Raw genomic sequence first — 43737 nt, forward strand, 5'->3', positions numbered from 1 at the left:
CTCGCGCTGGCCAGGCACACCAATCGCCGGCTCGGCGACGTCGCGCCGCTGCCCGGCACCGTGCTGCCCGCGCTGAGCACCGCCGCCGCGGCCGAGGGCGCGACCGTGCACGCGGTCACCGGGATCGAGGCGCTGGCCGAGGCCGCGGCGCTGCTCGGCGCCAGCGACCGGGTCCGCTACCTGACCCCGCAGCTGCACGCGCAACTCTACGGCGAATTGCGCTGGCCGGGAGAGGATGTCCGCACCGGTATCGACGTGCGCACCCTCGACCCGGCGCCCGACGAACTGGCCAAACTCCAGGTCGGCAGGCGCACTGATGTGATGGATCGGCTGCGCGAGTGGTCGGCGGGCAACGCGCTGGGCGAATTCACCGTCGATCGGGTGCGTTCTAGCTCGGCGTTGGTGGCGATCGGTTTCCGCGCGCGAGCAGCGGGTACACCTGATCTGGCCGACTACGCGAGGGCTGGTGCCGCAGTGGAAAGGGTGTGGCTACGGGCGCAACTACTGGGGCTGGCGGTGCAGCCGGTGTCCCCGGTGTTCCTCTATGCCGACCGGCGCGAGGATTTGCGCATCGTTTCTTCCGAGTTCACAGATACACTTGCCAACATTCAGAGGCTTTTCCAGGACCTGCTGGGGATCCCTGAGGATGAGAACGTGGCATTGGTTCTTCGTCTGAGCTACGCCGCGGCTGCGAGCGTTCGCAGTCGACGGTTGCCGGTGCCCGGCGGTAGGAACGACGGATAGCGCGGATCGGAGACAACGTGCCTCGGCAAACGCTCGACTCACTGGTGACCCAGGTCGCCTCCGAGTTGATGGGTGTCGACGCCACGACCATGGTGTCGGCGAGCGAGCGGGTGCTCGCCTCCCTCGTCGAGCATTTCGACGTCGACGTCAGCTATCTGCGCCACACCGATCGCGCCAAGCGCGCGACCGTGCTGGTCGCCGAATGGCCGCGCCGCCCCGACGTCCCCGATCCCGACCCGCTGCACACGGTCGAGTTCGAGCACGCGGATTCGGTGTTCCGTGCCCTCGAGTTCGCCACCGAACCGCTGATCGTGCGGCCCGGCGCCGACAGCGACGACTACCAGGAGACGATCCGCAAGTCCTCGGGCATTCCCGAGGTGGCCATGGCCTGCGTGCCGCTGGTCTCGCGCGGCGAGTCGACCGGCGTGCTCGGTTTCGTGAAGATGGGCGACCGGGCCTGGTCCAAGCGGGAACTCAACGTGCTCAAGGCCATCGCCGCGCTGTTCGCCCAGTTGCAGGCGCGCGTGGTCGCCGAGGAGAAGCTGCGCTACATCGCGCTGCACGACGATCTGACCGGGCTGGCCAACCGCCGCGCCCTGCTCGAATACATGGAGGAGCGGCTGCGCGCGGGCGAAGCGGGCCCGGTCGCCACCTTCTTCCTCGACCTGGACCGGCTCAAGGCGCTCAACGACTTCCTCGGCCACAGCGCGGGCGACAACTTCATCCGCACCCTCGCGCGCCGGCTCAAACAGAACCTGGAACCCGGCGACATGATCGCCCGGCTCGGCGGCGACGAGTTCGTCATCGTGCCCGCCGCGCCGATGGACGCGGTCGCCGCCGAACTGGAGGCCACCCGGATCCAGCAGCTCATCGGCCGGCGGGTCTCGGTCGGGCAGGAATCGGTCAGTCGCGGGGTGAGCGTCGGTGTGGCGCTGGGCATTCCGGGGGAGACCTCGGTGTCGGACGTGCTGCGCCGCGCCGATCACGCCCTGCTGTCGGCGAAGTCCGGCGGCGGCAACGGCGTCGCGGTGTTCACCGACGCCATGCGCGCGCAGTTCGAACTCCAGGACGACGTCGAGCTCAACCTGCGCAGCGCGGTGTCCGACGGCTCGCTGGTGCTGCACTACCAGCCCGAGGTCGACCTGCGCACCGGCCGGATCGTGGCCCTGGAAGCGCTGGTCCGCTGGCAGCACCCCACCCGCGGGTTGTTGCCGCCCGGCGCCTTCGTCTCGGTGGCCGAGGCCACCAACCTGGCCGGTGAGCTCGGCCGCTGGGTGATCCGGTCGGCCTGTTCGCAGTTCGCCGACTGGCGCCGCCGCGGGCTGGCCGCCAATGTGGTGATCCGGATCAATGTGTCGCCGGTGCAGCTGGTGAGCGCCGATTTCGTGGAGCGCATCGAGGACATCCTGCGGCTGTTCGGGATCGACGGCAGTTCGGTCTGCCTGGAGATCACCGAGCATGTCGTCGTGCAGGATCTCGTGCGCACCAGGCTCACCCTGCGCGGACTCAAGCGGATGGGCGTGCAGATCGCCATCGACGACTTCGGCACCGGCTACAGCTCGCTCTCGCACCTCAAGGCACTGCCGGTCGACGCGGTGAAGATCGACCGCGGTTTCGTGCAGCGCCTCGGCGACAGCAACGACGACCTGGCGATCGTGAAGTCGATCATCGGCCTGGCCGGCTCCTTCGGGCTCGGCGTGGTCGGTGAGGGTGTCGAGACGCCGATGGCGGCCAGGACCCTGGTCGGGCTCGGCTGCTACCGCGCGCAGGGCTTCCTCATCGCCCGGCCGATGCCCGCCGAGGAAGTCGAAGCGCAACTGCGGGAAGGGCGCATTCCCCTCGACCTCGATCTGCCACGCGCGGGACGCGGCGTGGCACCGAACTGATCGTGACGATATCGGCAGGCGGATGGCTGCTGGTGGAGACCCTTGCCGGGGAGCTCGCGCCGACGCTGGTCGCGGTGGACGCGCACGCGCGCGACTGGCTCCCGCCGTCGCGGTGGTCGCGCGCGCTCGGCCCGACCCGCGCCCGGCTGCTGCGCGAGGCGGTGGACCGGTGCCGGGACCGCGGCGAATCCACCCGTGAGGTCGTCGGTGCGACGCTGGTGCTCGCCGAACCGGTGCGCTGCGCGTTCGGCGGCATCCACGGCGTGCAGGTCTGGACCGGCCCTGCCGACGCGCCGGTGCGGCCCCGCCGCCGGGTCGCGGCCTGGGATTGGGACGCCATCACCGAACTGGCCCATCACGGTCCCGGCCTGGAGGAACTCGTCTTCGCCAGGGCACCCGAGCACGTGCGGGTGATCCGCACCCCGCCCGACGCGTTCGGCCGGATGGTCCGCTTCGACGGCCGGGTCGACTACTTCGCGATGGCCACCGAGCTGGCGCCGGGCGGCCGGTGGCAGGGCCAGGTCGACATGCTCGGCGACGACGAGTGTCCTCGCCGGTTCCAGATGATCACCAGGGCCAACCCCGGCGCGCGCCGGGTGAGCGCGCTCATGCACGCGATCCCCGAACTCGACGACGACGCCGCGGCGGTCGACCCCGACATCACGATGCTGCGCGCGGTCTCCCAGCGCAGCGGCGTCGGCGTCGGCCTGATCCTGCTGTCCTCCGCCCTCATCTACGAGTGGGCGGGCGACCCACCACCCCCACTGGACCGCTGGGCGGTGGAACGCCCCACCGTCGACCCGATCGACCTCGCCGCCCTGCAAGCCGCCTGCGCCGACGCCGCCCTGCGCCCCGGCACCTCCCGTCGCCTCGCGCTGCGCGTCCGCTTCGCCGAGTCCGAGTGGATCCGCGCCCACGCCGAACTGGTCACCATCACCACCGCCGCCACCGGCCACGGCCTGCTCCGCGTCTGGTCCGACGACTCGCCGGGATCGGTGTAGCCGGTTACCGTCGTCGGCGGGCTTCCTACCTGATCGGCTGGGGTGGCTGCTGAATGTAGGGGTCCGGCCGGAACGGTTCGCAGGAGCGGCGGGCATCCTCACCCATGATCGGATCGTTGTCGACGACGAGCAATCGCGGTGAATCCGAGGTCTTGCCGGCGCCGTCGGGTTCCGTCGTCAGAGCCACTGTCGATCTGAATGCGATGAATGTTTCGGCTGGTGTGCTCAGTTCCAATTGACCGTTGGCGCCGATGCTGTAAGCGCCAGGTGTATCGTACCTGCAGGAAACGACCTCCCATCGGGCGGGAGAAATTTCATTCACCCCCACTGCGCGGTAGAGTTTCCCCCCTGTTTCAGGGATAGGGGTGATGGACAGCCAATGATTTCGATTCTCATAGCTGACGGCGGCTAGAATGTCAGGTGGGGTGACCGGGTCCTGGCGGCGTATCCATTTTCGGATCAGTATTTCTGTTTCGATGACTGCTTTCGCTGCTGCTTGTTTTTCTGCGCTCAGCGGTGCGCTGGTATCCCAGTCGAACTGAATTGGTGGGTAGGGAAAATCTCTATCTGTAGAAACTGAAGCGGAAGTCGAAGTATTCGAGGGGGTGACGTTCGTGTTGTCGCCGGTGCAGGAGGGCGCCGCGATGGCGACGGTCACAAGGATTGCGATGGTCAGACTTCTCGCCTTATGCGCAGAGTGGTTCATGTTCGCTTACTTTTGTTCCTGGGTTCCGGTTCGAGTCGCTTCTAGTTTGTAGTAGTCTGTGCCCAAGCCCAGTGCTGTTTGCGTACCATTCGTATTCATGTAGTTGGTTATCGACTGCTGGAGCCCGCGATCCTGCATGTATTGATCCACCAGCTTCGCTGTATCTTCTGATACGCCATTGCTCAAGTTGAATGGTTGGCAATCCGCGAGTCGGCGTTGCGCAGCGCCGTGGTGATATCGCGAATCTCGATGGCCAGCCTGCGACCTTGGTCGTTCTCCTCGTGGAAACGGTCGTAGGCGGCCAGGGTGGCGAAGAAGTCCATGACCTCGAGCCGGTTCTTGAATTCCTGGTCGGTGGTCTGGACGTTGTCGGCGCACTGATTGACGATGCCCGCCAGCTTTCGCATCCGCTCGGCGATCCGCAGCCACGCACCCTCGGAGTACTCGCCTGCCTTCGCGCACGCAGCCCCGATCTCGACAAGCAATCCCCCTCCGGCCAAACAAGCCTGAACTTTCAGTCGGTCGACCCTACAAGATTCGTCCAGTTCCTCTGGGCGCCCGAGTGCCGATCTCTTTCCCCGGTGTTCACGTACCGTTCCACGGCCCGGTTCCGGAGTGCACCCGTGTCGCTGAACGATCGGGAGGGTGCGCATCGTGCAGCTCGCCAACTTCTACGGCCCGCGATCGGGCGGGTTGCGTACCGCGCTGCATCACCTCGGGGAGGGGTATGTGGCGGCGGGGCACGAAGTGGTGTTGATCGTGCCGGGGGCGCGGCGCAGTGAGGAAATGCTGCCGACCGGGGCATTGCGCATCACCTTGCCCGCCGTGGCTATCCCGTGCACCGGCGGGTATCGGGCGGCCGATCCACGTCGGGTCGCCGATGTGCTCGGTGGGTTGCGGCCCGACGTGCTCGAGGTCTCCGACCGGCTCACGCTGCGCGGATTCGGGCGCTGGGCCGGGCGGCGCGGGGTGGCGAGCGTGATGATCTCGCACGAGCGGCTCGACCGGCTGCTCGGTCAGTTCCTGCCGGGGCCCGCCGCGCGCCGGTGCGCCGATGTCGCCAACCGCCGCACCGCCGACGACTACGACATGGTGGTGTGCACGACGGATTTCGCGCGCGAGGAGTTCCAGCGCATCGGCGCGCCCAATGTGGAACTGGTGCCGCTGGGTGTCGACCTGGACCTGTTCAGCCCGCGTCGGCGTGACCGGAGGCTACGCGCCGACCTCGGGGTCGACGGGTATCCGCTGCTGGTGCATTGCGGGCGGTTGTCGGTGGAGAAGCGGGTCGACCGCAGTATCGAGGCGGTGGGCGCGCTGCATCGGGCCGGGCTGCCCGCGCGATTGGTCGTCGCCGGTGACGGTCCCCGCCGCGAATCGCTCGAACGCCGCGCCCGCACCCTGCCCGCGCTGCCCGGCGGCGCGCCGTCGGTCCACTTCACCGGCTTCATCAGCGACCGGTCCATGGTCGCGAAACTGCTTGCCACAGCGGATGTCTCACTCGCTCCCGGCCCGCACGAGACCTTCGGCCTCGCCGCGCTGGAAGCCCTGGCCGCGGGCACCCCGGTCGTCGCCAGCCGCTCCTCGGCGCTGGCCGACATCGTCACCGCCGAATGCGGCGCCATCGCCGCCGACCGCCCCCGCGCCTTCGCGCAGGCCGTCACCGATGTCCTGGCCATGCCGACCTCGGGCCGCCGCAAGGCCGCCCGCACCCGCGCCGAACAGTTCACCTGGCCGCGCGCCGTCGCGGGCATGCTCGCCGTCCTCGACCGCTGACCCGGACCGGCGGGCCACCCGGTCGGCTGGGCTGTGCTGTGATGCCACCTGGTCGGCTGGGCTGTGTCGTGATCGCCGCCCGGCCGACTGGGCTGTGCTGTGGTGCTGTTCGGCGAGCAGGGCGGTGCCGTGATGCCACCTGGTCGGCTGGGCCGTGCCGTGATCGCCACCCGCCGACCAGGGTGGAACCGCGCGTGCTGACACCCCCGAACGCCGTGCGGTGCGGTGGTTCAGCTCTCGCTGCGGGCGGCCAGAACCGCTTCGTACAGGTCTTTCCTGGAGGCGCCGCGCCCGGCCGACACCTCGGCGCAGGCGTCCTTGAGCCGCAACCCGGACTCGACCAGGGCCTCCACCTCGGCGACCAGGTCGGCGGGGTCGGCCGAGACCGGCTGCGCTCCGGCGAGCACCACGGTGATCTCGCCGCGCGCGCCCTCGACGGCCCAGGCGGCCAGCTCGCCGAGCGTGCCGCGCACGACTTCCTCATAGGTCTTGGTGAGTTCGCGGCAGACGGCCGCGCGCCGGTCGGGGCCGAGCACGGTGACGGCGTCGGCCAGGCAGTCGGCCAGCCGGTGCGGCGCTTCGAAGAAGACGCAGGCGCGCTGTTCGGAGGCCAAGGTGCGCAGCCACTCGCGGCGCTGGCCGCCCTTGCGCGGGGCGAAACCGTCGAAGCAGAACCGTTCGACCGGCAGCCCGGACAGCGCGAGCGCGGTGGTGACCGCGGACGGGCCGGGCAGGCAGGTGACCGGCAGATCGCGCTCGACGGCGGCCGCGACCAGACGATAGCCGGGGTCGCTGACCGACGGCATGCCCGCGTCGGTCACCAGCAGCACGGTCAGCCCGCTCGCGAGGTCGTCGAGCAGGGCGGGGATGCGGGCGGTTTCGACATGGTCGTAGAAGCTGACCACCCGGCCGGTGATCTCCACGCCGAGCGCCTTGGCCAGGGCCTTGGTCCGGCGGGTGTCCTCGGCGGCGACCACATCGGCCGAGCCGAGCGCGTCGCGCAGTCGCTGGGACGCGTCGCCGATGTCGCCCATCGGTGTAGCCGCTAAGACCAACACAGTGTCGCCCAGCCTCTCCGGTAGTTTGGGTCATTCTGTCAGGCGAGCGGGTCGCGCCGGTTCGCGCGTCGGAGGAGGGGGACAAGTGTCGGGTCGGACATCGCTGGGCGCACCGCCTACGATCGGGGCGTGATCCCGGTGACCGAAACGCGTGCGCTGCCACCGTCACGGCCCGCCTCGGCGCTGGTCGGTCCGGCTCCGCTGCGACCCGCCCCCGATTTCGGCCCGCTCGACACCGCGCGCGGCTGGGCGGTCACCCTGGTCCTCACCGCGATCGCCGCGATCACCCGCTTCGCGAACCTGAACTATCCGACCGACGCGCGCACGCCCGTCTTCGACGAGAAGCACTACGCGCCGCAGGCCTGGCAGATGGTCACCGGCGGCGGCGTGGAGGACAACCCCGCCTACGGCCTGGTGGTGCACCCGCCGGTCGGCAAGCAGTTCATCGCGATCAGCGAGGCCCTGTTCGGCTACAACGCGTGGGGCTGGCGCGGCACCGCGGCGCTGGCGGGCACCGTGCTGGTGCTGCTGGTGATTCGGATCGTGCGGCGCATGTCGCGCTCGACGCTGATCGGCGCCTTCGCCGGCATCCTGCTCATCGCCGACGGGCTGACCTTCGTCTCCTCCCGCATCGGCATGCTCGACATCTTCATGGCGCTGCTGGTGACCGCCGCGTTCGGCTGTCTCATCGTCGATCGCGACGACGTGCGCGAACGCCTGGCCCGCGCGGATCTGGCGGGCCGGGTGGGGATCACCGACTGGGGACCGCGACTCGGCGTGCGCTGGTGGCGCTTCGGCGCGGGCGTACTGCTCGGACTGGCGTGCGGCACCAAGTGGTCGGGCATCTACTTCATCATGTTCTTCGGCCTGCTCAGCGTGGCCTTCGACGTGCGTGCCCGGCGCGCGTACGGGGTGCGCAGACCGTGGGTCGGCACGCTGGTCCGCGATGTCGGGCCCGCGCTGTACGCGCTGGTCGTCATCCCGCTGGTGGTGTACCTGTCCTCGTACTGGGCCTGGTTCGCCAGCGAGTCCGGGGTGTACCGGTACGCGGTCGGCAATCAGATCGGCACCGACGGCCCGTTCGCGTTCTTGCCCGACGCGCTGCGCTCGCTCTGGTACTACCAGGGCGAGACCCTCGACTTCCATTCCAGCCTGACCAATTCCGCGGGCAACCACCATCCGTGGGAATCCAAGCCGTGGACCTGGCCGATGGGCCTGCGCCCGATGCTCTACTACTACGCCGACGGCACGGTGACCGGCTGTGGCGAGGCGCAGTGCGTCAAGGCCGTGATGGCCGTCGGCACGCCGGCGCTGTGGTGGCTGGCGCTGCCCGCCCTCGGCTGGATGCTGTGGCGCTCGGTCGTGCGCAGGGACTGGCGCTACGCGGCGGTGCTGGTGGGCTACGGTGCGGGCCTGCTGCCGTGGTTCCTGACCCTGGACCGGCAGATGTACTTCTTCTACGCGGTGGTGCTCGCGCCGTTCCTGGCGATGGGCGTCGCGCTGATCCTCGGCGACATCCTCGGGTCGGCCCGGCCCGCCGGGATACCGCGTAGTCCCACCGGCACCTATCTCCCGGCCCCGGTCAACGAGCGCTACGCCCTGGGGCTGCTGATCGTCAGTATCTACCTGGGCCTGGTGATCGCGAACTTCGTCTGGTTGTGGCCGATTCTCACCGCCCAGCCGATCAGTCCCGCCAGCTGGCAGGACCACCTCTGGCTCCCGAGCTGGCGCTAGGGGCGTGGGTCAGCTGTCCAGCGCGCGTCGGACGAAGTCGACCGCGTCGGAGTCGGGCAGGCCGAGCCGCCGGATGGTCGCGACGTAGTCCACGGCCGCGCGACCGGCGATATCGCGGGTGGGGTCACCCGAGGAGGCGATGAAAGAGCCCTGGCGGCCCCGGGTTTCGAGGACGCCGTCGGCCTCGAGCTCCCGGTAGGCGCGGGCGACGGTGTTCGGCGCGATGCCGAGATCGGCGGCCAGCGCGCGCACGGTCGGGATCTTGGTGCCCGCGCTGAGCGTGCCCGCGCGGACCTGTTCGATCACCGCCATGCGTAACTGCTCGTAGGGCGGTTGAGCGGAATCGGTGGACAGCTCGACGTGGAACACGCTCGCTCACACCTCGTCTCGGGCCAGGGGGCAGGACATGCAGCGCGGACCGCCACGGCCGGAGCCCAGCTCCGAACCCTGGATGGTGAGCACCTCGACACCGGCGTCGGTCAGCCGCGAATTGGTCATCTCGTTGCGTTCGTAGGCCACCACCACGCCCGGCGCCAGCGCCAGGGTGTTGTTGCCGTCGTCCCACTGCTCGCGTTCGGCGGTCGGCCCGTCGCGGCCGGTGTCGATCACCCGCAGCTTCGCGATGCCCATCGCGGCGGCCGCGGCGGGCAGGAACGGTTCGGGTCCGGAGATGCTGATCCGGTCCAGGTCGCCGCGCCCGGAGAAGCCGTCCTCGCGGCGGATCGTGAACGCCTGCAAGGTTTCCCGCACACCCGGGTACATCACCACCGCGTCGGTGTCGACCATCGTGCACACGGTGTCCAGGTGCATGGTGGCGCGGTTCTGCGCGATCGGCACCACCAGCACGGTGTGCGCGAGATCGTCGTCGAAGAGGCTGCGCGCCAGCGCTTCCGCGCCCGCCGGCGTGGTCCGCTCGCCGACGCCGACCGCGACCACCCCCGGCGCCAGCAGCAGCACGTCACCGCCCTCGATCGGCGCGGTGTGCGATTCGTAGGCGCGGCGCACGCCGAGGAAGCGGGGGTGGAAGGCGTAGACGAGATCGGTGATCGAGGTCTCGCGGATGCGGGCGGGCAGCGCGAGGGAGGTGATCGCCACCTTCGGGCCGACCCAGAACGAGGAGTCGCGGGTGAACAGCAGGTTGGGCAGCGGATCGATGACGAAATCGCCGCCGTGGTGCATCCGGCGCACCAGCGAGGTGGTGTCGGGGCCGAACGGCAGCTCGTCGAAGGTCATGCCCGCCATCAGGATGTCGGCGAGCTCGCGGGCCTCGACCTTGCGCAGCTCGGCCGCGAGCTGATCGGCCAGGCCGTGGCCCAGCCGACGGGCGTCGACGGCGGCGGAGATACCCTGGATCCTGGCCGCCCCGCTCACCGCGAGCGTCTCGGCGAGCAGGTCCGACAGCAGCAGTACTTCCACGCCGCGTTCGCGGAGCAGGGCGGCGAAGGAATCGTGCTCGGCTTGGGCGCGTTCCACCCACGGGATGCCGTCGAAGAGCAGCTGATCGTTGTTGCTCGGGGTGAGCCTGCGCAGTTCGTCGCCGGGCCGGTGCAGCAGCACCGTCCGGAGCGTGCCGACCTCGGAGGTGACGGCCAAGCGCGAGTCGGGGGCGGTTCCCATGCGGAAACCGTAATCCGCCGAGCGCGCCTCGGCACGGAAGACCCGCAGACCCGGCGGGTGCGGAGTCCAGCCGTTTTCGTACACGACACGAAAACCTCAAGTATTGTTGAGGGCGAAAACGGGAGGAGCGCAGATGACGACGGCCGATTGGCAAACGAAGGAGCTGACCCCCGGGCAGCTTTCCGATCGTAGTGGAGTTGCAGTGTCCGCGTTGCACTTCTACGAACGTGAAGGTCTCATATCGAGTCGTCGAACCAGTGGCAATCAGCGGCGCTACGCTCGCGAAACGCTGCGCCGAGTGGCCTTCATCCGCATCTCCCAGCGCGTCGGCATCCCACTCAGTGAGATTCGCTCGGCGCTGGACCGGCTCCCCGAAGGGCGCACCCCCACCCGCCGCGATTGGGAGACACTGTCCACCACCTGGCGCGAGGATCTCGACGATCGCATCACCCAGCTCACCCGCCTGCGCGACAACCTCACCGGCTGTATCGGCTGCGGCTGCCTGTCACTGGGCTCGTGCAAGCTCGTCAACGAGCACGACCGGCTCGGCGCGGAGGGGCCGGGCGCGCGTGTGCTCGACGTTCAGCTGAACTGCCCGCCGCGCTCCGGCTGCGTCTAGCCGGGTCCGCGGCGCGCGCGCCCGCGGTGCGGCATCATCGCGGGTATGACCTCTCTGGACGCGAAAGCCAAGACTCTGCTCGAACTGCACCAGCCCGGAAATCCGGTGGTGCTGCCGACCGTGTGGGACGCCTGGTCGGCGAATGTCGCTGTGGCCGCCGGTTTTTCGGGGCTGACGCTGGGTAGTCACCCGGTCGCCGATTCGGTCGGGCGCAGTGACGGCGAAGGAATGACCTACGACGAACTGCTCGCGCGGGTCACTCAGGTGACCGGGGCGGTGGACGTGCCGGTGTCGGTCGACATCGAGTCGGGCTACGGGCTCGAGCCCGCGCGGCTCATCGAGGGACTGCTCGCGGCCGGCGCGGTCGGGCTCAATATCGAGGACACCGTGCACAGCGAGGGCAAGCGGCTGCGCAGCCCCGAAGAGCACGCCGAGCTGGTGGGCGGGCTGCGCGCGGCCGCCGACGCGGCGGGCGTGCACGTGGTGGTGAACGCGCGCACCGATCTGTTCCTGCGTCAGGACGGGGACGAGGCCGACCGGGTCGATCGGGTGATCGCCCGGCTGCGACTGGCCGCCGACGCGGGCGCGGACTCGCTGTATCCGGTGGGCTGGCACGCCGACGACGTCCAGCGCAGGCTCACCGCCGAACTGCCGTTGCCGGTCAACGCGATCGCGCAGCCGGGGACCCCGGCCAAGGAGCACCTCGCCGGACTCGGCGTCGGCCGGATCAGCTTCGGGCCGCTGTTGCAGGCGGCACTGGGCGTGGAAGCGGGCAAGCTGCTGGCCGCCTGGACCTGAGTCACGCCGGTGGCGCACGGCGAGCGGCCGTGCGCCACGGCGTCCTACTCCTTGGGCTCGACGTAACGCGGGAACACCGGTTCCGGGGCGGGCAGGTCGATCCCGGGTACCAGCGGCGTGGCGATATCGGCGAAGGCGCGGCCGTCCTGGGCCAGCAGGTCCAGGATCTTGGCGGCCGAACCCGGCATCACCGGCTGCACCAGGATCGCCACGATCCGGACCACCTCGAGGGTGACGTAGAGGACGGTGGCCATCCTGGCCAGGTCTTCCTCGGTACCCGACTTGCGCAGCGCCCACGGGGCATTGGCGGAGAAGTACCGGTTGGTCTCGCCGAGAGTCAGCCAGATGGCCTCCAGCGCGAGGTGCATCTGCTGGGCGTCGAAATCGGCGCGGCAGCGCTCCAGCAGGGCATTGGCGCGATCGAGCAGCGCCTGGTCGTCCGCGGTGAACGCGCCCGGAGCCGGCGCCTTGGCGTAGCAGTTCTTGTTGACCATGGTCAGGCTGCGCTGGACCAGGTTGCCGAACTCGTTGGCCAGGTCGGCGTTGATCCGGCCCGCGATGGCGTCGTTGCTGTAGCTGCCGTCCTGGCCGTAGGAGATCTCGCGCAGCAGGAAGAAGCGCACCTGGTCCAGGCCGTAGGTCGACACCAGGGCGAGCGGGTCGACGACATTGCCCGTCGACTTCGACATCTTCTCGCCCTTGTTGTACAGGAACCCGTGCACGAAGACGCGGTCCGGCAGTTCGATCCCGGCCGACATCAGGAACGCGGGCCAGTACACCGTGTGGAACCGGGTGATGTCCTTGCCGATGATGTGCACGTTGGCGGGCCAGAACTTCTGGAACGCCGCCGAATCGGTGTGCGGGAAGCCGACGCCGGTGAGGTAGTTGGTGAGCGCGTCGACCCACACGTACATCACGTGATCGGGGTGGCCGGGCACGGGGACGCCCCAGTCGAAGGTGGTCCGCGAGATCGACAGATCCTTCAGGCCGGCCTTGACGTAGCTCACGATCTCGTTGCGCCGGGTCGCGGGCGCGATGAACTCGGGCCGCTCCTCGTAGAGCGCCAGCAACTTGTCCTGGTACTCGGAGAGCTTGAAGAAGTAGTTCGACTCCTCGGTCCAGGTGACCGGGGTCTGGGTCTCGGTCGAGACGCGGGTCCCGTCGTCGAGGAGGGTGGTCTCCTCCTCGGTGTAGAAGGCCTCGTCGCGCACCGAGTACCAGCCCGAGTAGTTGCCCAGGTAGATGTCGCCGTTGGCGAGCATCTTCTCCCAGAGCGCGACGCTGGCGGCCTTGTGGTCGGCGTCGGTGGTGCGGATGAAGCGGTCGAAGGAGATGTCGAGCGCCTTGTCCATCGCCTCGAAGACGTCGGAGTTGCGGGCCGCGAGCTCCTGCACCGGGATGCCCTCGGTGGCCGCGGTCTGCTGCATCTTCTGACCGTGCTCGTCGGTGCCGGTCATGAAGAACACGTCGTAGCCGTCGAGTCGCTTGAACCGGGCCAGCGCGTCGGTCGAGATGTACTCGTACGCGTGCCCGATATGCGGCGCACCGTTCGGGTACGCGATGGCCGTCGTGATGTAGAAGGCGGGCGCCTCGGCGCCGTCGGGTGCGCTCACGACTGAGCCTCGCTGGCGCTCAGCTCAGTCCTGACCGCAGATGCGGCTGTGCTCGTCCGCTCGCTTCGCTCGCTCATGATGCGAACTACTGTAATCCGCGTGGCAAACCAGAATCGTCCGGCTCCGCCCCTTCCGCCGCCGCTCGCGCCCCTGATCGACGCGCACACCCACCTCGACGCGTGTGGCGCGACCGATGCCGCCTCGACCACGGCGATCGTGGATCGCGCGGCCTCGGTCGGTGTCGGGCACGTGGTGACGGTGGCCGACGATCTCGCCGCCGCGCAGTGGGCCGTGCGGGCCGCGCAGTGGGACCCGCGCGTCTACGCCGCGGTCGCGCTGCATCCGACCAGGGCCAACGCCCTCGACGACAAGGCCAAGGCCGAGCTCGGGTCCCTGGCCACCGACCCGCGGGTGGTCGCGATCGGTGAGACCGGCCTGGACTACTACTGGCCCGGCAAGCTCGACGGGTGCGCCGACATCGAGACCCAGATCGAGGGGTTCCGCTGGCACATCGATCTGGCCAAGCGCGTCCGCAAGCCGCTGATGATCCACAATCGCGAGGCCGACCACGACCTGCTCACGGTGCTGCTCGACGAGGGTGCTCCGGACACCGTGATCTTCCACTGCTTCTCCTCCGACGCCACCATGGCGCAGGCGTGCGTGGCCGAGGGGTATGTGCTCAGCTTCTCCGGCACGGTCAGTTTCAAGAACGCGCACGAGCTGCGCGAGGCGGCCCAGCTGGTGCCCGACGATCAGATCCTGGTCGAGACCGACGCGCCGTACCTGACGCCGCACCCGTATCGCGGTGCGCCGAACGAGTCGTACTGCCTGCCCTATACGGTGCGCGCACTGGCCGAGGTACGCGAGCAGGACCCGGACGAACTGGCGGAGATCACCACCGCGAACGCGCGCAGGCTCTACCGGATCCGCTGAGTCCGTTTCGTCCGGCCGGAAGGGGGCTGGACATCAAACGTGTTTCGGGTCACATTCGCCGGTCATAGTCGTTATCTACCAGCGACGTCTATATCGAATCGTGACCTGCGATCCCGCTGATCGGGGCGCTCGGTGTTGTCCGAGGCAAACCTACTCGTTATCGTTCTGTAACCATGTCGGCTTTTGCGCGGATCAACTCGTCTCGCTCGCCGCTGCTGTACGCGGCGGTGGCGGCCATGCTGCTGATTCTCATGGTCGGTGCCTCCTTGGCCATCGTGAACCACAAGACGGTCGCCCTGGTCGTCGACGGTGAGCGGACCGAGCTGACCACCATGTCCCGCGACGTGCGCGCCGTCCTGGCCGACGCGGGCTACGAGCTCTCCGAGCACGACGCCGTGACCCCGGCCGCCGGGAGCAAGGTCGCCGACGGCGCCACCATCACGCTCAATCGCGGCCGCGAGATCACCGTCTCCGTCGACGGCGCCGAGCGCAAGGTGTGGACCACGGGTCTGACCGCGGGCGACGCGCTGGCGCAGATGCAGATCCCGGCCGACACCCATGTCGTGCCGACCCGCACCGAGAAGCTGCCGCTGGCCGGCGCCGCGCTCAGCGTGTACACCCCGCGCACGGTCTCGCTCGCCGACGGCGGCGCCGCCCCGGTCGACGTGCGCCTGGCCGCCGCCACCATCGGCGAATTCCTCACCGCCGCGGGCATTCCGCTCGAGGATCAGGACTTCACCGAGCCAGCCGCCGATACACCGCTCACCGAGGGTATGAAGGTCACCGTCACCCGGCAGCGCGTCGAACAGCGCACCGAGACCCTGCCGCTCGATCCCACCGAGCTGGTGATCGAGGACCCGACCATGAACATGAGCCGCACGGTCGTGGAGAACCCGGGCGTGGCCGGGCTGCACGAGGCGACCTTCGCCGTCACCCTGACCAACGGCGTCGAGTCCAGCCGCGTGCAGACCAACTCCAATGTCATCACCCCCGCCCAGCCCAAGACCATCCGCAAGGGCGCCAAGCCGGGCACCGAGGTGCCGCCGGTGCGCGACGGCGCGATCTGGGACGCGCTCGCGCGCTGCGAGTCGACCGGCAACTGGGCCATCAACACCGGCAACGGCTACTACGGCGGCATCCAGTTCGACCAGAGCACCTGGGAGCGCCAGGGCGGCCTGAAGTACGCCCCCCGCGCCGACCTGGCCACCCGCGAAGAGCAGATCGCCATCGCCGAGGTCACCCGCGCCCGCCAGGGCTGGGGCGCCTGGCCCGCGTGCACAGGACGCCTCGGCCTGAGCTGAGTTGTCGGAGCGCTGGCGCGCTCGAGTCGCGGCCGACTTCGTCGGCCTGCCCCTCCTCGGGGTCGGGCGGGTGGAGCTGGGTAGGTGGGATGGGTATCTATCCGGGGTTGTTCGGCGGGTCGGGTTGACCCGGGGAGTTGGCACGGTAGGTTGCACTCGTTTCGCCGGGTCTGTGTCTCGTGCGTTGTCCCGGCTCGTCGAGTCGAGGGTGGTTGTGATGCGTGGGGTTTCGGCCTGGCGGCGGGCGGCTGTCGCGATCGTGTTGGCGGCCGGTGCCGGGGTGTGCGTGCCGATGACGCCCGCGCACGCGCAGACGCCGGGGACGGTGATCGCGGTGATTCCGCAGGCCGACGGATTCCACGGGATGTCCGGCGCACAGGTCGTCGACTACTGGACCCGGGGTGTCGGCGGGGTGACGCAGCCGGCGAGCGGGGCGCTGTATCTGCCCGAGGGTGACGCGCCCGCCGGCGGCTGGCCGGTAGTCGCCTTCGACCACGGGACGACCGGGCTCGGCGCGGGCTGCGGTGGGCAGTCCGATCCGGCGGGCGCGCCCTGGCCGGAGTCGCAGGCGCCGCAGGACGAGTTCCTGCGGCATCTGGTGGCGCAGGGGTATGCCGTCGTCGCGCCGGATTACCTGGGGCTCGGGCGGTTCGACACGGGGCCGCATCCGTATCTGGGCATCGACACCGAGGCCACCGCCACTCTGGACCTGCTGCGGGCGGCGCGTTCGGTGCGCTCGGATCTGTCGCCGGTGTGGGTGGCGGCGGGCATGTCGCAGGGCGGGCAGGCCGCGCTCGGCACCGGCCACCGGCAGGCGAGTTACGCGCCGGAGCTGGACTTCCGCGGAACCATCGCCATCGACCCGGAATCCGATGTCGAGAAGGTGGCCACCCTGCTCGGGCCGGGTAATCCGGATCGGGTCAGCGGCGGCATCCTCGGTTTCTCGGTGAGTATTCTGGCCGGTCTGCGCGCGGCCAGGCCGGATGCGCAGGTCGACAGCTACCTCAGCCCGCTGGGACGCCAGGTCCTCGACGAGATCGGCACGCTGTGCCAGGACGCGATCGACGAGCGGGTCGCCGATCTCACGCTCGGTCAGTTGCTCACCCGCTCGCTCGGCGAGGAGCCGTTGCGCTCGGTGATGGCCGACTACATGGCCGTCCCGACCAGCGGCTACGACGCCCCGATCCTGCTGCTCGTCAACGCCACCGACCGCACGGTGCCCTCGCCGCTGCACGCCGCGCTGGCCGCCCAGTTCACCGCGAACGGTGTCGACTACACATCTGTCGTCGGTACCGGCAAACACTGTGAGCTGAACCCGGCGATGATCGCCGCGGTCGACGAATTCCTGGCCCGGGCGCGCTGATCTGCCCCACGCTCGCTCCATTGCAGGTCCTGAGCGGTGTCCTGGCTACCGATCGGCGAACTGTACGATCGTCCAGTTCGTTGCTCCCGATCGGCCGGAAAGGTCACCCCCTGATGCCGAAGACCCTGAGCCGCGCTGCCATCGCAGCCGCCGTCACCGCCGCCGCGCTGGTGAGCGCCACCCACGCGCCCGCTTCGGCGGAACCGGGCGGAGTGCTCGCTGTCGAACCGCGACCCGTCGGATGGCACGGGATGTCGCGTGGCTCGGTCGTCGAATACACGACCCTGGACTCGGCCGGTGTCGAGCGTCCCGCCAGCGGTGCGCTGTTCCTGCCCGAGGGCGACGCGCCCGCCACCGGCTGGCCGATCATCGCTTACGACCACGGCACCCTCGGCTCCGGGCCCGGTTGCGGCGGCCAGGCCGATCCCGATCTCGCGCCACTTCCGGTGAACCGCGCCGCCGAGGACGCGCTGATCCAGGGCCTGGTCGAGCAGGGCTTCGCCGTCGTCGCGCCGGACTACCTGGGGCTGGGCCGCTTCGACACCGGTCCGCACCCGTACCTCGAGGTGCGCAGCGAGGCCACGGCCACGATCGACCTGGTACGCGCCGCCCGGGCGGCCACGCCCGAACTCTCGCGCACCTGGAGCGTCGTCGGCGCCTCGCAGGGCGGCCACGCCGCGCTCGGCACGGCGCACCTGCAGGCGAGCTACGCACCCGAACTCGACTTCCGCGGCACCGTCGCCGTCGACCCGGCCTCCGATGTCGAGAAGGCGCTGCCGCTGCTCGGCCCGTGGTTCCCCGAGGCCGAGGGCGCCGCGGGTCTGTCGGCGTTCACCGTCAGCATCCTGGCCGGGCTGCGCGCCACCCATCCCGAGGCGGAGGTGGACTCCTACCTCACGCCCAAGGGCAAGGAGATCGTCGATGCCGCGGGCGGGCAGTGCATCGATGGGATCGTGGCCGATCTCGCCGGGCTCGGTCTGGGCGAGTTGTTCGCGCGGCCGCTGTCGGAGGGCCCGCTGCGGACCGCGCTCGCCGCGTACATGACCGTGCCGACCAGCGGATACGACGCCCCGATCCTGTTGCTGATCAACGCGACCGACGCGGTGGTGCCCTCGCCGCTGCACGCCGCGCTGGTCGCCCAATTCGCGGCCGGTGGTGTGGACTTCGAGGCGGTCACCGGTTTCGGTCAGCACACCGTGCTCAACCAGCAGATGAAGGACGCGCTCGCCGATTTCGTCGACCGCGTCCACCAGGCGCCGCCGCAGCGCTGAATCCCGGGACCGATCCGGGCCCGAACCGCCTCGGCGACATCGGGTTCGGATCGACGGGCGCACCGGGCGTGAATCTGTACACTCGTCCAGGTCCTGGTCGCCGGTGGAGAGATGGATCCGTGCTGAAGAACCCGATCCGCGCGACGGTGGTCGCCGCAGTCACGGCGTGCGCGCTCACCGCCGCCACCTTCGCCCCCGCCGCGGCGCAGTCGCCCGGCTCGCTCATCGGCGTCGAGCCGAAACCGGCGGGCTGGCACGGCCTCGCGCGCGGCTCGGTCGTCGAGTACTGGATGACCGACTCGGCCGGCGTCGCGCGCCCGGCCAGCGGCGCGGTCTATCTCCCGGACGGTGAGGCCCCGGCCACCGGCTGGCCGATCCTGGCCTACGACCACGGCACCTCGGGCTCGGGTCCCGGCTGCGGCGGCCAGGCCGACCCCGAACTGGCGGCGCTGCCGCAGCATCGCGCCGCCGAGGACGCGCTGATCAAGCGATTCGTCGATCAGGGCTACGCCGTGGTCGCCCCGGACTACCTGGGCCTCGGCCGTTTCGAGACCGGCCCGCACCCGTATCTCGAGGTGCGCAGCGAGGCGACCGCCACCATCGATCTGGTCCGGGCCGCCCGCGCCGCCGATCCCGGCCTGTCGCGCACCTGGAGCGTGCTCGGCGTCTCGCAGGGCGGGCACGCCGCCCTGAGCACCGGGCACGTGCAGCAGAGCTACGCCCCCGAGCTGGATTTCCGCGGCACCATCGCGGTCGACGCCGCCTCCGACGTGGAGAAGGTGCTGCCGTTCATCGGCCCCGACCTGCCGGAGATCCCGGTGCTGTCGGCGGCGACCTCGTTCGTCGTCAGCATCCTGGCCGGGCTGCGCGCCACCCACCCCGAGGCCGACGTCGACTCCTATCTGACGCCGCTGGGCAAGTCGCTCGTCGACGCGGCGGGTGAGCGCTGCCTGGACGAGATCATCGCCTCGGTCAAGGGCTTGTCGGCGCGTGAGCTGCTCGCCCGCCCGCTGACCGGCCTGCGCGATGTCCTCGCCGCCTACATGACTCTGCCGACCAGCGGCTACGACGCCCCGATCCTGCTGACCATGAACGTCACCGACACGATCGTGCCGTCCCCGCTGCACGCGGCACTGGTCGCGCAGTTCGCGGCCAACGGCGTCGACCAGCAGGTGATCCCCGGCACGGGCACGCACGGCTCGGTCTCGGCGGAGCAGCGCGCGGCGATGGACGCCTTCCTCGCGCGTGTCCACGCCGCCCCGCCGCAGCGCTGAGCTGCTCGATCGGCCGGGTTGGTAGGTTCTAGCGGTGCCCGAACCAGAGATTCCCGCGCGCGGTAGCGCCGCATTGCTCGGTCCCGCCGAGGTGCGGACGCTGGCCGAACGTTTCGGCGTCCGGCCGACCAAACAGCTCGGGCAGAACTTCGTGCACGACGCGAACACGGTGCGCCGCATCGTCACCGCCGCGGGCGTCGGTCCGCGCGACACCGTGCTCGAGGTCGGTCCCGGTTTGGGCTCGCTGACCCTGGCGCTGCTCGACGTCGTCGACCAAGTGGTTGCCGTCGAGATCGACCCGGTGCTGGCCAACTACCTGCCCGAGACCGTCGCCGATCGCGCTCCCGGCCTGGTCGATCGCCTGCGGGTCGTCGAGGCCGACGCGCTGCGCGTGCGTCCCGACCAGCTGCCCGCCGAGCCGACCGCGCTGGTCGCGAATCTGCCCTACAACGTGGCGGTCCCGGTGCTGTTGCACCTGCTCGCGGTGCTGCCGAGCATCCAGGTGTCGCTGGTGATGGTGCAGGCCGAGGTGGCCGACCGGCTGGCCGCCGAACCGGGCAACCGGGTCTACGGCGTGCCGAGCGTCAAGGCCGGCTTCTTCGGCAAGGTGCGGCGCGCCGGCGCGGTCGGCACGCAGGTCTTCTGGCCGGTGCCGCGCGTCGAATCGGGCCTGGTCCGTATCGATCGCTACGCCGAGCCGCCGTGGCCGATGGACGAGGCGCATCGCCGTCGCGTGTTCGAGGTGATCGACGCCGCGTTCGCGCAGCGCCGAAAGACGTTGCGCTCGGCGCTGTCCGGCTGGGCGGGCTCGCCCACGGAGTCCGAGCGCAGGTTGGTGGCGGCCGGCATCGATCCGACCGCCCGCGGTGAGACGCTCGACACCGCGGCGTTCGTCCGCCTGGCCGCCCAGGGCTGATCCGCGAATCGCGGGCGCGCGCAGCCGAACCTCCAGTACACCGGCTGTTCATCGGGACTCACGCGCGCACCCTGTGAAAGCAATTGTGGACAACCGGTTTTCGCCGCCGCCGGAGTTGATCATGATGCACGAACGACGTCACCGGTCCGGGACGAAAACCACCGACGGCACGCCGCCGGACGCAGATGTGGATGACGCTGTGGATGATTCATGGCGTCCAGCCCCCGAATGAACCATCGGTAAACGCGCCCTCCGCACCACCACGTTTTCGGCCGCCTCGCGTCCGAGGAGCGAGACGTAACGCCGAAGGCGCAGTATCGCCCCTCGGACGCGAGGTCACGAGGCCGAAAACCCGCGGCGCCAGCCGCCTTCTACTCAGCCAGCGCGTAGCCCGCCTCGTCGACGGCGGCGGCGACCTCGGACTCGGTCAGCTCGTTCGTGCTGTCGACCTTGACGAGACCGCTGGCCAGGTCGACATCGACGCTGGTGACACCATCGATCTTGCCGATCTCCTGCTTGACCGAGCTCACGCAGTGTCCGCAGGTCATCCCCGTGACGGTGTAGGTGGTGGTGGCCATGGCCGACTCCTTCGCTCTTCGATCATACGGTCCAGGGGTATGTCCCCGACACGAACGAACATACCCCCCATGGGTATTAGGCGCAAGCCCCTGCCCGGCCACCTGCTGTGGCGTGGCTCTCCCTGCCCGGTGGGGCGCGGATTCAGCGCGGGTACTCGTCGGGGTAACCCGTTACGCTTGGTGATCGTGCTGTCAGTTGTGCCCAGCCCGGTCGTCGTGCGCGCTCCTTCGAAGGTGAACCTGCATCTCGGAGTCGGTGATCTGCGTCCGGATGGCTACCACGACCTGACCACGGTCTTCCAGGCGTTGTCGCTGGCCGACGAGCTCGAACTCGCCCCGTCGGCGTCGCTGGCGGTGCGGGTCACCGGCGAGGGTGCGGCCGAGGTGCCGACGGATCGGGAGAACCTGGTCTGGAAGGCCGCGGTTCGCCTGGCGCATCTGGCCGGACGCGCGCCGCTGGTGGAGATCGCCATCGCCAAGGGTATTCCGGTCGCCGGCGGCATGGCGGGCGGCAGCGCCGACGCGGCCGCCGCGCTGGTCGGTTTGAACGAACTGTGGGATCTGGGGCTGGGCCGCGACGAGCTGTCCGCGGTGGCCGCCGAACTCGGCAGCGACGTCCCGTTCGCGCTGCATGGTGGCACCGCGCTCGGCACCGGCCGCGGCGAGCGGCTGCTTCCGGTGCTCTCGCGCAACACCTTTCACTGGGTCCTGGCGCTGGCCAAGGATGGCCTGTCCACCCCGTCGGTCTTCCGGGAACTCGATCGACTGCGTGCCGAGGGCGACCCGCCGCGGCTGGGCGATCCGCAGAAACTCATGCAGGCGCTGGCCGCGGGCGACGCGCGCACGCTGGCGCCGCTGCTCGGCAACGATCTGCAAGCCGCGGCGCTGTCGCTGAAGCCGGAGCTGCGGCGCACCCTGCGCGCCGGGGTCGGGGCGGGTGCGCTCGCCGGACTGGTCTCGGGGTCCGGCCCCACCTGCGCGTTCCTGTGCGAGACCGAGGAGGCGGCGATCGCGGTGGCGGCCGAACTGGCCGGTGCCGGCGTCTGCCGCAGTGTGCGCACGGCCAGCGGTCCGGTGCCGGGGGCGCGGGTGCTCGACACCGAGGCGCACGGGAAGCACTGAGCGTCAGCCGATGACGTCGGCGAGCCGGTCGACCTGGTCGGCGTCGCGGCCGTAGCAGTAGAGCATCACCTCGTCGGCGCCGAGCTCGTCGAATCGCGCGATGGTCGAGCGGATGGCGTCGGGTGTGGTGAGCAGCCCGTCGAGCATGAACTTCGAGCGATCACCGGCGAAGGCGTAGTAGGCGCCCATGGCCGCGCGGGCGTCGGCGATCAGGTCGTCGTCACCGACGGCCACATTGACCTGGGCGACGATCCGCGGCGCGCCGATGCGGCCGTGGTCTTTCCAGGAGCGGCGCACGGTGTCGAACAGGTTGCCCGCCCACGACGGCGGCGCGGCGGCGAGGAACCCGCCGCCCCAGCGGCCGACGCGGTCGAGCGCGGCGGGCTGGAAGCCGCCGAACAGCAGCTCGGGACCGGCGGGGGAGCGCGGGACGGGGCCGATCGGTCCGCACTCGGGGCCGAACGATTCGCCGGCCCAGAGGCGGTGGAGCAGGCCGATCTGCTCGTCGAGGCGGCGCCCGCGAGTCCGCAGCTCGGTGCCCGCGGCGAGGTGGTCGTCGGCGCGTCCGCCGACGCCGACGCCGAGGACGAACCGGCCGCCCGACAGTACGTCGAGGGTGGCGGCCTGCTTGGCCAGCAGCGCGGTCTCGCGCAGCGGGGCCAGCAGCACCTCGGTCTGCAATCGGATGCGGCGGGTGGCGCCGGCCAGAGCGGCCAGGGTGACGAGCGGTTCGGGGTTGTCGTAGACCAGCCGGTCGAGCAGGCCGAGGGTGGAGAAGGGGCCGTCGTCGGCGCGGCGGGCCCAGTCGAACAGGGCGGGCGGATCGGAAATGGGGAGGCCGAGGCCGATATGCATGGAATCCTCCGGGGAAAGAACGTCGTTCGTGTCGAACGTTGTTCGCTACGAACGACGTTAAACGAACATCGTTCGTAGCGCAAGGTGGCGCGGCTCGGACGGCCGACGACCGGGCAAGTAGGCTCGTCACGGCCCCACAGTCGCGCGGAAGGCGGGCGAGCAACACCTATGTCCAACCTGATCAACCTCGAACAGGTCTCCAAGAGCTTCGGCATCAAGCCGCTGCTGGACGACGTCTCGCTCGGTGTGCACGCGGGAGAGCGGATCGGGGTGGTCGGTCTCAACGGCGGCGGCAAGACGACGCTGCTCGAGGTGCTGACCGGGCTGGAGCAGCCCGACAGCGGCCGGGTGAGCCGGGTCGGCGGACTGCGGATGGCCGTGGTCACCCAGCGCGGCGTGCTGCCCGACGGCGCCACCATCGGTTCCATCGTGCTCGCCGGACTCTCCGACGATCTGTCCACCGTCGACATCGCCGAACACGAATGGGCCGCCGACGCGCGCATCCGCTCGGTGCTCGACGGCATCGGCATCGCCGATCTCGGCCTGGACACCCCGGTCACGAACCTCTCCGGTGGCGAGCGCCGCCGCGTCGCGCTGGCCGCCGCGCTGGTGCGCGACCTGGACCTGCTCGTTCTCGACGAGCCGACCAACCACCTCGACATCGAGGGCGTGCAGTGGCTGGCCGAGCACCTGGTCGCCCGGCGCACCGCGCTCGTCGTCGTCACCCACGATCGCTGGTTCCTCGACACCGTCGCCACCCGCACCTGGGAGGTCGTGGGCGGCAAGGTGGAGACCTACGAGGGCGGCTACGGCGACTGGATCTTCGCCCGCGCCGAACGCGCCCGTCAGGCCGACGCCACCGAGTCCCGCCGCCAGAACCTGGCCCGCAAGGAACTGGCCTGGCTGCGTCGCGGCGCCAAGGCCCGCACCTCCAAGCCGCGCTACCGCGTGGAAGCCGCCGAGGCGCTGATCGCCGACGTGCCGCCGCCGCGCGACTCGGTCTCGCTGGCCGCGTTCGCGCGCAAGCGCCTGGGCCGCGTGGTGATCGAACTCGAGGACGCCACGCTCACCACCCCCGACGGCCGCGTGCTGGTCGACGATCTGACCTGGCGGCTCGCGCCGGGTGAGCGGGTCGGTCTGGTCGGGGTCAACGGCTCGGGCAAGACCACGCTGCTGCGCGCCCTGGCCGGCGACGCCGAACCCGCCGCGGGCAAGCGCATCCAGGGCCAGACCGTTCAGATCGGCTGGCTGCGCCAGGAACTCGACGACCTGCCCACCGACATGCGGGTGCTCGAGGCCGTGCAGCAGGTCGCCCAGCGAATCATGCTCGGCGACAAGGAGATCTCGGCCGGTCAGCTGGCCGAGCGGCTCGGTTTCACCCCCGCCCGGCAGCGAACACCGGTCGGCGACCTGTCCGGTGGCGAGCGACGCCGCCTGCAGCTGACCCGCATCCTGATGGCGGAGCCGAACGTCCTGCTGCTCGACGAGCCGACCAACGACCTCGATATCGATACCCTGCAGCAGCTGGAGGACCTGCTCGACAACTGGGCGGGCACGCTGGTCGTCATCAGCCACGACCGCTACCTGGTCGAGCGCATCTGCGACACCACCTGGGCGCTGTTCGGCGACGGCAAGCTGACCAACCTGCCCGGTGGCATCGACCAGTACCTCACCAAGCGGGCCACGCTGGCCGCCCCGGCCAAGCCCGCCGCCGCGAAACCGTCCGCCGCGACCACGGATTCGGCCGACCGCCGCGCCGCCCGCAAGGAGCTGTCGCGGCTCGAGCGCAGCATCGCCAAACTCGACGAGCGCGAACAGAAACTGCACGTCGCCTTGGCCGATGCCGCCACCGACCCGGACAAGCTGGTCAAGCTCGGCGCCGAACTCAAAGAGGTCGTCGCGGAAAAGGAAGCCGCCGAAGAACGATGGCTGGAACTGGCCGAGGACCACTGATCACGGAGGGACAGGGGTAACTCGCCGGGCACGGGCTGACCGCTCCGGCGAGCGACCGTCAGCCGCCGACGCGTCGTGACCCAGCGCCTGAGTCCGGCCCGAAATCGCGGGGAGGCGGGACAGTCTCGCGCCCTTCGGCGATGACGACGGGCAGGCAGGTCTGCACGAAGTCGGCGCCGAATTCGGTGAGGATGATGCTGCGGTAGCTCACCTTGGTGCCGAAGCCGCGCTTGAGCGCGTCGCGCACCTGCTCCTGCGCCTCGATGAGCTGGTAGCGGCTCGGATTGCCGACCGGTTCGCGGGTGGACTCGATGAGCCCGAGCCTGCGCAGGTTGGGCAGGTATTGCGGCACCCGGTTCGGGAAGCGCAGACCGGCATGCTCGCCGATCAGGGTGAGGCCGCTGATCAGGCGCTCGCCGCCGAACGCCCGCTGGCGTCCGGTGCGCACATCGAGCGCGGGCTGCGGTCCGTCGACGTGCATGAACCGCAGGATCCGGGCCTCGTCGGGGGTGATCTCGGCGAGGATGCCGGGGTAGGCGGGGTGGGTATCGGGCTGGGCCGCGTGCGTGCTGGCCGACAGGCGCAGCAGCTCGGCGCCCTGTTCGCGCAGCGTCGGCATACCGCCGTCGCCGGAGTGCTCGGTGCCGACGGGCAAGCCGAGCGCGTGCCGGAGCCGGTCGCGCACTTCGCCTTCGGCTTCGGCGAGGACATCCTTGGGCGGGGCGCCCGCCATGCTGCCGCGCAGGACGGTGACCGTCACGCCGAGGGCGGTGTCGAGGGTCCACAGGGTCATCCCCGAGGCCGCGGTGAGCGCGACCCGCGCGACCCCGGTCGCCGCCCGTACCGTGCGCACCGGCGAGACGGGCAGCACGCCACGCCGGTCACCGATGGCTTCGATCGGCGGTACCGCGCGTCGCACCAGTTCGGTGGACGGGGTCCCGTCGTCTATATCCATGTAGTCGCCACTCCAGTTCCGAAGACCAGGATATGAGCGTATCCGGCGAGCAGCCCCAGCGCGCCGCCATGGACGAAAAGCAACCATTCGTCCTGTTTGATGGCCGAACGCAGCATGTCCACGAAGTCGTGTGGGGAAAGTGCGGACATTTGCCGGGCGATGTATTCGTTGACCTGCCTGCCCTGTTGGACGTTGAACGCCGGGTCGGCGAAGGCCATCGGCGCGATCGTCATCGCCTCGGCGGTGAGGGTGGACTGTAGCGAGTCGTACTCGCGGCTGCCGAGCATGAACTTCACCGCTGGCCGGGCCGGGCCGAGCGCGCGGTCGGCGGCCGGACGCAGGGTGTCCTCGAGCATCTGCAGGGTGCGGTCCGAGCGCGGGCCGTTGAGCAGTTCGTCGCCGATGTTGGCGACGGTGACCACCTCGGTGGAGACGAGTTCGGCGTATCCGGCGGTGATCTCGGGCTGACGCTTGATCAGCAGACCCTGCCGCCACGGGCACCACCACTTGGGCGTCGCGGGGGCGAAGATCATGTTGATGCCGACCCAGTTGACCACCCAGCCGATGATGATCCCGCCGATGGGCAGCACGATCAGCGGCGAGAGGCCGGTGGTGTGCAGCGCGAGCACCAGCAGCAGACCGCAGGGCGCGCCGAAATAGAAGCCGAAGTTCTGCATGAACCGCAGCTCCTTGGCGCCGAGCACCTGGAACAACTGGTTGAGCAATTGCGGTCGCGCCTGGAAATATCGGATGACCATCTGCTTCACATCGAGCAGCTGATCGATATTGGTGCCGAGTTCGATGGTGAGTTCGCGCAGGATCTCCGGCAGTTGCGAGCGCACCCGCTGATGCACCATCTCGCGCACCTGGGTGGGCAGGTTGTACCAGAGCTGCGGGTGCTCGCGGCGCAGGATCACCTCGACGATATCGCTGATCTGGGCGTCGGCGACCTCGGCCAGATGTTCGGCCAGCTTCTCCGGATCGAGCTCGCGGTAGAAGTCGGACACGCTGCCGAGCTTGGACAGCCCCTTGTCGACCGCGATGCTGGCCATCTTGTCGGCGCGCGAGGGCACGATGCCCTGCCAGCCGATCCGCCCGTCATAGCTGAGCAGCGGCAACACCTGGATCCGCTTGGGCAGATACGGGAAGATCGCGCGCAAACCGGGCAGCTTCACGCCGTGGAACTTGATCGGCTGGAACAGCATCAGAATGCCGGTCCAGTTCGTGATGTAGCCGATTATTCCTGTGAAAAGAGGAATAGTCAGAATTTCTAGCAGGAGTGTCGGATGTAACCCGAACACACTCTCCAACACGACACCCTCCTGCCGTAACCCGGTGATCACCGCCTCACCGGCACCCAAAATTAGCACCCCCGTGCCGCGGTGACCCTACTGTGAGGTGCGGAACTGGGTCCATTCGTCGTGCGCCAGGCCACAGGGTAGTGTCTGAGACATCAGTCACAGAACCTGTCCCGAATGCCGTATTCGCCCAGGCGAGTCGGAACAATGAGCACCACCACATTTGGTGACAGGCCACAACCAGCGCGTACAGGGGGCGCGCTGCGTACGCACTGTGCTTGGAGCGTGGTCGGGCAATAATCTGTGGGCGATCGTTCCCATGCGAGACTTCGGAGTAGGACGTGACAGACGACAGGACCGGACAGGACCTGGCCCGTGCCGGTACCCGCGCCGTCGAGCGCAGCTCGGATGTCGAGCAGCGACAGATCAGTAATGAAGCCCGGTTGATCCGCGGGGTGTTCCGCGCCGCCGGATTGGCGGCGGGCACCGCGGTGCGCGGCAGCCAATGGGCGGTCGGCACCACCTACGAGGTGACCAAGGAACTGGCCCAGGCGGCCCTGGACGGCGAGTCCTCGGCCGACATCGCCGAGCGCACCGGCAACGCCCTGCGCTCGATCGCGCGCAGCGCGCTCGGTGTCACCGAGGGGTCGGTGCGCGAGATCGTCAGCTACGTGCCGACGCCCAACGGGTCCACCCAGCAGGCCATCACCGTCGGTCCCTACCTGCGCTCGGCCAGCACCGAGGACCTGCGTCGCCGCGGCGACGCGCTGCTGGCCCGCTCGGCCGACGTCTACTTCACCGAGGACGTGCACCCGGCCTATGACCGCATCCTCGACGAGATCGCGCCCGACGAGGCCCGCATCCTGCGGTTCATGGCGCTCAACGGTCCGCAGCCCTCGGTCGACGTGCGCACCAACCGCCCGCTCGGTATCGGCTCGGAGCTGGTGCAGGGCGATCTGACCTCGGTGCCCGAGCAGGCCGGCGTGCGCTACCCCGATCGGGCCCGCTCCTATCTGATCAACCTCAACCGCCTCGGCCTGACGTTCACCTCCGAGGATCCGGTGGTGCTGAGCCGCTACATGGTGCTCGAAGTGCAGCCGGTGGTCGAGGAGGCGCTCAAGAAGGCCGGCCGCGCGCCGAAGATCGTCCGCAAGAGCCTGCGCCTGTCGGAATTCGGCGAGGACTTCTGCCGCACCTGCTTCACCATCGGGTAGCTGAGACAGCGCGGGCAGGCGGCGCCGGAGGTCACGCTCCGGTGTCGGCAGTGATAGCGATCAGATACAGATCCGGCACTGCGCTCGTTTCAGTGGGATCGTGGAGGGATGGAGCAGGGTCCCGGATCTCCGAGCGTGCGCGTCGACGATCCCGTCGCGCCCACCTCGGCGCGGCCCGGTCCGCTGCTGCCCGGTGACGACGCTCCACTGGTCGCCGGGATGGAGACGGGGGAGGATCGGATGGCCGAGATGCCGCCCGCGGACGCGATGGATGAACAGCAGCCCGAACCGGTCCAGCGCCCGCCCGATCACCCTGACGACCTGATCGCGATCAGCCGGCTCAAATTCCGCTATCTGCGGGCCCTCGACACCAAGTCCTGGGACGAGTTCGCCGACACCCTGATCCCCGAGGCGACCGCCACCTACAGCGAATACCTGCAGTTCGAGTCGCGCGAGGCCTTCCTGGCCTTCCTGCGCAACACCCTCGGCCCGCACGTCATCACCGAGCATCGCTGCGACCATCCGGAGATCGATGTCGACGGCGACACCGCGACCGGCACCTGGTACCTGGCCGACACGGTGATCATCCCCGAGCACAACATGTGCCTGCGCGGCGCGGCTTTCTATACCGACCGCTACGTCCGCTGCGAGGACGGTCACTGGCGCATCGCGCACACCGGGTACGAGCGCACCTACGAGGTGGTGCTCTCGCTCAGTGATCTGCCCAGTCTGCGGCTGACCGCGAGCCGCTGGGGGATGATCGCCCAGGAGAATCACATCTCCTCGGTGGAGCGCAACCCCGGACCGGCCGCCTGACGCCGACTCAGACAGTCGACCAGTTAGTCCGCGGTCGCGACCAGTGGCTCGAGCGTGAGCTTCGGATGCTCTTTCTCGATGTACTGCAGCCGCCATTTGTCGCTGAACAGCGCGAGAATCGCGCCGTCGGTCCGAGTGAACACCTCGACGCCGCGCTGGCGATCCAATTCCGGCGCCGATTCCGCGTCGGTGCGCCTGGCCAAAGTGAAGGGCAGGAAATCCAGCTGGGTTTCCACATTGAACTCCGCCTGCATGCGAGCGGTGACGACCTCGAACTGCATCGGGCCGACCGCCGCCAGCACCGGCGAGGCGTCGCCGCGGGCGTCGTTGCGCAGCACCTGCACCACGCCCTCGGAGTCGAGCTGGTCGATGGCCTTGCGGAACTGCTTGTACTTGCCCGCGCTCTGCGCGCGCAGCGTCGCGAAATGTTCGGGGGCGAAGCTCGGGATCGGCGGGAACTCCACCTTCTTGTCCACGAACAGGGTGTGGCCAGGCGCGAGCGCGGTGGCGTTCACCAAGCCGACCACGTCGCCCGGGTAGGCGGTGTCGACGGTGGTGCGCTCGCGGCCGAACACGGTCAGCGCGTACTTGGTGGCGAACGGACGACCGGTCTGCGCGTGCGTGACGACCATGCCGCGCTCGAACTCACCGGAGACGATCCGCATGAACGCCAGCCGATCGCGGTGCGCGGTGTCCATGCCCGCCTGCACCTTGAAGACCACCGCGCTGAACGGGTCGCCGGTCGCGCGGTCCTTGCCCGCCACATCGGCCCGCGGGCCCGGTGCGGGCGCCAGCGCCACCAGCGTCTCCAGCAGCTGGCGCACACCGAAGTTCAGCATCGCCGAGGCGTAGATGACCGGTGAGGTCTGCCCGGCCAGGAACAGCTCCTGGTCGTGGTCCTGCCCGGTGGCCGAGAGCAGTTCGCTCTCCTCGGCGGCGGTCGTCCAGGCCTCGCCCTCGCGTGCCTCGGCCTCGGCCGGGGTCAGCGATTCCTCGGGGGCGATGGTCGCGCCGCCCGCGGTGCGGGTGAAGTGGATGTACTCGCTCGCCTCGCCCTCGGGGCCGCGCCGCAGCAGGCCGCGGAAGTCGCCGGCGATGCCGACCGGCAGGAACAGCGGGGTGGGGGTGAGGCCGATGCGCTCGCTGATCTCGTCGAGCAGCTCCAGCGGCGCCTGACCGGGGCGGTCCCACTTGTTGATGACGGTGATGACCGGGATGCCCCGGTGGCGGCAGACCTGGAACAGCTTCAGCGTCTGCGGCTCGAGGCCCTTGGCCGCGTCGATCAGCATGACCGCGGCGTCGACCGCGGTGAGCACGCGGTAGGTGTCCTCGGAGAAGTCGGAGTGGCCGGGGGTATCGACCAGGTTGATGACGTTGTCGACGTCGGACCCGGCGGCGCGGTAGTTGAACTGCAGCGCGGTCGAGCTCACCGAGATGCCGCGCGCCTTCTCCATCTCCATCCAGTCCGACACGGTCGACTTGCGCCCGGCCTTACCGTGGATGGCGCCCGCCTCGGAGATCATCTTGGCGTGCAGTGCCAGCGCCTCGGTCAGCGTCGACTTACCCGCGTCGGGGTGCGAGATCACGGCGAAGGTGCGGCGGCGCGCGACCTCGGCGGGTAGTCCGCGCGGGGTGGGGGCGGCGCTCTCTCCGGACTCGGTCAACGCAGAACCTCACTGTGTTTATGGCGGCTGGTGCCGCGGGGTTTGCGGCCCTTCGGGCCTCGCATCCGAGGCTCGAGACTACGCCTTCGGCGTTACGCTTCGAGCCTCGGATGCGAGGCGGCCGCAAACCCGTGGTCGTCGCGGTGGATGGTGTCGCGCGGCTTCGCGGCGGCAGGTGGGGCCGTTTTTCTGTGGATATGCCGATGCGGTATGGTGGTCGGGTTGTCTCGGCGAGGGTGAGTTGCCCCTAGTGGTTGTACTCACCGTGATCGACGCGGCTCGGCCTTCCCGGTCGTCCTCGTTCGTTCTTCGTCCGACGAGTAGACGTTGACCCCGCAGATGGGTCGCCCCACCTGACCAGCCCGGAAGAGCCGTAGGAGCGCATTCAGTCATGTCCGACGTGAACCAGATCGAAGCCGCCGTCCGCACCGAATTCGGTAAGGGCGCCGCTCGCCGTACCCGTCGCGACGGCAACGTGCCCGCCGTGCTGTACGGCCACCAGGCCGAGCCGCAGCACCTGAGCCTGGACGCCAAGGCCTTCGCCGCCATCCTGCGTACCCACGGCACCAACGCCATCCTGAACCTCGTCGTCGACGGCAAGCAGCAGCTCGCGATGACCAAGTCGGTCGTGGTCCACCCGATCCGCCGCTACATCGAGCACGCCGACCTGCTGATCGTCAAGCGTGGCGAGCGCGTCACCACCGACGTCAACGTCGTGGTCACCGGCGACGCCGCCTCCGGCACCCTGATCACCCAGGAAGCCACCACCCTGTCCATCGAGGCCGACGCGCTGAAGCTGCCCGAGTCCATCGAGATCTCGGTCGAGGGCATCGAGCCGGGCACCCAGATCCTGGCCGGCAGCATCGAGCTGCCCGCGGGCGTGACCCTCGCCGGTGACCCGGAGGCCCTGATCGTCAACGTCATCGCCGCGCCGTCGGCCGCGCAGCTCGACGAAGAGGGCGAAGGCACCGCCGCCGAGGAGACCGCCGAGTCGGCTCCCGAGTCCGAGTAAGACTCCTGCACTACGGTTCGGCGCATGACCGAATCCTCCGGGCCCGCACTCGTGGTGGGGCTGGGTAACCCCGGCCCCGAATACGAGCGCACCCGCCACAATGTGGGCTTCCTGGTCGCCGACGTGCTCGCCGAGCGCGTCGGCGGCCGTTTTGCCGTGCACAAGAAGTCCGGCGCGGATCTGCTGCAGGCCCGCCTGGACGGGCGCCAGATCCTGATCGCCAAGCCGCGCACCTACATGAACCTGTCCGGTCGGCCGGTGGCCGCGCTGGCCAAGTTCTTCTCGGTGCCCGTCGACCAGGTCATCGTGGTCCACGACGAGCTCGATCTGCCGTTCGGCACCATCCGGCTCAAGCAAGGCGGCGGCGAGGGCGGCCACAACGGCCTGCGCTCGATCTCCCAGGCCCTGACCACCAAGGACTACCTGCGCACCAGGATCGGCATCGGCCGCCCGCCCGGTCGTCAGGACCCGGCCGACTACGTGCTCAAGCCGTTCGCGGCCCCGGAGCGCAAAGAGGTCCCGGTGATCGTCGAGCAGGCCGCCGACGCGGTCGAGCTCTTGCTGAAGGTCGGGCTGGAAACCGCCCAGAACCAATTACATTGAGCGCTGGTGCGCTCGAGTTCGCGGCCCTTCCGGTCCCGCCGGTCAGGCACCGTTGCTTGCTCCTACGTCGCCTGCGCAACGGCGCCTGACCGGCGGGACGGCCGCGAACCGCCGCTGCGCGGCGGCCCCTCCTCGAGGTCGGGGCGTGCGTGGCCGGCAGCGACGGGCCGGTCCTATCTCAGGTGTACCGCGGTGGCGGCTCGGCGCAGTTTGCCCGACGACGTCTTCGGCAGGGCACCGGGGCCGAGGACCGCGACCGTGCGTGGGCGGGCGCCGACCTCGGCGAACACCTCGTGCACGATCTCGCGCTCGATGCGCTTCACCTCGTCGGGATCGGTGTAGTCGTTGGATTCCACCACCACGGCGAAGCTTTCGCGCTTCTCGCCCGCGTCCAGGCGCACGGCCACCGCGTTGCCGGGGCGCACGCCGGGCACCCGCATCGCGGCCCGCTCGATGTCGGTCGGGTAGATGTTGCGCCCGCCCATGATGATGACGTCCTTCATCCGCCCGCAGACCACGACCAGCCCGGCCTCGGTGAGGTAGCCGATGTCGCCGGTGTCGAGCCAGCCCTCCTCGTCCTGCGCGGGCCGGAATCCATCGACGGTCACGTAGCCCGAAGTCACCGCGGGGCCGCGTAATTCGATGACGCCGACCGTGCGCACCGGCAGCGGCTGCCGCTCGGCGTCGACCACCCGGCCCTCGAGGTCGTCGACGAGGTGGCCGAGCGTCGGCAGCCTGCGCGGGGTGCCGTGGTGGCCGTCCTCGGCCACCGGCACCGCCTTGCCGACAGCTTCGAGCAGATCGGCGTCGATGACGTCGAGCACCATGCCGTGGCCGGGGTCGGGGATCGAGACGGCCAGGGTGGTCTCGGCCATGCCGTAGACCGGGGTCAGCGCCATCGGGTTGAGCCCGAAGTGCTTGCCCGCGTCCGCGAGCGCGATCATGGTGTCCGGGTCGACCGGTTCGGCTCCGTTCCACATGTACCGCACGCTGGACAGATCCATCGAGCCCGGCTCGGCCTGTCGCAGCCGCCGGGCCAGCAGCGAGTAGGCGAAGTTCGGTGCCGCGGTGACGGTTCCGCGATACTTGTCGATCAGCTCGGCCCACAGCAGCGGCCTGGCCAAGAAATCCAGCGGGGTCACGCAGACCACCTCGGCGCCGAATTGCATGGGTACGCTGAGGAATCCGACCATGCCCATGTCGTGGAACAGCGGCAGCCAGCTGATCATCACGTCGTCGTCGAGCTGGAACTTCACACGATTGAACATCGCGTGCGCGTTGACGTTGAAGTTGCCGTGTGTGATCCGGACGGCCTTGGGTGATCCGGTCGATCCGGAGGTCAACTGCTGCAGCGCGATATCGGATTCGGCGGTCGGCACCGGGTCGGTGTCGGGGCCCTCGTGCAGGTCCTCGATCTTGACCACGGTGATCCCGCGCTCGAGCAGCACGGGTTCGGCGGCGGCGAACGGCGCGCCGAGCACGACGGCCTTGGCCTCGATCATGTCGAGCACCGTCTCGGTGTCGCGTACCCAGACCGCGAGGTCGGTCCGCGGAGTCGGCTGGTGCAGCATGGTGATCGAAGCACCACGCATCCAGATGCCCTGGCAGACAGGGGCGATGTCGACGGGCAGGCCGGCCAGGACGCCCACCGCGTCACCGTGCTCGATCCCGGCGGCCGCCAGGCCACCCGCCATCCGCCGCGCCACGCGGTGGATATCCCCCCAGGTCTGCCGCAACGGCGCCTCCGGCTCCCCGGTGACCAGCCCCCTGTGGCTGGTCAGCGCTGTGGCAAACATTTCGTCGGTGAACCTGCTCAACGTCGGACTCCCTTTACGCCAACGATCGGTTACGGCCGTGCTCCCAACAGAAAATCCCGCCCCGCCCACCCGGTGTTAACCCCGACTGACAACCGAGCGTCCTCGCCGATCAACGTTCGGCGGCAAAGGAGGCAGCGTAGCGGTCCACATATGGTCTACCCGATTGCATCGCAATTTCCCGCATCAGCTGGTCAGTTGCCACTCTGACCTGGGCGCGGTGCACCGCTGCCGGATACCGCCGCGCCGGCTGGACGCTGATGCGCACCTTGGTGAAACGCAACAGTTTCCGACCGTGGGGGTTCATGCGGTCGGTTCCCTCCAGCACCACGGGCACCACCGGCGCCCCTGTAGCCATGGCAACGCGCAGCGCCCCGGTGCGACCACGATAGACCCTGCCGTCCACCGACCGGGTGCCCTCCGGGTGAATTGCCCAGACGCCGCCCGCTTCGAGGATCCGGGTGGCAGCCGCGAGGGCGTCGGCGGCGGCGTCACCCCCGGTGCGGTCCACCGGTACCTGTCCGGCGGCGGTGAAGAACCACCGCTTGGCCCGTCCGCGCAGGCCGGTGCCGGCGAAGTACTCCTGTTTGGCGAGAAAGGTGAGCGGGCGCGGGATCACCAGCGCCAGGTAGAGCGAGTCGACGAAGGCCAGGTGATTGGCCGCGATGATCACCGGCCCGGTGCGCGGCACGTGCTCGAGACCCTCCACGCGCGGGCGGCCGAGCAATCGCAGCAGCGGGCCGATCAGGACGTGTCTGCACAGCTGGTACCACATGGGACCTCCATCGTAGACAGTGTCTACGCGAGGATAGTAGACATTGTCTACGCAGGCGAGGGCGCGCGTGGCCGACCGGGTGTGCAGAATTATCCCTATGCCCGAATCGCTGCGTGAGCGCCTGATCGACGCCGGTGTCGACCTGCTCGAACGCGACGGCGTCGGCGAACTCGGGCTCCGGGCCATCGCCAGGGCGGCCGGCGTCTCGCACGGTGCCCCACGCCGCTGGTTCCCCACCCATGCCGCCCTGCTGGCCGCGATCGCCGCGCGGGGCTTCGCCGACCTGATCGACCGCTTCGGCGCGCTCGCCACGATCGCCGACCCGCGCGAACGGCTGCGCCGGATGGCGATCGACTACGTCGACTTCGCGCTCACCCGGCCCGAGATGTTCACCCTGATGTTCCGGCACGACCTGCTGGCGGGCTCGGGTGAGAACCTCCGGGCGACGACCCAGCCGCTGTACGGGCAGATCGTCGCGCTGGTCGCCGCGGCCCGGCCGGGCGCCGATGCCACCGCCACGGCCCTGCTGCTGTGGACGAATGTGCACGGCCTGGCCACCCTCGCGGCCAACCGGACACTCGAAGTCGTTGCCCCGGAAGCGGACCCGCGCCTGCTCGCCGACCGCATCGTCGGCGAGCACCTCACGGGTTAACGGGTGACCTCCGCCAGCGCGGCGACGAAGCGATCGAGGTCGTCGGTGTCGACGAAGTAGTGCGGGGAGGCCCGCACGATCGCGGGCAGGCCGCGCGTGGTCATGTCCAGCAGGGTGGAGCCCGCGTGGCTGACGGTCACGGTGACGGCGTGCTCGGCGAGCCGGTCGCGCAGCGCGAGCGGTTCGTGACCGTCGACGGTGAACGAGACGATCCCGCTGTGCTCGGTGCCCAGGTCGCGCACTGTCACCCCGGGCACGCCGGGCAGGGCTTTGCGCAGATAACCCGCTCGGTCGGCCACGGCGGCGTAGACCTCCTCCGGCCCGAGGGCGAGTAGGTAGTCCACGGCGGCCCCGAGCCCGAGCCGGGCAGCGACATCGCATTCCCAGAACTCGAAGCGGGACGCGTCGGGGGCGAGCCGGTATTCGTTCGGGCTCACCCACTGCGCGCTGTGCAGATCGAGCCGTCCTGGTTCCATCGTGCGCGCCAGTTCGTCTCGGACGTAGAGGAATCCGGTGCCGCGCGGCCCGCGCAGCCACTTGCGCCCGGTGGCCGAGAGCGCGTCGACGCCGAGCGCGCCGACATCGATGGGCAACTGCCCGATCGACTGGCAGGCGTCGAGCAGCACCAGCGCGCCCGCCTCGTGGGCGACCCGGGTGGCCTCGCCGACCGGATTCACCAGGCCGCCGTTGGTCGGCGCGTGCTGCAGCGAGACCAGCTTCACCCGCTCGTCGAGCATGGCCGCGAGGGCGTCGGTGTCGAGACGGCCGGTGTCGTCGCTGGGAATGTGCTCGACCACGGCGCCGGTCCGCCCGGCCCGCTGGAGCGCGGCGATGGCGTTGCTGGCGTAGTCGGCGCCGGAGATCAGGATGCGGTCGCCGGGACGCAGCGCCACCGCATAGGCGAAATCGGCCCATGACCGGCTCGCACTGTCGCTGAGCGCGATGGTCTCCGGGGTGGCGCCGATCAGGCTCGCGATCGAGGTCTTCACCGCGGCCAGGTCGTCGAGTCGTTCGTTAGCCGCACGGTAGCCACCGATCTCCGCTTCCCGGCGCAGGTGGGCGATCACGGTGTCGGTGACCACCCGCGGCGACAGCGACGATCCGGCGCTGTCGAGGAATACCTGCCCGGACGCGAGTCCGGGAGTGTCGGCTCTGATCGCGGCGAGGTCCATCATGGCGACGACCCTACCGCCGCCGAGCTGTTCCCCATTTCGTCACTTTTTCTGTCGGTACTCGTCGCTACTCTGGAATGAGTCGGTTGCACGAGCACGCGGTTTCCACGGCGGCACCCAGTACGCGGAGGTTGGCATGGCGGTCACTCTGGAACGTTCTTCGTGGCCCGATTCCGCCACTGACCAGGGCGAACTGTCGTCCAGGGCGGCGGCGGAGGCCTATGTCGGCGGGGTCTGCTTCAAACTCGGGCCACCGGCGCTGATCGGTGCGGAACTGGAGTGGCTCACCGCGGGGCCCACCGGTGCGCGCCCCTCGCTCGAGCTGATGGCAGCGGCCCTCGGGCCCCACGCACCCACCTCGATCGCCCCGGCCTCGGCCGCGGCCCCCCTGCCCGGCGGAAGCAGGGTCACCATCGAACCCGGTGGTCAGATAGAACTTTCCAGCGCACCGTTCGCCGATCCGGCGGCGCTGACGCAGCAGCTGGCGGCTGATGCGGCCCGTTTGCGGGACCTGCTCGCCGCCCACGGAATCGGTATCGAATCGGCCGCCGCCGACGCTCGTCGCCCGGCCGAACGGCTCCTCCGCCTACCCCGCTACGCGGCCATGGAACGCCGGTTCGCCGGCGTCGGGCCGTTCGGGGCGCTCATGATGTGCAATACCGCGGCCACCCAGGTCAGCGTCGACGCGGGCGCCGATCCCGACGAGGTCAGGGCCCGCTGGACGGCGCTCTACGTTCTCGGACCGGCACTGATCGCCGCCTTCGCCTGCTCGCCCCGGCTCTACGGCGCACCGCAGGGCGCGTGGGCATCCCAGCGCATGCGCACCTGGCTGCGACTGGACCCCTCGCGCACCCGCCCGCCGGTGGCCGACTGGTCCGATCCGATCACCGCCTACGCGCACTGGGCGCTGGACGTGCCGCTGCTGTGCGTGCGCTGCACCGAGCACGACGCCGACTGGTCACCGCCGCCCGGCGCCACCTTCGCCGACTGGCTGGCGGGCGCGCTCGACGACGAGGTCGGCCGCCGCCCCGGCACCGCCGACCTGGACTATCACCTGACCACCCTGTTCCCGCCGGTCCGGGCCGCGGGCCACCTCGAGGTGCGCTACCTCGACACCCAGCCCGGTGACACCTGGACCACCCCGATCCACCTGTTCGACGCGCTGTTGTCCACGCCCGCGGTCGTCGCCGAGGCGACCGCCCTGGCCGCGCCGACCGCGGGGGAGTGGCTTGGCGCGGCCCGCACCGGCCTGCTCGATCCGCAGGTCCGCCGGGTCGCGGTCGACCTGCTCGAACTCGCCGCCCAGCACGCCCGATCCGCCCCGGCCGCACAGGAATTGGCCCTGGCCGCGCGCCGATGTCGGTCCGGCGACAGTCCCCTCACCGTGGCGCGTGCGCGCAACGGGTCGGGCGGTTCGTGACAGGTACCGCTCCCACCGGCCCGATGACGTTGTCGCCCACACCCTTCCGGAGTTGATCCCGTGACCCTTTCCGCCCCCGCCGATCACCGCGACCGCGACCGCATGCGCGAGCGGATCGCCGAGGTGCTGCAGCGGGCCCGCCGCCGCACCGCCGTTCTCACCGACAGCGTCGACGAGGCCGACCTCATCGCCCAGCATTCGCCGCTGATGAGCCCGCTGGTCTGGGACCTCGCCCACATCGGCAATCAGGAAGAGCTCTGGCTGGTCCGCGATGTCGGTGGCCGCGAGGCGGTCCGGGCCGACATCGACGAGCTCTACGACGCGTTCAAACACGCCCGCGCGAACCGCCCCGCGCTACCGCTGCTCGATCCCGATCAGGCCCGCGGCTATGTCGGCACCGTCCGCGAGAAGGTCTGGGACGTGCTGGGTTCCAGCGCGCTGTCCGGTGATCCGCTGGTGGACAACGGTTTCGCCTTCGGCATGATCGCCCAGCACGAACAGCAGCACGACGAGACCATGCTCGCCACCCATCAGCTGCGCCTCGGCGCCCCGGTGCTGTCGGCACCGCCCGCGCCCACCGCGCCGAGTCCGGTCACCGGCGAAGTGGTCGTTCCCGGGGGCGAATTCCTGATGGGCACCTCGGCCGACCCGTGGGCCCTGGACAACGAACGCCCCGCGCATCCGGTGCACGTGCCCGGCTTCGCCATCGACATCGCGCCGGTGACCAACGAGCAGTACCTGGCGTTCATCGACGACGGCGGCTACGAACGCCCCGAACTGTGGTCGGAGCGGGGCTGGGCGCACCGGCAGGAGGCCGGGCTCGTCGCGCCGCAGTTCTGGGAGCGCGACGGCGCCCGGTGGACGCGGGTGGCCTTCGGAGTGCGCACCCCGCTCCGGCCGCGGCAGCCGGTCGTGCACGTGTGCTGGTTCGAGGCGCAGGCGTACGCGCGCTGGGCGGGTAAGCGCCTGCCGACCGAGGCCGAGTGGGAGAAGGCGGCCCGGTTCGATCCGGCCACCGGCGGCTCGCGCCGCTATCCGTGGGGCGAGGACACCCCCGACGAGCACCGGGCCAACCTCGGCCAGCGGCACCTGGAACCCGCCGAGGTCGGCGCCTATCCGGCCGGCGTCTCGGCGACCGGCGTGCACCAGCTGATCGGTGACGTCTGGGAGTGGTGCTCCTCGGGCTTCGAGGCCTACCCGGGCTTCCGCGCCTTCCCGTACCGGGAGTACTCGGAGGTCTTCTTCGGCGGCGACTACCGGATTCTGCGCGGCGGCTCGTTCGGCACCGACGAGGTCGCCTGCCGCGGCACCTTCCGCAACTGGGACCACCCGATCCGCAGACAGATCTTCGCCGGGTTCCGGCTGGCCCGCGATCTGCGAGCGGACGAGATCTGATGCGCGGCGGTGACTTCACCGTTCGGCGCCCGGAACCGGCCCGCCGAACGGCAGTGGGTGCGTGTCCGGCGCGTTCTGGGGCCGGCGCACCGACGCGGGTTCCGCCGGAGTCCGGCCATGCCCGGCTCGCACCGGGGGCGGGCTGCTGATGTGCCGTCATCTGGGTTACGTGGGCCCGCCGGTCGCGGTCGGTGAGCTGGTCGTGCGTGGCCCCCATTCGCTGTACACGCAGTCCTGGGCGCCCACCGACATGCGGGCGGGCGGCACCATCAACGCCGACGGGTTCGGCGTGGCCTGGTGGCGCCGGGCCGATATCGGCGTCGAGGGGGAACGCGACGCCGCCAGCCGATATCGCAACGCCGCGCCGATCTGGACCGACCCGGCGGTGGTCGAGGTGCTCGGCCAGCTGGAATCGCGCGCCGTGCTCGCCGCCGTGCGGTCGGCCACGGTGGGCATGCCGGTCGAGCGGGCGGCCTGCGCGCCGTTCGTCGACGAGCACTGGGCCTTCAGCCACAACGGCGTCGTCCCCGCGTGGCGGACGACGCTGGCGCGAGTCCGCGCCGACCTGGACGAACTGTTCGCCGCAGGTCCGCTGTTCGGTTCCGCCGAGGTGCTGTTGCGGGCCGAGGCGCTCACCGACTCCGCCGCCCTGTGGGTGCTGTTGCGCGGCCTGCTCGGCGCGATCACCCCCGACGGCCCGATCACCTCGCCCGCCGACGCGCTACGCCTGCTGGTCGCCGCCGTCCTGCGCCACCAGCCCACCGCCCGGCTGAACCTGTTGCTCGGCAACGGGACCGAGCTGTGGGCCACGACCTGCTGGCATGCCCTGTCGGTCCTGGTAGCCGACGACTACACCGTGCTCTGTTCCGAACCGTACGACGCCGATCCACGGTGGCAGCCGATCGCCGATCACCAGCTGGTGATCGCCACGCCCGGCCACTGCACCGTCACCGCCCTCGAGCTTCCCGTCACCGAAAGGGTCCGTTCATGACCGCGCCGCTGCTGGACATCCATCTCACCGACGACGATCTCACCGCGGCCTTGCGCACCGACGCCCGCGCCGGTCTCACCGCCACTCCGAAGTCGCTGCCGCCCAAGTGGTTCTACGACGCCCGGGGCAGCGAGCTGTTCGAGCGGATCACCGAACTGCCCGAGTACTACCCGACCCGCACCGAGCGGGCCCTGCTGGCGCGCGTCGTCGGCGAGATCGCCGCGGCGGCCCGTCCCGAGGTCCTGGTGGAGCTGGGATCCGGCTCGGCTGCCAAGACCCGGCTGCTGCTGGACGCGCTCACCGCCGAAGGGTCACTGAAGACCTATGTCCCGCAGGATGTCTCGGCATCGGCCCTGCGTGGCGCCGCCGCCGAGATCGCGGCCGAGTACCCGCAGCTGAGCGTGCACGGTGTCGTCAGCGACTTCACCGACACCTTGCACAACCTGCCGCGCGGCGGCCGCCGGATGATCGCTTTCCTCGGCGGCACCATCGGTAACCTGGTACCCGCCGAACGGACCGAGTTCCTGGCGGGCATCAACGACGTCCTCGAACCCGGGGAACTGCTATTGCTCGGCGCGGGTCTGGTGATCGACCCGGCGGTCCTGGTCCCGGCCTACGACGACGCCGCGGGCGTCACCGCCGAGTTCAACCGCAATGTGCTGCACGTGCTCAACCACCGCCTCGGTGCCGACTTCGCCCCGGACAAGTTCGAGCACGTCGCGCTGTGGGACGCCGAGAACGAGTGGATCGAGATGCGCCTGCGCGCCACCGAGGCGATGACGGCCACCGTCACCGACCTGCACCTGACCGTCGACTTCGCGGCCGGTGAGCAGATGCGCACCGAGATCTCGGCCAAGTTCCGGCCCGAGGGCCTGCGCGCCGAACTCGACGCCGCCGGTTTCGCCACCCTGCGCACCTGGACCGACCAGGACAACCGTTTCGCCCTGGTGCTGGCCGAACGACGCTGAGTTACAGATCGAGTTCGTCGGCGAGGTACTCGCCGTCGGTCAGGTTCTCGTCGCCCTCGAGGTCGCGTTCGACGCTCTCCTCGCCGTCGATCGCGTCGTCGTCGTAGAGGTCGCCGTCGACGGCGTCGTCACCGACCACCCGGACCGCCGAGACCTCGGCGGGGCGTTCGTCCTCGGCGACGGCCTCGCGTTCGGCGCCGGACTCGGACCACTCCTCGTCGGTTTCCTCGGTGATGCCGAGGAAACCGTCGGCGTCGGCCTCGTGATTGCGGATGACGTAGTCCTGCGGCGGGTCCTCGACGTACCGCTCGTATTCGACGATGTCGTCGGCCTGATCGTCGTCGCCCATGTCCATGTCCAGCGGTTCACGGCTCATGGGTCCAGTATCGGCCTCCGGTCGGCGTCCGTCACCGGTGCCACGCCCGCCGGGTCAGTGAGCGACGCCCTCGAGGACGCCGGTGAACCATTCGACCAGCGGCCGCAGCTCGGTCCACGCGCGCCGGATCTCGGTGGCAGCCGCCGGGGTGCTCAGCCAGTCGGGCGCGCCGAACTCGCGGTGCGCGGTCAGCGACTTGTGCCGCAGCAGCTCGATGCGGGGATGGTCGGCGGAGTAGCCCTTCGGTTTGGTCTTGAGGCGGTCGCCGCCGATGGTGAAGCCGGCCGCGGTGGCGTCGGCCAGGATCGACTCCAGTTCGGCGCCGCGCACGTCGTCGTCGATGGTGGCGCGCAGCGTGGCCAGGGCGGCGGGCGACATCATGTAGCAGCCGCCCGCCACGAACAGCCCCGCCGCGCCGATCTGCACGTACCAGCCGACGCCGGGCGCGGTGGCCGCGACGGCGCCCTGATGGTTCTTGTAGGGCACCTTGTCGGCGGAGAACCGGACGTCGCGATACGGCCGGAAGATCTTGGCGGGCCCGAACTCCGCCTCCAGCTCAGCGGTCAGCGCGGCCATCGGCGCGCGCACCGCCTCGTCGTAGGTCTGCTTGTGCGCGGTCCAGAAGGCCTTGGAGTTGTCGGCTTCCAGGTCCTCGTAGAAGTCGAGGGCCGCCAGCGGAAAACCAGTGAAAGCGTCCATGGTGGGAGTGCGTCTCAGTTCTGTGCGGGGATCAGGTCGGCATCGAAGAAGAACACCCGGAGGGCCACTCCGGCAAGCAGCGCGGTCACCACATCGGGGCGACCACCGGGCTGTCTGCCGTCGGTCTCCCGCCCGTGGCGGGCGCGTCGTCGGTCTCGCGGGAGTACGACACCGGGGGCCTGCCTTACGTGTCGTCCGGGTTCGACGGCCCGGTCTTCGCGGGTGCTTCCGGCTCGGCGTGCCGGGGCCGGTATTCGGCGGACTCCTCGGGGTTCGGTGTCGGCTGCTGGGGCGTGCTCATCGATACCTCCCGAGGCGATCCTGCGGCTACCGATACCAGTATCGCCCGCCGCGGGTCAGGATCCGCCGATCGCCGCGACGAACAGCACGAACGCTAGAACGGCGAGGGCGGCTACGGCGCCGTTGGCGATCGCCGCCCATTTGCCCATCTGCTCGCCCTTGGCGTGGCCGACGACGCCGAGCACGATCCCGGTCGGCGCGGTGACCAGCACGGGCAGCCCGCACAGCAGCAGTCCGCCCAGGACCGAGGCGGCGACGCAGCAGAAGCTGAGGATCGACCAGATGGGCGTGCTGTCGACATAGCCGTAGCGCGGAGTCAGCGGCTGGGGCGGGCCGTAAGCGGGCCGGGCATACCCCGGATAGCCCACGGCGGGCGGATACGCGGGGCGCGGGAACATCGGGCCGGCGACCGGTGGCGGCGGAGGATACGGCGGCAGCTCCACCGGCGGCGCGGGCCGCTCGACCCCGGCCCACGGCGCCTCGGCGCGCGGCGGTGCC

39 protein-coding genes and 2 pseudogenes are annotated in these 43737 nt (G+C 70.0%); 24 read left to right on the forward strand and 17 right to left on the reverse strand.

The annotated features are described in order from the left end of the window. The 3 genes and pseudogenes from ATM97_RS07395 to ATM97_RS07405 all read left to right on the forward strand — a co-directional run. Nucleotides 1-744 (forward strand): annotated as a pseudogene (locus tag ATM97_RS07395) (hypothetical protein); the annotation flags it as partial. A 68-nt stretch (nt 745-812) separates the two neighbouring features. Further along, nucleotides 813-2630: a bifunctional diguanylate cyclase/phosphodiesterase gene (locus tag ATM97_RS07400; RefSeq protein ID WP_218717232.1), complete on the forward strand. Its 1818-nt coding sequence runs from the start codon at nt 813-815 to the stop codon at nt 2628-2630. A gap of 2 nt (nt 2631-2632) precedes the next feature. Continuing rightward, nucleotides 2633-3631, forward strand: coding sequence for a GAF domain-containing protein (locus ATM97_RS07405; RefSeq protein ID WP_218717200.1), 999 nt, complete (start codon nt 2633-2635; stop codon nt 3629-3631). A gap of 25 nt (nt 3632-3656) precedes the next feature. Here the strand turns inward: ATM97_RS07405 and ATM97_RS07410 are convergent, their stop codons facing one another. Both ATM97_RS07410 and ATM97_RS07415 read right to left on the reverse strand, forming a co-directional pair. Beyond that, nucleotides 3657-4337 carry a hypothetical protein gene (locus ATM97_RS07410; RefSeq protein WP_218717201.1) on the reverse strand — a complete coding sequence of 227 codons (681 nt, stop codon included), beginning with the start codon at nt 4335-4337 and terminating at the stop codon, nt 3657-3659. Nucleotides 4338-4519: 182 nt separating this feature from the next. Continuing rightward, complete coding sequence (locus ATM97_RS07415; protein WP_218717202.1) at nt 4520-4822, reverse strand: hypothetical protein; 303 nt, start codon at nt 4820-4822, stop codon at nt 4520-4522. Nucleotides 4823-4982: 160 nt separating this feature from the next. Between ATM97_RS07415 and ATM97_RS07420 the strand changes: the two genes are divergently transcribed. Continuing rightward, the gene (locus ATM97_RS07420; protein WP_218717203.1) at nt 4983-6110 is read left to right on the forward strand and encodes a glycosyltransferase; all 1128 of its coding nucleotides are present in this window, start codon (nt 4983-4985) and stop codon (nt 6108-6110) included. A 230-nt stretch (nt 6111-6340) separates the two neighbouring features. On the opposite strand, the gene rsmI is transcribed toward ATM97_RS07420, so the two are convergent. Beyond that, nucleotides 6341-7180, reverse strand: coding sequence for a 16S rRNA (cytidine(1402)-2'-O)-methyltransferase (rsmI, locus tag ATM97_RS07425; protein WP_218717233.1), 840 nt, complete (start codon nt 7178-7180; stop codon nt 6341-6343). Between the two features lie 117 nt (nt 7181-7297). On the opposite strand from rsmI, the gene ATM97_RS07430 reads away from it, so the two are divergent. Then, entirely contained in the window at nt 7298-8902 is a 1605-nt protein-coding gene (locus ATM97_RS07430; RefSeq protein ID WP_218717204.1) for a dolichyl-phosphate-mannose--protein mannosyltransferase, read from the forward strand. A gap of 9 nt (nt 8903-8911) precedes the next feature. Here ATM97_RS07430 and ATM97_RS07435 read toward each other — a convergent pair whose 3' ends face one another. Then, complete coding sequence (locus ATM97_RS07435) at nt 8912-9271, reverse strand: GntR family transcriptional regulator (RefSeq protein ID WP_218717205.1); 360 nt, start codon at nt 9269-9271, stop codon at nt 8912-8914. A 6-nt stretch (nt 9272-9277) separates the two neighbouring features. Further along, on the reverse strand, nt 9278-10519 hold the full coding sequence (arcA, locus tag ATM97_RS07440; protein ID WP_218717206.1) for an arginine deiminase: 1242 nt from the start codon (nt 10517-10519) through the stop codon (nt 9278-9280). A gap of 133 nt (nt 10520-10652) precedes the next feature. On the opposite strand from arcA, the gene soxR reads away from it, so the two are divergent. After that, entirely contained in the window at nt 10653-11138 is a 486-nt protein-coding gene (gene soxR / locus ATM97_RS07445; protein WP_218717207.1) for a redox-sensitive transcriptional activator SoxR, read from the forward strand. A gap of 45 nt (nt 11139-11183) precedes the next feature. Continuing rightward, a complete protein-coding gene (locus ATM97_RS07450) occupies nt 11184-11936 on the forward strand; it encodes an isocitrate lyase/phosphoenolpyruvate mutase family protein (protein ID WP_218717208.1) in 753 nt (250 codons plus the stop codon). A gap of 44 nt (nt 11937-11980) precedes the next feature. Here ATM97_RS07450 and metG read toward each other — a convergent pair whose 3' ends face one another. After that, entirely contained in the window at nt 11981-13549 is a 1569-nt protein-coding gene (metG, locus tag ATM97_RS07455; protein WP_218717209.1) for a methionine--tRNA ligase, read from the reverse strand. Nucleotides 13550-13627: 78 nt separating this feature from the next. On the opposite strand from metG, the gene ATM97_RS07460 reads away from it, so the two are divergent. The 6 genes from ATM97_RS07460 to rsmA all read left to right on the forward strand — a co-directional run bounded on the left by ATM97_RS07460 (nt 13628) and on the right by rsmA (nt 20607). After that, nucleotides 13628-14482, forward strand: a complete 855-nt coding sequence (locus ATM97_RS07460) for a TatD family hydrolase (protein ID WP_218717210.1) — start codon at nt 13628-13630, stop codon at nt 14480-14482. A 173-nt stretch (nt 14483-14655) separates the two neighbouring features. Next, a complete protein-coding gene (locus ATM97_RS07465; RefSeq protein WP_218717211.1) occupies nt 14656-15783 on the forward strand; it encodes a resuscitation-promoting factor in 1128 nt (375 codons plus the stop codon). Between the two features lie 217 nt (nt 15784-16000). Further along, nucleotides 16001-17146 (forward strand): alpha/beta fold hydrolase, encoded by a 1146-nt coding sequence (locus ATM97_RS07470; RefSeq protein ID WP_218717212.1) that lies wholly within the window; start codon nt 16001-16003, stop codon nt 17144-17146. 113 nt (nt 17147-17259) lie between these two features. After that, complete coding sequence (locus ATM97_RS07475) at nt 17260-18417, forward strand: lipase family protein (RefSeq protein WP_218717213.1); 1158 nt, start codon at nt 17260-17262, stop codon at nt 18415-18417. A gap of 119 nt (nt 18418-18536) precedes the next feature. Beyond that, complete coding sequence (locus tag ATM97_RS07480) at nt 18537-19691, forward strand: lipase family protein (protein WP_218717214.1); 1155 nt, start codon at nt 18537-18539, stop codon at nt 19689-19691. A gap of 34 nt (nt 19692-19725) precedes the next feature. Next, on the forward strand, nt 19726-20607 hold the full coding sequence (gene rsmA / locus ATM97_RS07485) for a 16S rRNA (adenine(1518)-N(6)/adenine(1519)-N(6))-dimethyltransferase RsmA (RefSeq protein ID WP_218717215.1): 882 nt from the start codon (nt 19726-19728) through the stop codon (nt 20605-20607). A gap of 371 nt (nt 20608-20978) precedes the next feature. Here the strand turns inward: rsmA and ATM97_RS07490 are convergent, their stop codons facing one another. Then, nucleotides 20979-21185: a heavy-metal-associated domain-containing protein gene (locus tag ATM97_RS07490; RefSeq protein ID WP_218717216.1), complete on the reverse strand. Its 207-nt coding sequence runs from the start codon at nt 21183-21185 to the stop codon at nt 20979-20981. A gap of 186 nt (nt 21186-21371) precedes the next feature. Between ATM97_RS07490 and ATM97_RS07495 the strand changes: the two genes are divergently transcribed. Further along, nucleotides 21372-22307, forward strand: a complete 936-nt coding sequence (locus ATM97_RS07495; RefSeq protein ID WP_218717217.1) for a 4-(cytidine 5'-diphospho)-2-C-methyl-D-erythritol kinase — start codon at nt 21372-21374, stop codon at nt 22305-22307. Between the two features lie 3 nt (nt 22308-22310). Here the strand turns inward: ATM97_RS07495 and ATM97_RS07500 are convergent, their stop codons facing one another. Then, nucleotides 22311-23162 (reverse strand): LLM class flavin-dependent oxidoreductase, encoded by an 852-nt coding sequence (locus tag ATM97_RS07500; protein ID WP_218717218.1) that lies wholly within the window; start codon nt 23160-23162, stop codon nt 22311-22313. A 168-nt stretch (nt 23163-23330) separates the two neighbouring features. On the opposite strand from ATM97_RS07500, the gene ATM97_RS07505 reads away from it, so the two are divergent. Beyond that, nucleotides 23331-25115 (forward strand): ABC-F family ATP-binding cassette domain-containing protein, encoded by a 1785-nt coding sequence (locus ATM97_RS07505; protein WP_218717219.1) that lies wholly within the window; start codon nt 23331-23333, stop codon nt 25113-25115. A 58-nt stretch (nt 25116-25173) separates the two neighbouring features. Here ATM97_RS07505 and ATM97_RS07510 read toward each other — a convergent pair whose 3' ends face one another. Next, complete coding sequence (locus ATM97_RS07510; RefSeq protein WP_255587346.1) at nt 25174-26070, reverse strand: Abi-alpha family protein; 897 nt, start codon at nt 26068-26070, stop codon at nt 25174-25176. After that, entirely contained in the window at nt 26061-27275 is a 1215-nt protein-coding gene (locus ATM97_RS07515) for a DUF445 domain-containing protein (RefSeq protein ID WP_255587347.1), read from the reverse strand. Before ATM97_RS07515 ends, ATM97_RS07510 begins: the two co-directional genes overlap by 10 nt. Before the next feature lie 434 nt (nt 27276-27709). Between ATM97_RS07515 and ATM97_RS34250 the strand changes: the two genes are divergently transcribed. Both ATM97_RS34250 and ATM97_RS07525 read left to right on the forward strand, forming a co-directional pair. Continuing rightward, on the forward strand, nt 27710-28582 hold the full coding sequence (locus ATM97_RS34250) for an Abi-alpha family protein (protein ID WP_308248403.1): 873 nt from the start codon (nt 27710-27712) through the stop codon (nt 28580-28582). 267 nt (nt 28583-28849) lie between these two features. Further along, nucleotides 28850-29398, forward strand: coding sequence for a nuclear transport factor 2 family protein (locus tag ATM97_RS07525; protein ID WP_218717235.1), 549 nt, complete (start codon nt 28850-28852; stop codon nt 29396-29398). Nucleotides 29399-29421: 23 nt separating this feature from the next. Here ATM97_RS07525 and ATM97_RS07530 read toward each other — a convergent pair whose 3' ends face one another. Next, the gene (locus ATM97_RS07530; RefSeq protein ID WP_218717221.1) at nt 29422-31062 is read right to left on the reverse strand and encodes a peptide chain release factor 3; all 1641 of its coding nucleotides are present in this window, start codon (nt 31060-31062) and stop codon (nt 29422-29424) included. A gap of 391 nt (nt 31063-31453) precedes the next feature. Between ATM97_RS07530 and ATM97_RS07535 the strand changes: the two genes are divergently transcribed. Next, entirely contained in the window at nt 31454-32074 is a 621-nt protein-coding gene (locus tag ATM97_RS07535) for a 50S ribosomal protein L25/general stress protein Ctc (RefSeq protein ID WP_218717222.1), read from the forward strand. Between the two features lie 24 nt (nt 32075-32098). Further along, nucleotides 32099-32677 carry an aminoacyl-tRNA hydrolase gene (gene pth / locus ATM97_RS07540; protein WP_218717223.1) on the forward strand — a complete coding sequence of 193 codons (579 nt, stop codon included), beginning with the start codon at nt 32099-32101 and terminating at the stop codon, nt 32675-32677. A gap of 173 nt (nt 32678-32850) precedes the next feature. On the opposite strand, the gene ATM97_RS07545 is transcribed toward pth, so the two are convergent. Both ATM97_RS07545 and ATM97_RS07550 read right to left on the reverse strand, forming a co-directional pair. After that, nucleotides 32851-34494 (reverse strand): fatty acyl-AMP ligase, encoded by a 1644-nt coding sequence (locus ATM97_RS07545; protein WP_218717224.1) that lies wholly within the window; start codon nt 34492-34494, stop codon nt 32851-32853. A gap of 109 nt (nt 34495-34603) precedes the next feature. Continuing rightward, entirely contained in the window at nt 34604-35266 is a 663-nt protein-coding gene (locus ATM97_RS07550) for a 1-acyl-sn-glycerol-3-phosphate acyltransferase (RefSeq protein ID WP_218717225.1), read from the reverse strand. Between the two features lie 97 nt (nt 35267-35363). Between ATM97_RS07550 and ATM97_RS07555 the strand changes: the two genes are divergently transcribed. Next, nucleotides 35364-35918 (forward strand): TetR/AcrR family transcriptional regulator, encoded by a 555-nt coding sequence (locus tag ATM97_RS07555; protein WP_218717226.1) that lies wholly within the window; start codon nt 35364-35366, stop codon nt 35916-35918. Here the strand turns inward: ATM97_RS07555 and ATM97_RS07560 are convergent. Then, complete coding sequence (locus ATM97_RS07560) at nt 35915-37093, reverse strand: aminotransferase class V-fold PLP-dependent enzyme (RefSeq protein WP_218717227.1); 1179 nt, start codon at nt 37091-37093, stop codon at nt 35915-35917. The two genes, ATM97_RS07555 and ATM97_RS07560, sit on opposite strands and share 4 nt — an antisense overlap. Nucleotides 37094-37226: 133 nt before the next feature. On the opposite strand from ATM97_RS07560, the gene egtA reads away from it, so the two are divergent. The 4 genes from egtA to egtD all read left to right on the forward strand — a co-directional run bounded on the left by egtA (nt 37227) and on the right by egtD (nt 41864). Next, a complete protein-coding gene (egtA, locus tag ATM97_RS07565) occupies nt 37227-38510 on the forward strand; it encodes an ergothioneine biosynthesis glutamate--cysteine ligase EgtA (protein ID WP_218717228.1) in 1284 nt (427 codons plus the stop codon). Between the two features lie 102 nt (nt 38511-38612). After that, the gene (gene egtB / locus ATM97_RS07570; protein WP_218717236.1) at nt 38613-39905 is read left to right on the forward strand and encodes an ergothioneine biosynthesis protein EgtB; all 1293 of its coding nucleotides are present in this window, start codon (nt 38613-38615) and stop codon (nt 39903-39905) included. A gap of 148 nt (nt 39906-40053) precedes the next feature. After that, nucleotides 40054-40896: an ergothioneine biosynthesis protein EgtC gene (gene egtC / locus ATM97_RS07575; protein ID WP_218717237.1), complete on the forward strand. Its 843-nt coding sequence runs from the start codon at nt 40054-40056 to the stop codon at nt 40894-40896. Continuing rightward, nucleotides 40893-41864 carry an L-histidine N(alpha)-methyltransferase gene (egtD, locus tag ATM97_RS07580; RefSeq protein ID WP_218717229.1) on the forward strand — a complete coding sequence of 324 codons (972 nt, stop codon included), beginning with the start codon at nt 40893-40895 and terminating at the stop codon, nt 41862-41864. The genes egtC and egtD overlap by 4 nt, the downstream gene beginning before the upstream one ends. Before the next feature lies 1 nt (nt 41865). On the opposite strand, the gene ATM97_RS07585 is transcribed toward egtD, so the two are convergent. The 3 genes and pseudogenes from ATM97_RS07585 to ATM97_RS07595 all read right to left on the reverse strand — a co-directional run. After that, entirely contained in the window at nt 41866-42240 is a 375-nt protein-coding gene (locus ATM97_RS07585; RefSeq protein WP_218717230.1) for a hypothetical protein, read from the reverse strand. A gap of 54 nt (nt 42241-42294) precedes the next feature. After that, nucleotides 42295-42939 carry a DUF2461 domain-containing protein gene (locus ATM97_RS07590; RefSeq protein WP_218717231.1) on the reverse strand — a complete coding sequence of 215 codons (645 nt, stop codon included), beginning with the start codon at nt 42937-42939 and terminating at the stop codon, nt 42295-42297. Nucleotides 42940-43295: 356 nt separating this feature from the next. Beyond that, a pseudogene (locus tag ATM97_RS07595) lies at nt 43296-43737 on the reverse strand (hypothetical protein); the annotation flags it as partial.

This window comes from Nocardia sp. MH4, assembly GCF_019266065.1.
Lineage (GTDB): Bacteria > Actinomycetota > Actinomycetes > Mycobacteriales > Mycobacteriaceae > Nocardia > Nocardia canadensis.

Bases quoted from the DNA above. Each gene is read 5' to 3' on its own strand.
- ATM97_RS07400 (WP_218717232.1), top strand. From the start codon at position 813: ATGGGTGTCGACGCCACGACCATGGTGTCGGCGAGCGAGCGGGTGCTC.
- ATM97_RS07410 (WP_218717201.1), bottom strand. From the start codon at position 4,337: ATGAACCACTCTGCGCATAAGGCGAGAAGTCTGACCATCGCAATCCTT.
- arcA (WP_218717206.1), bottom strand. From the start codon at position 10,519: ATGGGAACCGCCCCCGACTCGCGCTTGGCCGTCACCTCCGAGGTCGGC.
- soxR (WP_218717207.1), top strand. From the start codon at position 10,653: ATGACGACGGCCGATTGGCAAACGAAGGAGCTGACCCCCGGGCAGCTT.
- ATM97_RS07450 (WP_218717208.1), top strand. From the start codon at position 11,184: ATGACCTCTCTGGACGCGAAAGCCAAGACTCTGCTCGAACTGCACCAG.
- ATM97_RS07460 (WP_218717210.1), top strand. From the start codon at position 13,628: ATGCGAACTACTGTAATCCGCGTGGCAAACCAGAATCGTCCGGCTCCG.
- ATM97_RS07465 (WP_218717211.1), top strand. From the start codon at position 14,656: ATGTCGGCTTTTGCGCGGATCAACTCGTCTCGCTCGCCGCTGCTGTAC.
- ATM97_RS07470 (WP_218717212.1), top strand. From the start codon at position 16,001: ATGCGTGGGGTTTCGGCCTGGCGGCGGGCGGCTGTCGCGATCGTGTTG.
- ATM97_RS07475 (WP_218717213.1), top strand. From the start codon at position 17,260: ATGCCGAAGACCCTGAGCCGCGCTGCCATCGCAGCCGCCGTCACCGCC.
- ATM97_RS07490 (WP_218717216.1), bottom strand. From the start codon at position 21,185: ATGGCCACCACCACCTACACCGTCACGGGGATGACCTGCGGACACTGC.
- ATM97_RS07500 (WP_218717218.1), bottom strand. From the start codon at position 23,162: ATGCATATCGGCCTCGGCCTCCCCATTTCCGATCCGCCCGCCCTGTTC.
- ATM97_RS07505 (WP_218717219.1), top strand. From the start codon at position 23,331: ATGTCCAACCTGATCAACCTCGAACAGGTCTCCAAGAGCTTCGGCATC.
- ATM97_RS07510 (WP_255587346.1), bottom strand. From the start codon at position 26,070: ATGGATATAGACGACGGGACCCCGTCCACCGAACTGGTGCGACGCGCG.
- ATM97_RS07515 (WP_255587347.1), bottom strand. From the start codon at position 27,275: ATGCTGTTCCAGCCGATCAAGTTCCACGGCGTGAAGCTGCCCGGTTTG.
- ATM97_RS07525 (WP_218717235.1), top strand. From the start codon at position 28,850: ATGGATGAACAGCAGCCCGAACCGGTCCAGCGCCCGCCCGATCACCCT.
- ATM97_RS07535 (WP_218717222.1), top strand. From the start codon at position 31,454: ATGTCCGACGTGAACCAGATCGAAGCCGCCGTCCGCACCGAATTCGGT.
- pth (WP_218717223.1), top strand. From the start codon at position 32,099: ATGACCGAATCCTCCGGGCCCGCACTCGTGGTGGGGCTGGGTAACCCC.
- ATM97_RS07550 (WP_218717225.1), bottom strand. From the start codon at position 35,266: ATGTGGTACCAGCTGTGCAGACACGTCCTGATCGGCCCGCTGCTGCGA.
- ATM97_RS07555 (WP_218717226.1), top strand. From the start codon at position 35,364: ATGCCCGAATCGCTGCGTGAGCGCCTGATCGACGCCGGTGTCGACCTG.
- ATM97_RS07560 (WP_218717227.1), bottom strand. From the start codon at position 37,093: ATGATGGACCTCGCCGCGATCAGAGCCGACACTCCCGGACTCGCGTCC.
- egtA (WP_218717228.1), top strand. From the start codon at position 37,227: ATGGCGGTCACTCTGGAACGTTCTTCGTGGCCCGATTCCGCCACTGAC.
- egtB (WP_218717236.1), top strand. From the start codon at position 38,613: ATGCGCGAGCGGATCGCCGAGGTGCTGCAGCGGGCCCGCCGCCGCACC.
- egtC (WP_218717237.1), top strand. From the start codon at position 40,054: ATGTGCCGTCATCTGGGTTACGTGGGCCCGCCGGTCGCGGTCGGTGAG.
- egtD (WP_218717229.1), top strand. From the start codon at position 40,893: ATGACCGCGCCGCTGCTGGACATCCATCTCACCGACGACGATCTCACC.
- ATM97_RS07585 (WP_218717230.1), bottom strand. From the start codon at position 42,240: ATGAGCCGTGAACCGCTGGACATGGACATGGGCGACGACGATCAGGCC.
- ATM97_RS07590 (WP_218717231.1), bottom strand. From the start codon at position 42,939: ATGGACGCTTTCACTGGTTTTCCGCTGGCGGCCCTCGACTTCTACGAG.